The organism is Terrabacter sp. Soil811 (assembly GCF_001429655.1).
Taxonomy (GTDB): Bacteria; Actinomycetota; Actinomycetes; order Actinomycetales; family Dermatophilaceae; genus Terrabacter.
In genome coordinates, this window is record NZ_LMSX01000001.1 from 852,049 (window position 1) to 907,199 (window position 55,151).

The 55,151-nt window shown below is 71.0% G+C and carries 58 protein-coding genes (2 of these 58 only partly in view); 21 read left to right on the forward strand and 37 right to left on the reverse strand.

Features of this window, described 5'->3' with window-relative positions:
* Both ASH01_RS03940 and otsB read left to right on the forward strand, forming a co-directional pair.
* Window positions 1-215, forward strand: partial view of an alpha,alpha-trehalose-phosphate synthase (UDP-forming) gene (locus tag ASH01_RS03940; RefSeq protein ID WP_056771572.1) — the 3' end only. It extends 1,348 nt beyond the left edge of the window; 215 of the gene's 1,563 nt are visible here — the last part of the coding sequence; its start codon lies beyond the left edge, outside the window; the stop codon is at window positions 213-215.
* Window positions 212-1,015 (forward strand): trehalose-phosphatase, encoded by an 804-nt coding sequence (gene otsB / locus ASH01_RS03945; RefSeq protein WP_056771575.1) that lies wholly within the window; start codon window positions 212-214, stop codon window positions 1,013-1,015. The genes ASH01_RS03940 and otsB overlap by 4 nt, the downstream gene beginning before the upstream one ends.
* A gap of 168 nt (window positions 1,016-1,183) precedes the next feature.
* Here the strand turns inward: otsB and ASH01_RS03950 are convergent, their stop codons facing one another.
* From ASH01_RS03950 to ASH01_RS03970, 5 genes are all read right to left on the reverse strand, one after another.
* Entirely contained in the window at window positions 1,184-2,197 is a 1,014-nt protein-coding gene (locus ASH01_RS03950; protein ID WP_020145689.1) for a LacI family DNA-binding transcriptional regulator, read from the reverse strand.
* A 1-nt stretch (window position 2,198) separates the two neighbouring features.
* Window positions 2,199-4,085 (reverse strand): glycoside hydrolase family 13 protein, encoded by a 1,887-nt coding sequence (locus ASH01_RS03955; RefSeq protein ID WP_082619376.1) that lies wholly within the window; start codon window positions 4,083-4,085, stop codon window positions 2,199-2,201.
* Window positions 4,082-5,026 carry a sugar ABC transporter permease gene (locus tag ASH01_RS03960; protein ID WP_056771578.1) on the reverse strand — a complete coding sequence of 315 codons (945 nt, stop codon included), beginning with the start codon at window positions 5,024-5,026 and terminating at the stop codon, window positions 4,082-4,084. Before ASH01_RS03960 ends, ASH01_RS03955 begins: the two co-directional genes overlap by 4 nt.
* Window positions 5,026-6,570, reverse strand: a complete 1,545-nt coding sequence (locus ASH01_RS03965) for an ABC transporter permease subunit (RefSeq protein WP_056771581.1) — start codon at window positions 6,568-6,570, stop codon at window positions 5,026-5,028. Before ASH01_RS03965 ends, ASH01_RS03960 begins: the two co-directional genes overlap by 1 nt.
* A gap of 150 nt (window positions 6,571-6,720) precedes the next feature.
* On the reverse strand, window positions 6,721-8,043 hold the full coding sequence (locus ASH01_RS03970; protein ID WP_056771585.1) for a sugar ABC transporter substrate-binding protein: 1,323 nt from the start codon (window positions 8,041-8,043) through the stop codon (window positions 6,721-6,723).
* A 269-nt stretch (window positions 8,044-8,312) separates the two neighbouring features.
* Here ASH01_RS03970 and ASH01_RS03975 point away from each other — a divergent pair, with 269 nt between their 5' ends.
* The 3 genes from ASH01_RS03975 (at window position 8,313) to ASH01_RS03985 (ending at window position 11,444) form a co-directional block, all read left to right on the forward strand.
* Entirely contained in the window at window positions 8,313-9,416 is a 1,104-nt protein-coding gene (locus ASH01_RS03975) for an ABC transporter ATP-binding protein (RefSeq protein ID WP_028785824.1), read from the forward strand.
* A 127-nt stretch (window positions 9,417-9,543) separates the two neighbouring features.
* Window positions 9,544-10,203, forward strand: coding sequence for a Pr6Pr family membrane protein (locus ASH01_RS03980; protein ID WP_056771587.1), 660 nt, complete (start codon window positions 9,544-9,546; stop codon window positions 10,201-10,203).
* Window positions 10,200-11,444 (forward strand): DUF4032 domain-containing protein, encoded by a 1,245-nt coding sequence (locus ASH01_RS03985; protein WP_056771589.1) that lies wholly within the window; start codon window positions 10,200-10,202, stop codon window positions 11,442-11,444. The genes ASH01_RS03980 and ASH01_RS03985 overlap by 4 nt, the downstream gene beginning before the upstream one ends.
* Window positions 11,445-11,504: 60 nt before the next feature.
* On the opposite strand, the gene ASH01_RS03990 is transcribed toward ASH01_RS03985, so the two are convergent.
* From ASH01_RS03990 to cysS, 4 genes are all read right to left on the reverse strand, one after another.
* Entirely contained in the window at window positions 11,505-12,023 is a 519-nt protein-coding gene (locus ASH01_RS03990; protein ID WP_235509518.1) for a vitamin K epoxide reductase family protein, read from the reverse strand.
* Between the two features lie 28 nt (window positions 12,024-12,051).
* A complete protein-coding gene (locus tag ASH01_RS03995) occupies window positions 12,052-12,903 on the reverse strand; it encodes a DUF929 family protein (protein WP_056771595.1) in 852 nt (283 codons plus the stop codon).
* A 249-nt stretch (window positions 12,904-13,152) separates the two neighbouring features.
* A complete protein-coding gene (gene rlmB / locus ASH01_RS04000; protein ID WP_056771598.1) occupies window positions 13,153-14,124 on the reverse strand; it encodes a 23S rRNA (guanosine(2251)-2'-O)-methyltransferase RlmB in 972 nt (323 codons plus the stop codon).
* 1 nt (window position 14,125) lies between these two features.
* On the reverse strand, window positions 14,126-15,631 hold the full coding sequence (cysS, locus tag ASH01_RS04005) for a cysteine--tRNA ligase (RefSeq protein WP_056771603.1): 1,506 nt from the start codon (window positions 15,629-15,631) through the stop codon (window positions 14,126-14,128).
* A 125-nt stretch (window positions 15,632-15,756) separates the two neighbouring features.
* Here cysS and ASH01_RS04010 point away from each other — a divergent pair, with 125 nt between their 5' ends.
* The gene (locus tag ASH01_RS04010) at window positions 15,757-16,506 is read left to right on the forward strand and encodes a hypothetical protein (protein ID WP_156415407.1); all 750 of its coding nucleotides are present in this window, start codon (window positions 15,757-15,759) and stop codon (window positions 16,504-16,506) included.
* A 72-nt stretch (window positions 16,507-16,578) separates the two neighbouring features.
* Here ASH01_RS04010 and ASH01_RS04015 read toward each other — a convergent pair whose 3' ends face one another.
* The 6 genes from ASH01_RS04015 to ASH01_RS04040 form a co-directional block, all read right to left on the reverse strand.
* The gene (locus tag ASH01_RS04015; RefSeq protein WP_056771610.1) at window positions 16,579-17,253 is read right to left on the reverse strand and encodes an MBL fold metallo-hydrolase; all 675 of its coding nucleotides are present in this window, start codon (window positions 17,251-17,253) and stop codon (window positions 16,579-16,581) included.
* Window positions 17,250-18,332, reverse strand: coding sequence for an S-(hydroxymethyl)mycothiol dehydrogenase (locus ASH01_RS04020; protein ID WP_056771613.1), 1,083 nt, complete (start codon window positions 18,330-18,332; stop codon window positions 17,250-17,252). Before ASH01_RS04020 ends, ASH01_RS04015 begins: the two co-directional genes overlap by 4 nt.
* A gap of 169 nt (window positions 18,333-18,501) precedes the next feature.
* The gene (gene ispF / locus ASH01_RS04025; RefSeq protein ID WP_056771615.1) at window positions 18,502-19,020 is read right to left on the reverse strand and encodes a 2-C-methyl-D-erythritol 2,4-cyclodiphosphate synthase; all 519 of its coding nucleotides are present in this window, start codon (window positions 19,018-19,020) and stop codon (window positions 18,502-18,504) included.
* On the reverse strand, window positions 19,020-19,817 hold the full coding sequence (locus ASH01_RS04030; RefSeq protein WP_056771618.1) for an SDR family oxidoreductase: 798 nt from the start codon (window positions 19,815-19,817) through the stop codon (window positions 19,020-19,022). The genes ispF and ASH01_RS04030 overlap by 1 nt, the downstream gene beginning before the upstream one ends.
* Before the next feature lie 112 nt (window positions 19,818-19,929).
* Window positions 19,930-20,637, reverse strand: a complete 708-nt coding sequence (gene ispD, locus ASH01_RS04035; protein ID WP_056772672.1) for a 2-C-methyl-D-erythritol 4-phosphate cytidylyltransferase — start codon at window positions 20,635-20,637, stop codon at window positions 19,930-19,932.
* A gap of 13 nt (window positions 20,638-20,650) precedes the next feature.
* On the reverse strand, window positions 20,651-21,133 hold the full coding sequence (locus ASH01_RS04040; protein ID WP_020145708.1) for a CarD family transcriptional regulator: 483 nt from the start codon (window positions 21,131-21,133) through the stop codon (window positions 20,651-20,653).
* 308 nt (window positions 21,134-21,441) lie between these two features.
* Here ASH01_RS04040 and ASH01_RS04045 point away from each other — a divergent pair, with 308 nt between their 5' ends.
* A complete protein-coding gene (locus ASH01_RS04045) occupies window positions 21,442-21,963 on the forward strand; it encodes a hypothetical protein (protein WP_056772675.1) in 522 nt (173 codons plus the stop codon).
* A 79-nt stretch (window positions 21,964-22,042) separates the two neighbouring features.
* Here ASH01_RS04045 and ASH01_RS04050 read toward each other — a convergent pair whose 3' ends face one another.
* Together ASH01_RS04050 and ASH01_RS04055 are read right to left on the reverse strand one after the other, a co-directional pair.
* The gene (locus tag ASH01_RS04050) at window positions 22,043-22,726 is read right to left on the reverse strand and encodes a response regulator transcription factor (protein WP_020145710.1); all 684 of its coding nucleotides are present in this window, start codon (window positions 22,724-22,726) and stop codon (window positions 22,043-22,045) included.
* A gap of 62 nt (window positions 22,727-22,788) precedes the next feature.
* Window positions 22,789-24,108: a sensor histidine kinase gene (locus ASH01_RS04055; protein ID WP_056771621.1), complete on the reverse strand. Its 1,320-nt coding sequence runs from the start codon at window positions 24,106-24,108 to the stop codon at window positions 22,789-22,791.
* A gap of 268 nt (window positions 24,109-24,376) precedes the next feature.
* On the opposite strand from ASH01_RS04055, the gene phoU reads away from it, so the two are divergent.
* On the forward strand, window positions 24,377-25,087 hold the full coding sequence (gene phoU / locus ASH01_RS04060; protein ID WP_020145712.1) for a phosphate signaling complex protein PhoU: 711 nt from the start codon (window positions 24,377-24,379) through the stop codon (window positions 25,085-25,087).
* A gap of 132 nt (window positions 25,088-25,219) precedes the next feature.
* Window positions 25,220-26,170, forward strand: a complete 951-nt coding sequence (locus ASH01_RS04065; RefSeq protein WP_162263860.1) for a type IV toxin-antitoxin system AbiEi family antitoxin domain-containing protein — start codon at window positions 25,220-25,222, stop codon at window positions 26,168-26,170.
* A gap of 49 nt (window positions 26,171-26,219) precedes the next feature.
* Here ASH01_RS04065 and ASH01_RS04070 read toward each other — a convergent pair whose 3' ends face one another.
* The 3 genes from ASH01_RS04070 to mshA are packed head-to-tail and all read right to left on the reverse strand — an operon-like array spanning window position 26,220 to window position 28,875.
* Window positions 26,220-26,963, reverse strand: a complete 744-nt coding sequence (locus ASH01_RS04070; protein WP_056771626.1) for a phosphoglyceromutase — start codon at window positions 26,961-26,963, stop codon at window positions 26,220-26,222.
* Between the two features lie 23 nt (window positions 26,964-26,986).
* Window positions 26,987-27,529 carry a YbjN domain-containing protein gene (locus tag ASH01_RS04075; RefSeq protein WP_056771629.1) on the reverse strand — a complete coding sequence of 181 codons (543 nt, stop codon included), beginning with the start codon at window positions 27,527-27,529 and terminating at the stop codon, window positions 26,987-26,989.
* Window positions 27,526-28,875, reverse strand: a complete 1,350-nt coding sequence (gene mshA / locus ASH01_RS04080; protein WP_235509520.1) for a D-inositol-3-phosphate glycosyltransferase — start codon at window positions 28,873-28,875, stop codon at window positions 27,526-27,528. Before mshA ends, ASH01_RS04075 begins: the two co-directional genes overlap by 4 nt.
* Before the next feature lie 96 nt (window positions 28,876-28,971).
* On the opposite strand from mshA, the gene ASH01_RS04085 reads away from it, so the two are divergent.
* Both ASH01_RS04085 and ASH01_RS04090 read left to right on the forward strand, forming a co-directional pair.
* Window positions 28,972-29,772 (forward strand): hypothetical protein, encoded by an 801-nt coding sequence (locus ASH01_RS04085; RefSeq protein WP_056771632.1) that lies wholly within the window; start codon window positions 28,972-28,974, stop codon window positions 29,770-29,772.
* 150 nt (window positions 29,773-29,922) lie between these two features.
* Window positions 29,923-30,858: an MEDS domain-containing protein gene (locus ASH01_RS04090; protein ID WP_056771634.1), complete on the forward strand. Its 936-nt coding sequence runs from the start codon at window positions 29,923-29,925 to the stop codon at window positions 30,856-30,858.
* Window positions 30,859-30,967: 109 nt separating this feature from the next.
* On the opposite strand, the gene ASH01_RS04095 is transcribed toward ASH01_RS04090, so the two are convergent.
* The 9 genes from ASH01_RS04095 to ASH01_RS04135 form a co-directional block, all read right to left on the reverse strand.
* Complete coding sequence (locus ASH01_RS04095; protein WP_082619379.1) at window positions 30,968-31,432, reverse strand: phosphomannose isomerase type II C-terminal cupin domain; 465 nt, start codon at window positions 31,430-31,432, stop codon at window positions 30,968-30,970.
* A 75-nt stretch (window positions 31,433-31,507) separates the two neighbouring features.
* Window positions 31,508-31,822 (reverse strand): DUF2516 family protein, encoded by a 315-nt coding sequence (locus tag ASH01_RS04100; RefSeq protein WP_056771636.1) that lies wholly within the window; start codon window positions 31,820-31,822, stop codon window positions 31,508-31,510.
* Between the two features lie 86 nt (window positions 31,823-31,908).
* Window positions 31,909-32,334, reverse strand: coding sequence for a D-aminoacyl-tRNA deacylase (gene dtd / locus ASH01_RS04105; RefSeq protein WP_056771639.1), 426 nt, complete (start codon window positions 32,332-32,334; stop codon window positions 31,909-31,911).
* A 30-nt stretch (window positions 32,335-32,364) separates the two neighbouring features.
* Window positions 32,365-33,357, reverse strand: a complete 993-nt coding sequence (locus tag ASH01_RS04110; RefSeq protein WP_056772682.1) for an asparaginase — start codon at window positions 33,355-33,357, stop codon at window positions 32,365-32,367.
* A 107-nt stretch (window positions 33,358-33,464) separates the two neighbouring features.
* Window positions 33,465-34,490, reverse strand: a complete 1,026-nt coding sequence (locus tag ASH01_RS04115; protein WP_056771640.1) for a hypothetical protein — start codon at window positions 34,488-34,490, stop codon at window positions 33,465-33,467.
* A 1-nt stretch (window position 34,491) separates the two neighbouring features.
* On the reverse strand, window positions 34,492-34,980 hold the full coding sequence (locus tag ASH01_RS04120; RefSeq protein WP_056771643.1) for a helix-turn-helix domain-containing protein: 489 nt from the start codon (window positions 34,978-34,980) through the stop codon (window positions 34,492-34,494).
* 192 nt (window positions 34,981-35,172) lie between these two features.
* On the reverse strand, window positions 35,173-36,027 hold the full coding sequence (locus ASH01_RS04125; protein WP_056771646.1) for a 3-keto-5-aminohexanoate cleavage protein: 855 nt from the start codon (window positions 36,025-36,027) through the stop codon (window positions 35,173-35,175).
* A 35-nt stretch (window positions 36,028-36,062) separates the two neighbouring features.
* The gene (gene ygfZ / locus ASH01_RS04130) at window positions 36,063-37,106 is read right to left on the reverse strand and encodes a CAF17-like 4Fe-4S cluster assembly/insertion protein YgfZ (RefSeq protein ID WP_056771648.1); all 1,044 of its coding nucleotides are present in this window, start codon (window positions 37,104-37,106) and stop codon (window positions 36,063-36,065) included.
* A 28-nt stretch (window positions 37,107-37,134) separates the two neighbouring features.
* The gene (locus ASH01_RS04135; RefSeq protein ID WP_030199640.1) at window positions 37,135-37,632 is read right to left on the reverse strand and encodes an FABP family protein; all 498 of its coding nucleotides are present in this window, start codon (window positions 37,630-37,632) and stop codon (window positions 37,135-37,137) included.
* A gap of 23 nt (window positions 37,633-37,655) precedes the next feature.
* Here ASH01_RS04135 and ASH01_RS04140 point away from each other — a divergent pair, with 23 nt between their 5' ends.
* Window positions 37,656-38,027 (forward strand): DsrE family protein, encoded by a 372-nt coding sequence (locus tag ASH01_RS04140; protein ID WP_056771650.1) that lies wholly within the window; start codon window positions 37,656-37,658, stop codon window positions 38,025-38,027.
* Window positions 38,028-38,070: 43 nt separating this feature from the next.
* Here the strand turns inward: ASH01_RS04140 and ASH01_RS04145 are convergent, their stop codons facing one another.
* On the reverse strand, window positions 38,071-38,907 hold the full coding sequence (locus tag ASH01_RS04145; RefSeq protein ID WP_056771653.1) for a hypothetical protein: 837 nt from the start codon (window positions 38,905-38,907) through the stop codon (window positions 38,071-38,073).
* Window positions 38,908-38,913: 6 nt separating this feature from the next.
* Complete coding sequence (locus ASH01_RS04150) at window positions 38,914-39,204, reverse strand: MoaD/ThiS family protein (RefSeq protein ID WP_056771655.1); 291 nt, start codon at window positions 39,202-39,204, stop codon at window positions 38,914-38,916.
* A 66-nt stretch (window positions 39,205-39,270) separates the two neighbouring features.
* Between ASH01_RS04150 and ASH01_RS04155 the strand changes: the two genes are divergently transcribed.
* Window positions 39,271-39,975, forward strand: a complete 705-nt coding sequence (locus ASH01_RS04155) for a response regulator transcription factor (RefSeq protein ID WP_056771658.1) — start codon at window positions 39,271-39,273, stop codon at window positions 39,973-39,975.
* A gap of 111 nt (window positions 39,976-40,086) precedes the next feature.
* Here ASH01_RS04155 and ASH01_RS04160 read toward each other — a convergent pair whose 3' ends face one another.
* Window positions 40,087-41,928 carry a bifunctional metallophosphatase/5'-nucleotidase gene (locus ASH01_RS04160; protein WP_056771662.1) on the reverse strand — a complete coding sequence of 614 codons (1,842 nt, stop codon included), beginning with the start codon at window positions 41,926-41,928 and terminating at the stop codon, window positions 40,087-40,089.
* 267 nt (window positions 41,929-42,195) lie between these two features.
* On the opposite strand from ASH01_RS04160, the gene mshD reads away from it, so the two are divergent.
* Both mshD and ASH01_RS04170 read left to right on the forward strand, forming a co-directional pair.
* A complete protein-coding gene (gene mshD, locus ASH01_RS04165; protein ID WP_056771665.1) occupies window positions 42,196-43,167 on the forward strand; it encodes a mycothiol synthase in 972 nt (323 codons plus the stop codon).
* 44 nt (window positions 43,168-43,211) lie between these two features.
* The gene (locus ASH01_RS04170) at window positions 43,212-45,572 is read left to right on the forward strand and encodes an RNA degradosome polyphosphate kinase (RefSeq protein WP_056771669.1); all 2,361 of its coding nucleotides are present in this window, start codon (window positions 43,212-43,214) and stop codon (window positions 45,570-45,572) included.
* 101 nt (window positions 45,573-45,673) lie between these two features.
* Here the strand turns inward: ASH01_RS04170 and ASH01_RS04175 are convergent, their stop codons facing one another.
* The gene (locus tag ASH01_RS04175; RefSeq protein WP_056771672.1) at window positions 45,674-46,072 is read right to left on the reverse strand and encodes a nuclear transport factor 2 family protein; all 399 of its coding nucleotides are present in this window, start codon (window positions 46,070-46,072) and stop codon (window positions 45,674-45,676) included.
* 135 nt (window positions 46,073-46,207) lie between these two features.
* Between ASH01_RS04175 and ASH01_RS04180 the strand changes: the two genes are divergently transcribed.
* From ASH01_RS04180 to pstB, 5 genes are all read left to right on the forward strand, one after another.
* Window positions 46,208-47,155 (forward strand): NUDIX hydrolase, encoded by a 948-nt coding sequence (locus ASH01_RS04180; RefSeq protein ID WP_056772684.1) that lies wholly within the window; start codon window positions 46,208-46,210, stop codon window positions 47,153-47,155.
* Between the two features lie 260 nt (window positions 47,156-47,415).
* A complete protein-coding gene (gene pstS / locus ASH01_RS04185) occupies window positions 47,416-48,537 on the forward strand; it encodes a phosphate ABC transporter substrate-binding protein PstS (protein ID WP_056771675.1) in 1,122 nt (373 codons plus the stop codon).
* Window positions 48,538-48,649: 112 nt separating this feature from the next.
* Window positions 48,650-49,657 carry a phosphate ABC transporter permease subunit PstC gene (gene pstC, locus ASH01_RS04190; RefSeq protein ID WP_056771677.1) on the forward strand — a complete coding sequence of 336 codons (1,008 nt, stop codon included), beginning with the start codon at window positions 48,650-48,652 and terminating at the stop codon, window positions 49,655-49,657.
* On the forward strand, window positions 49,654-50,619 hold the full coding sequence (pstA, locus tag ASH01_RS04195; RefSeq protein WP_056771680.1) for a phosphate ABC transporter permease PstA: 966 nt from the start codon (window positions 49,654-49,656) through the stop codon (window positions 50,617-50,619). The genes pstC and pstA overlap by 4 nt, the downstream gene beginning before the upstream one ends.
* Before the next feature lie 20 nt (window positions 50,620-50,639).
* The gene (pstB, locus tag ASH01_RS04200; RefSeq protein ID WP_056771683.1) at window positions 50,640-51,416 is read left to right on the forward strand and encodes a phosphate ABC transporter ATP-binding protein PstB; all 777 of its coding nucleotides are present in this window, start codon (window positions 50,640-50,642) and stop codon (window positions 51,414-51,416) included.
* A gap of 113 nt (window positions 51,417-51,529) precedes the next feature.
* Here the strand turns inward: pstB and ASH01_RS04205 are convergent, their stop codons facing one another.
* The 4 genes from ASH01_RS04205 to ASH01_RS04220 form a co-directional block, all read right to left on the reverse strand.
* Window positions 51,530-52,534, reverse strand: a complete 1,005-nt coding sequence (locus tag ASH01_RS04205; RefSeq protein ID WP_056771687.1) for an inorganic phosphate transporter — start codon at window positions 52,532-52,534, stop codon at window positions 51,530-51,532.
* A gap of 7 nt (window positions 52,535-52,541) precedes the next feature.
* Complete coding sequence (locus ASH01_RS04210; RefSeq protein WP_056771690.1) at window positions 52,542-53,162, reverse strand: DUF47 domain-containing protein; 621 nt, start codon at window positions 53,160-53,162, stop codon at window positions 52,542-52,544.
* A gap of 172 nt (window positions 53,163-53,334) precedes the next feature.
* A complete protein-coding gene (locus ASH01_RS04215; protein WP_056771692.1) occupies window positions 53,335-53,535 on the reverse strand; it encodes a hypothetical protein in 201 nt (66 codons plus the stop codon).
* Between the two features lie 260 nt (window positions 53,536-53,795).
* Window positions 53,796-54,407 (reverse strand): hypothetical protein, encoded by a 612-nt coding sequence (locus ASH01_RS04220; protein WP_056771694.1) that lies wholly within the window; start codon window positions 54,405-54,407, stop codon window positions 53,796-53,798.
* Window positions 54,408-54,459: 52 nt separating this feature from the next.
* On the opposite strand from ASH01_RS04220, the gene ASH01_RS04225 reads away from it, so the two are divergent.
* Window positions 54,460-55,151 carry the 5' portion of a hypothetical protein gene (locus tag ASH01_RS04225; protein WP_235509521.1) on the forward strand. 160 nt of this gene lie beyond the right edge of the window, so the window shows 692 of its 852 coding nt (coding positions 1-692); the start codon lies at window positions 54,460-54,462; its stop codon lies off the right edge, out of view.

The window sequence follows — 55,151 nt, forward strand, 5'->3', positions numbered from 1 at the left end:
ACCACGACGTCCAGCGCTGGGCGGCTCGCTACCTCGCCGCGCTCGCCGCGGCGCCCGAGATGCCGGGGGCCGAGTCGCGCCCGCGGCCCACACCGCACGCTGAGGAGACACCGCTCATGCCGGCGCCCAGCGAGTCGTCCGGCACGTCGTCCGACAGTTCGGGCAGCGACTCCCGCGACGAATCCCACAGCGCGACGGACGGGACGCGGTCGTGAGCACCGGCGCACCGCCCACCGAGGCCCTCGAGGCCGCGGCCTCCGCGGACGTCCTGCTCGTCGCGACCGACTTCGACGGGGTGCTCGCGCCGTTCGACGCCGACCCGATGCAGGCCTCTCCCGTCGAGGGCACCGTCGAGACGCTCCGGTCGCTCGCGAGCCTGCCCGGCGTGCACGTCGCCGTCGTCTCGGGCCGCGACCTCGGCACGCTGCGTGAGCTCACCGGCATCACCGAGGACGAGCCGATCGTCCTCATCGGCAGCCACGGCGCCGAGTCGTCGAGCCCGGCCGTGCGCGAGGCCATGGAGGCGGCCGCGGTCACCCCCGACGACGAGGTGACGCTCGCCGAGCTGCGCACCGACATCGAGGCCCTCGTCAAGGAGCACCACCCCGAGGCCGGCATCGAGTACAAGTCGGCCGCCGTCGTCGTCCACGTCCGGGGCATCCCGCGCGAGACCGGCGACGCCGCGATCGCCGACGCCCGGCGGGTCGCCCTCGACCACCCCGGTGTCAAGGTGCTCAAGGGCAAGTCGGTGCTCGAGCTGTCGGTCTCCCACGCGGACAAGGGATCCGCGGTCACTGCCCTCGGCCGCCACGTCGGCGCCGTCGCACGCGTCTACCTCGGCGACGACGTCACTGATGAGGACGCGTTCATGCGGATGCGTCGACCCGAGGACATCACGGTCAAGGTCGGCACCGGCTCCACGGCCGCCCGCTATCGCGTCGACGACGAGCAGGCGGTGGCCGCACTGCTGACGCGTCTCGAGCAGCTCAGCTCCGCCGCCCACACCCCGACCTGACCGACGCGACCGGGCCACCCGGCATACGCCCGCCACCGCAACCCCACCCGGGCGGACGTGTGGCGGCCCTCGCCGCTGATCTACCGTCACAACTCCGCCGGGGCGGGGTTCGTCGGGTGGCCGGCGGTCAGGGCAGGTATGCCGTCCGCTGGCGTCGGGTGACGCCCCTCAGTGGCGTCGGACGGCGCCGGTCGACCCGCGGACCACGAGCTCGGGGCGGAAAACGTACTCCGCTCGGGGAGAAGGCTGCCCGGCGATCTCGTCGAGCAGGGCGCGCACGGTCGCAGCACTCATCGCGTTGACGCTCTGGCGAACCGTCGTCAGGGGCGGGTCGGTGAAGGCGATGAGCGTCGAGTCGTCGTAGCCGACGACCGAGAAGTCGCGCGGCACGTTGAGACCGCGCTTGCGAGCCTCGCGGATCGCACCGAGCGCCATGAGGTCCGAGCCGCACACGACGGCCGTGGCGCCGCGGTCGAGGAGGCGGCCGGCCGCGGTCGCGCCGCCCTCGACGCTGAACAGCGAGCGCTCGATGAGGTCGTCGACGTCGGAGCGACCCGTCAGCTCCTGCATCGAGTGGCGGAACCCGGCGATCTTGCGGATGACCGGCACGTAGCGGTCGGGTCCGACCGCGAGGCCGATCTCGCGGTGCCCGAGGCTCACGAGGTGCTCGAGCGCGAGCCCCATCGAGGCGACGTCGTCGTTGCTGATGAAGGGCGCGTCGACCCCCTCGATGTAGCCGTTGACGAGCACGAGCGGCAGGTTGCGGTCACGCAGCGCGACGTAGCGGGCCGAGTCGGTCGTCGTGTCGGCGTGCAGGCCGGAGATGAAGATGATGCCGGCGACGCCGCGCTCGAGGAGCATCTGGACGTAGTCGTCCTCGTGGACTCCCCCGGCGACCTGGGTGCACAGCACCGGGGTGTAGCCGTTCTGCGCGAGGGAGTTCTCGATGATCTGCGCGAACGCGGGGAAGATCGGGTTGGTCAGCTCGGGGACGATGAGCCCCACCAGCCCGGCGCTCTTGCGCCGCAGGCGACTCGGCCGGTCGTAGCCGAGGACGTCGAGCGCCGTCAGCACGGCCTGGCGGGTCGACTCGGCCACCCCGGGCTTGCCGTTGAGCACCCGTGACACGGTGGCCTCCGACACGCTCGCCTGATCGGCGATGTCACGCAGTCTTGCCTTCATCTCACCTCCCCCTTCGTCGCACGTGTCGTGGACCGTCGTCGGTCGGGCGCCACGTCCAGATGCTGACCCCGGGCCCGCTGGCGCTCAGTGTGACAGCACGCTTGCCGACCTTCGGAGCGAGTCCGTATGCCGGTGTGCCGGACTCGATGCCCGCGAGGTGTCGCGGGTCGAGGACGACGGGCTCGTGCGCCGCTCGCGCCACGTGCACGAGGGCCACCTCGTCGAGCGTCTCGCGGAGGTAGACCATGGCATCCCCCTCGGCGTGCACCCAGCGCAGGCCTCCGCGTCGCAACGCGACCGAGCGCTGGCGTGCTTGGATCAGGCCCCGATAGACCGCGAGCACGTCTGCGTCCCAAGCGTTCTCGTCCCACGGCATCGGACGGCGACCGTCCTCGCCGAAGGTTCCCTCCATGCCGATCTCGTCGCCGTAGGTCATCATCGGCATCGACGGGAAGGTCATGAGCAGGCCGACCGCCGTCTCGACGGAGTCGGGGCCGACGAGGGTGCGGATCCGCGGCACGTCGTGGGACCCGACGAGGTTGAAAGAATGGACGAGCGACTGCCAGGCGATCCGTGACGTGAAGTCACGCATCGTCTCGACGACCGCACCGGCTTCGAGGAGCGGCAGCGGCACGGGGGCACCGAGGAAGCGCGGGTCCTTCGGCTCCTCTCGCAGCCACGTCCACGTCGGCTTGCAGAAGCCGGCGTAGTTCATGACGCCGTGCCAGCCGTCGCCGGGCATGTCGGGCGTGTAGTCGTGGAAGTGCTCCCCGACGAGCAGGGCGTCCGGCGCGACCCGGCCCATGACGTCACGCATCTGTCGGGCGACGTCGTGGTTGACGTCGGTGGCACGCCAGCGACCGGTCATGTTCGCGACGTCGACGCGCCATCCGTCGAGCCCGCCCGAGCGGCCCAGCCACTTGCGTACGACCCCCTGGGGGTCCTCGAAGATGCGGTGGCGCAGGGCGGCGTTCAGGTGGTTGAGCTTCGGCAGGGACGGGACGCCGAGCCAGGCGACGTAGGTCCCGTCCTCCCAGATGTAGTAGTCCCGCTCAGGCGTGTTCTTCCCGCCCGGACCGGCCGCCTTGAGGAACCACTCGTGGGCGTTGCCCGTGTGGTTCGTCGTGAAGTCGCCCATCACCTTCATGCCGCGATCGTGGGCTGCCTTGGTGAGCCGGCGCAGGGCAGGGGCCCCACCGAGGAGCGAGTCGATCTGCTCGAACGACGACGCGTCGTAGCGGTGGTTGGAGCGCGCCGGGAAGAAGGGCGTCATGTAGACGACGTCGACGCCGAGCGACTCGAGGTGGTCGAGGTGCTCGGTGATGCCGTCGAGGTCGCCGCCGTAGAGCTGGTGGCCGACGCCCTTCGGGCTGAGGTCGACCGGGTCGGACCAGGCCGCGGCGACGGCCCAGTCGGGCGTCTCGTGCTTGTCGGCACCCTTCGAGCGCGCGAAGCGGTCGGGGAAGATCTGGTAGACGACCGACCCCAGTGCCCACTCGGGCGGCGGGGTGGCGTGCGCCACGAGCCGGAAGTCGCTCGCGTCGGGGACGTCCCGCTCGTGGACGCCGGTCCCGTTGAGCCACGCGTACTTCGTCGGGCCGGCCGTGAGCAGGAAGCGGTAGTTCGTGACCGGGTTGTGGCAGGTCAGGGTGGCACGCCACCAGTCGTCGGCGCCCGTGGTGCGCACCTTGCGCGCCACCGTGAACGTCGCCTCGCCGTCGGGCGAGGTGCGCACGTGGACGGCCTCGACCCCGGCCTCGAGCGGGACGCGCACGAGCACGTCGACGCGGTCGCCGAGGCGGGGCGCCTGGTTGGAGACGTACCGCCCCGACCCGTCGTGGTGCGGCTGGCTCAGCCACGTCAGCTGGCGGGTCGGGGCAGGCGTCACTTCACGGATCCCGTGGTCAGGCCACCGACCAGCTGGCGCTGGAAGGCGAGGTAGAGCAGCATGACGGGGATCGAGCCGAGCAGGGCACCGGCCGTGAACCGCCCGAAGAGGGTGTTCGCGTCGTTGCCGAGCGTCATGCCGTAGAGGCCGACACCGAGCGTCTGGTTGTCGACGTCGGTGAGGAACACGCTCGCCAGCATGAACTCGCCGTAGAGGCCGACGAAGACGAGCATGAAGACCGTCACGAGGATCGGCATGACCAGGCGCAGCGTCATCGTGAAGAAGATGCGAACGTGGCTTGCGCCGTCGACGATCGCCGCCTCGTCGAGCTCGCGCGGCACGGTGTCGAAGTAGCCCTTGAGGAGCCACACGTTGGCCCCGAGCGCCCCACCGAGGTAGGCAAGGGTGAGGCCGGCCACCGTGTTGAGGCCGAGGGCCGGCAGCACGTCACCGATGCCCGCGAAGATGATGTACAGCGCGACGATGGCGAGCAGCGCCGGGAAGAACGTCGTCAGCAGCAGGAACATCATGCCGCCCCGGCGGCCCTTGAACCGCAGGCGCGAGAAGGCGAAGGCCGCGCACGCGCCGATGAAGACCGCGCCCAGCGCCCCCGAGAGCGAGATGATCATCGAGTTCTTGTACCAGGTCCAGAACGGGCGCGAGCTGTCGGTGAAGAGATCGGCGAAGTTCTTCGTCGAGAAGCCCGAGGGCCACAGGCTCGCCGTGTTGAGCGTGCCGCTGGGGTTCGTCGCGGCCGAGTAGATGAAGAGGATCGGGAAGAGCGCCCACATCAGGGCGAGGATGCCCAGGGCGTGGCGCCACCACACCGAGCCGCCGAGACCGCCACGCTTGGGCGAGGCCGGCGTGCTGGCACCGGTCTCCTCCGCGATGCGGGTGTCCATGCGCGGGTCGGCAGGGACGGGAGCGTTGACGGTCGCCATCAGTTGACCTCCTCGAGGGCCTTGGTGCGACGGAAGCCCGGGATGCTCATCAGCGCCACGAGCAGGAAGATGATCACGGACACCGCGGCCGCGAAGCCGTAGTTGGGCGCGCTGCCCGAGAAGGCCAGGCGGTACGCGTACGTGATGAGCAGGTCGCTCGAGCCGATGCTCGTGTCGGCGCCGTTGAACGGGCCACCCTTGGTGAGCAGGTAGATGAGCCCGAAGTTGTTGAAGTTGAACGCGAACGACGCGAGCAGCAGCGGGCCGACGGCCACGAGCAGCAACGGCATGATGATCGAGCGGAGTGTCCGGAAGGCGTTGGCGCCGTCGATGGTCGCCGCCTCACGCACGTCCTGCGGGATCGACTGGAGCGCGCCCGTGCACACGATGAACATGTACGGGAAGCCCAGCCAGAGGTTCGTGATGAGGATTGCGGCACGGGCTCCGCCCGTCGTTCCGAGCCAGTCGACGTCCAGTCCCAGCGTCTGGTTGATGATGCCGTAGTCCTGGTTGAACATGCCCTTCCAGACCAGCGCCGTCACGAAGAACGGCAGGGCGTAGGGAAGGATCAGCAGCGACCGGTAGATGGACTTGCCGCGCAGGCGCGGGTCGTTGAAGAGCAGTGCGATGAGCATGCCCAGCAGGAAGGTCGTGAGCACCGACAGGACTGCGAAGGCGATGTTCCAGATGAAGATGCCGAGGAAGCCGCTGCGGATCGTGCTGTCGGTGAAGATGCGCGAGTAGTTCGCGAGGCCGACGCCCTCCTTCCAACCCTGCGGGAAGGACTGGCTGGGGTCGGCGACGTTGACCCAGCGGGCATCCTTGGGCTCGTACACCGTGGCCGGAGTCGTGGACGTGTCGGTCAGTTTGTCGGCGGCCGGGTCGTAGGTGACCGTGGCCTTGCCCTCGAAGGCCTCGGAGAGACCCACCGGTTTGATGCCACCCCCGTCGCTCGTCGGCACCGCGATGGCCGACAGGTCCTTGCTCCTGGCGTTCGCCTGCTTGGCGGTGAGGACGGTGTAGCCGGGCGCCTTGGTGATCTTGCCGATGGGGGTCTTCTCGACACCGGTCGCGGGTAGCGGCTTGAGACCGGTCTTGTCGCCGACGTACGTGCTGCCGTCGGGCTTGGTGAGGAGCAGGACGAGGTCTGCGGTGGTGGGGTCTCCGCCCTCGGCGGTCGCGACCGACATCTTGTAGCGGGGCGTGTCAGGGACCTCACGCACCGACTGGGCGATGATGTCGGTGACCGACTCCTGCTTGCTGTAGAGGTGTCCGTCGCCGTAGTTCGTCGTCGACAGGCTCGCGGTGTAGATGACCGGCCAGAGCTGGAAGAGGGTCATGAAGATCAGACCCGGGACGAGGTACTTGAGCGGGACCGAACGTCTCGTCGCATAGACCACGAGGATGCCCATCCCCACGAGTCCCGCGATGACGACGGCCGTCGTGTTGCCTGCCTGCGCGAGCTTGGTGGCGATCCACAGGATGCCGGCCAACGTCGCGACGATGAGAACCCACTTGATCGCGAGAGCGATGGGCTTGGTCATGTGACACATCCTTTTGCGCCGACCCGGCGCCGTTGCCGTAGGTGCACGAAGGGGAGCCCTCGCGGAGCTCCCCGATGGCCCGTGCCCGGGCCGGGATCCCGGGGTCCGCCCTCAGGACGGACCCCGGAAACCCTTGTCAGACTAAGGAGCTCAGCCCTTGGCGATGTTCGCCGTGATCTCCTTGGCAGCAGCGTCGAGACGCTCCTTGGCGCCGGCCTTGCCGGCGATGATGTCGGCGGTCGCCTGGCCGAAGGGGCCCCAGACCGAGTTCATCGCGGGGATGTTCGGCATCGGCGAGCCGTCGATGCCGGCCTCGTACCACGCCTTGACGTCGGGGTCGCTCGCGGCGACCTCGGCGTAGGCCTCCTTGAGGGCCGGCGGACGCTTGCCGACCTCGAAGAGGGCCAGCTGGACGTCCTTGCGCGGGATGTAGTTCGTGACGAACTCCTGCGCGAGAGCGGCGTTCTTGGCCTTGCTCGAGACGTAGAACATCTGGACACCGAGGAACGGACGCATGGCGCCGCCACCGGTAAGGCTCGGCAGCGGGGCGATGCCGTAGTTGATGCCGGCTTCCTTCGCCTTGGCGACGCTCCACGGACCGGAGATCATGAACGGCGCGGCCTTCGTGTCGAAGAGCGCGTCCTGGTTCGTGTCGTCGACGTTGGTCGAGAGGACCTTCTTCTTGCCGAGCGCGGCGAGGGCGTCGCCACCCTTGATCGAGTCAGGGGTGTTGACGATGACCTTGTTCGGGTCGTAGTCGCCGTTGGGCTTGATCGCGAAGATGCCGCCCTCGGGGAAGGCCGAGAGGTACGGGTAGGCGAAGTACGCGTTGCCGACCTTGGAGACGAACTGGCTGAGGACCTGCTTGGCCTTGCCCTCCTTGACGAGCTTCTCGCCGGTGGCGACGAGCTCGTCCATGGTCTTGGGCGGGTTCGGGACGAGGTCCTTGTTGTACATGAGGCCGATGTTCTCGACGGCGTAGGGCACGCCGTAGGACTGACCGTTGAACTTCGTCGCCTCGATCGCCTTCGGCAGGAACTTCGCCGCGACGTCGGAGCTGAGGTTGACCGGCGCGACCGTCGAGTTCTGGACGAGCTCGCCGAGCCAGTCGTGGGCGCCGACGATGACGTCGGGGCCCTTGCCGACCTTGGTCGCGTCCTTGAACTGGGCGCGGGTGTCGGTCGAGATCTGGACCTTGACGGTCACACCGTTCTCGGCGGCGAACTGGTCGGCATACTTCTGCACGGCCTTCGAGCGGTCGGCGTCGGTCCAGATGACGAGGTCGACGTTGGCGTCACGGACGGGAGCAGCGGTGCCGCTCGGCGTCTCCGGGACACCGGTGGTCGTCGCCGCCTTGCTCGTGCCGGCGGCGCCGGTGTCGGACGGGGTGGTGGGGCTGGACCCACCGCAGGCGCTGAGGGCCAGGGCGGCAACACCCGTGACGGCAGCAGCGCCGAGCGCACGCTTGTGCATGGATTCTCCTTTGAAGCCAGGTGGCACACGCCGCCACCGGTGCCCCGGAATCTAGCAAGAAGTTGCAGACAGCGGGAACCCGCTTGCTGCAATTTTTTGCAACGTTCTGGACACGACACGAATCCGCAGGTCAGAGGGGTGCAGATGGACCAGGGGTGGCCTTCGGGGCGGGCATGGGTCATGATGACGAGGCCTGCTCACCCGGGCAGGCACACCTTTACAACGGATCGTCCGGCACGTTCCTGCCGGTGAAGGAAGGCAAAGAAGCCATGGCAACAGTGACGTTCGACAACGCGACGAGGCAGTACCCCGGGAACCCGATTCCCTCCGTCGACAAGCTCAACATCGAGATCGCGGACGGGGAGTTCCTCGTCCTGGTCGGCCCCTCCGGGTGTGGCAAGTCCACCTCCCTGCGCATGCTCGCCGGCCTCGAGGAGGTCAACGGCGGACGCATCCTCATCGGTGACCGCGACGTGACGAACCTGTCCCCCAAGGACCGCGACGTCGCGATGGTCTTCCAGAACTACGCGCTCTACCCGCACATGACGGTCGCCGACAACATGGGCTTCGCGCTCAAGATCGCCGGCGTCGACAAGGCGGAGATCCGCAAGCGCGTCGAGGAGGCCGCCAAGATCCTCGACCTGACGCCGTACCTCGACCGCAAGCCGAAGGCCCTCTCCGGTGGCCAGCGCCAGCGCGTCGCGATGGGTCGTGCGATCGTGCGCTCCCCCCAGGTGTTCCTCATGGACGAGCCGCTGTCCAACCTCGACGCCAAGCTCCGCGTCCAGACCCGCACGCAGATCGCCTCGCTCCAGCGCCGCCTCGGCGTCACGACGGTCTACGTCACGCACGACCAGGTCGAGGCCATGACGATGGGTGACCGCGTCGCGGTGCTCAAGGACGGCATCCTCCAGCAGTGCGACAGCCCGCGCCGCATGTACGACCACCCGGCCAACGTCTTCGTCGCCGGCTTCATCGGCTCGCCCGCCATGAACCTCATGGAGGTACCGGTCACCGACGGCGGCGTCGACCTGCACGGCCACACGGTCCCGGTGGCGCGTGAGGACCTCGCCAACGTCGGCAAGAACGTCACGCTCGGTGTCCGTCCCGAGGACCTCGAGCTGTCGTCCGACCAGTCGGGCATCCCCGTCACGGTCGACGTCGTCGAGGAGCTCGGCGCCGACGCCTACATCTACGGCTCCACCGAGCAGAAGCTGCTCGAGGCCACCGGCGAGAACGCCGGCGCCGTGCCGTTCATCGCCCGCGTCGACGGTCGCCGCCCCCCGGAGAAGGGCGACAAGATCTACCTCAAGCCCAAGTCCGGCCACGTGCACGTCTTCAACGCCGAGTCGGGGCTGCGCGTCGGCGACTGAGCCACTCGCGTACCACCACATCACGCCGCTGGGCCGGCACCCTTCCTGGGTGCCGGCCCGGCGCCGTTGTGGCGCAACGCTGGACAACATCCGGCACCGGCACCTCGGCAAGCCCTAGGCTCCGCGTGTGACCAAGTCGACGATCGGGCGGTACTGGCACGTCGCGACGCTCGTCGTCGCGGTCTTCGCGCTCGCCTTCCAGCTCTACCTCGTGGCGACGGGCGACAACATCCTCGACTCGAGCGCGGTGACGACCACCCGGCCCGAGCAGGTGCGGCGCTTCTTCTCCTACTTCACGATCCAGGCGAACTTCCTCGTCGCGGTCTCGACGTTCCTCATCGTGCGCGGACGCATCGAGTCGCAGGTCTTCCGGGTCGTCCGCCTCGCGTCGCTGGTCGGGATCACGGTGACCGGGATCGTCGCGGCCATCGCACTCCCCCCGTCGCCGAACTACACGACGGGCTCTCTCGTCTGCGACCGGCTCCTCCACATCGTCGTGCCGGTCCTCACCTTCGTCGGGTGGGCCGTCTTCGGCCCGCGCGGCAAGGTCACGCGCGAGGACCTGCTGCCCTCGCTCATCTGGCCGGTCCTCTGGCTCGTGGCCACCCTCGCCCTCGGACCGCTGGTCGACTGGTACCCCTACCCCTTCCTCAACGTCGGCTCCATCGGCCTGGGCCGAACCCTGCTCAACTGCGCCCTCATCGCCGCCCTCTTCCTGGCGCTGGCCGCCCTTGCGCTCTGGGCTGATCGACGCCTGTCGCGCGACCGTGCCACGATGAACGCGTGACGCTCGAGATCACCACCGCCAGGCCCGAGTCCGCCCTGCTCGACCTGCCGTGGTCGACACCGCTGGAGGAGTGGCCCGAGAGCCACCTCGCCGCGCTGCCCCGTGGCATCTCGCGACACGTCGTGCGCTTCGTCAAGCTCGGGCCGCGCGTCCTCGCCGTCAAGGAGATCAAGGACGACATCGCCGACCGCGAGTACGCCATGCTGCGCAACCTGCGTCGCCTCGACGTGCCGTCGGTCGAGCCGTTCGGTGTCGTCCACGGTCGCACGACGGCCGACGGGGAGCCTCTCGACGCCTGCCTCATCACGCGCCACCTGCAGTTCTCCCTGCCCTACCGCGCGCTCTACAGCCAGAACCTCCGGCCCGACACGGCAGTGCGTCTCATGGACGCGCTGGCGGTCCTGCTCGTGCGCCTGCACCTCGAAGGCTTCTGGTGGGGCGACGTCTCGCTCTCCAACACGCTCTTCCGTCGTGACGCGGGCGCCTTCGCCGCCTACCTCGTCGACGCCGAGACCGGTGAGCTGCACGCACGGCTGTCCAACGGCCAGCGCGAGCACGACCTCGACATCGCCCGGGTCAACATCGCCGGCGAGCTCATGGACCTCGCGGCCGGGGGCTTCCTCGAGGAGCACGCCGACCCCTTCGAGGTGTCTGCATCGGTCATCGAGCGCTACCACACGCTCTGGGACGCCCTCACCGGCACGGAGCGCTTCGAGGTCGGTGACCGCTGGCGGGTCGACGAGCGCATCCGGCGCCTCAACGAGCTCGGCTTCGACGTCGACGAGCTGTCGATGACGACCGACATCGGCGGCACCGAGATCGTCATCACCCCGAAGGTCGTCGACGCGGGCCACCACTCCCGCCGCCTGTTGCGCCTGACCGGCCTCGACGTCGGCGAGAACCAGGCCCGCCGCCTGCTCAACGACCTCGACGCGTACGCCGCCGCGACCGACCGCCAGGGTGACGACGAGGAGATCGTCGCGCACGACTGGCTCGCCAAGATCTACGAGCCGGTGACGCGTGCCGTGCCTCGAGAGCTGACCGGCCGCCTCGAGCCGGCCGAGATCTTCCACGAGGTGCTCGAGCACCGCTGGTACATGAGCGAGCGCGCCGGGCACGACACCCCCATCGAGGACGCGCTGCGCGACTACGTCGCGACGGTCCTGCCGGCCAAGCCGGAGGAGAAGGCGGTGCTCGGCGTCGACACCGAGGAGATGCCCGTCATCAGCCGCTTCGACTGAGGACGTATGCCGTCCGGCTGGATCGAGGTGGTTCGTCGCCGCCCGGCCCGGCGGGACACCTCAACCCGCCACAGCGTCCTCGTCGGTGCCCATCGCGAGGTCGTCAGCCGGTCCCGAGAGGATCTGGCCGAAGAGGACGACGATCCAGAGCAGGAACGTCACGACGTGGACGGCCGTGCACCACAGGCAGATCGCGTGGATCCGGTAGAGCTCGGCCCACACGAGGTAGAGCGCCATGCCGAGGCCGATCGTGAGCCAGGCGAGGCGGACGGCGTCGAGCCAGGGCTCCGGCCGCCGCCAGACCGACGGGAGGCAGAGGCCCAGGGCGACGACGAAGAAGACGAGGCCGAGCAGCGCGACGGGCACGCCCATGAAGGTGCTCCACGCGCTCGTCGTCACCTTCGCGCAGTCGACGACGCCGCCGATGCTGCAGGCGAGGGTCGCGTTGGCGGTGAAGTGCTCGAACGTCAGGTAGACCGAGACGATCAGCCCGACGACGACGAGGCCGACGGACACCGGGGCGAGCCACCCGGGTCGGACTCGCCCGGCACCGACCGGGATGTCGTCGGCCGTCGTCACGTCGTCACGCTGCGGGCTCACGCCGACGTCACCGCTTGAGCAGCACGGACGCGGCCGCCACGCCCTGGCTCGTGCAGACGTCGGCGGGCTTGCCCTTGGTCTGGTCGCAGATCTGGGCGGTGATCATGTTGATGGCCGGCGTCACGGTCTTGCCGATGTCGGACGTCGGGTCCTGGATGCCGGCGATGATCTGGTCGTAGGTCTTGCCCTCGAAGGCGTTGGCGTCGACCGTCGCGCCGTCGGTGGCGTGGGTGCCGCCGTAGGTGATCCACGGGATGCCGCCACCGGGGTTGAACTTCTGGAAGAGCGCGAGGTTCTCGCCGTCCAGGGTCTGCAGCGGCTGCTTGTTGCGATCCTGGGTCTCGACGGCCTCGAACGCGACGACGTCGCTGGTGTACTTCGCGTCCTTGAAGGAGAACGTCGGGGTGTTCGGGTGGACGTCGTCGCTCGAGCTCGTCGTCTCGGTGACACCGGTGAACGTGCCGAAACGGGACAGCGCCCCGATGAGCGCCCAGCGCTCCATCGCGCAGAACGGGCAGTACTCGGCGCCGATGTAGAGCACCTTCGGCTTGCCGTCCTGGGTCAGCGCCGTGCCGCCCTGGAGCTTGGCGGGGGCCTGCTCCGGCGTCGGCGCCGGAGCCTGGTCGAAGAGGGAGGCGGGCAGCTTCTCGAGGGTGGCGAGCGCGGCCGCCCCGCCGCTGGCCGCGGGGGCATCCTTGGGCCGGTTGGAGATGACGATCCCCAGGACGACGGCGATCACGATGACGACCACCGCGACCGACGCGGCAATGACCTGCGTGCGCTGACGGTCCTTGCGGGCGGCCTCGGCGCGCAGCTGCGCTGCCCTGGCGGCCGTCTCGGCACGGTTGCTCTTCGCCACGAATCTTGTCCTTCGGTCGGTCCCGCTGCGGTGCCGCAGCGCTCGGTTGCGCGCCCTCAGCGGCACGTCACGGCGTACTACAGGGCGTAGTGGAGGTCGACAGCACTCTATCGAGCACCACCTGACCAGCGTCGGGCGGGCCGTCGGAGTTCCCTGAGCGTATGCCGGACGGTCGCCAGTGGCCGGATCGTGACCTGGGCCGCTGACCCCGCCGGCCACCGGCCGGCCGGCCGGGGTCAGCGGCGAGAGTCAGCGGCGGCGCTGGCGGGCGATCTCGTAGAGCGTGACGCCCGTGGCGAGGCCGGCGTTGAGCGACTCGACGGCAGAGCTCATCGGGATCGACACGATCTGGTCGCACGTCTCGCGGACGAGGCGCGAGAGGCCCTTGCCCTCCGACCCGGTCACGATGACGAGCGGCTCCGTCGCGAGGGAGAGGTCGGGCAGCTCGACATCGCCGTCCATGTCGAGGCCGAGGATGAAGAAGCCGGCCTTCTTGAACTCCTCGAGGGCGCGGGTCAGGTTGCTCGCGCGCGCCACGGGGATGCGGGCCGCAGCACCGGCCGAGGTCTTCCACGCCGACGCGGTCATCCCGACCGAGCGACGCTCGGGCACGACGACGCCGTGGCCGCCGAAGGCCGCCACGGAGCGCACGATGGCGCCGAGGTTGCGCGGGTCGGTGATGCCGTCGAGCGCCACGACGAGCGGGATGCCGGGCATCTCGGGGTCGATGAGGTCGTTCGGGTGGGCGTACTCGTAGGGCGGCACCTGCAGCGCCATGCCCTGGTGCACGCCGCCGTCGGTGAGGCGGTCGAGCTCGCCGCGCGGCGTCTCGAGGATCGCGAGGCCACGCTCGGTCGCGATCTTGAGCGCCTCGCGCACGCGGTCGTCGGTGTCGATGCGGGTGGCGATGTACATCGTCGCCACCGGCACGTCGGCTCGCAGCGCCTCGACGACGGAGTTGCGGCCGTAGACCATCTCGCTCGAGGCCTTGCTGCGGCTCTTCGAGCGGGCCTGGCCGCGTCCGCCCGGTCCGGGGGCACCGGAGCCGGACCGCTTCGCCGCCGCCTTGGCGCGCTTGTGGGCGGGGTGGTACTCGCGCTCGGAGGCCTTGGGCGTGGGGCCCTTGCCCTCGAGTCCGCGGCGGCGCTGGCCGCCGGAGCCCACGGTCGCGCCCTTGCTGTTCTTGCGGATGGCGCCGCGCCGCTGGGAGTTGCCTGGCATGTCAGCCCTGTGCCTTCTCGGCCCGGGGGGCCGCGGTGGGGTGGTCGGTGGTGGTGTCGGTGGCGGTCTCGGCGTCGCCGCGCGCCGGGCGGGCGAGCGACCACTGGGCGCCGGACGGGGTGTCGGTGATCTCGATGCCGACCGCCGTGAGCGTGTCGCGGATCTCGTCGGCCCGCTCGAAGTCGCGCTCCTGGCGGGCGACCTGGCGGGCGTCGAGCTGGGCCCGCACGAGGGCGTCGAGGGCCAGCTCCGAGGCGGCGTCCTCGCGGCTGCCGCCGGAGCCCCAGTGCGCAGCGAGCGGGTTGATGCCGAGCACCTCGGTCATGGCGACGACGGCGGCCGCCGCCTCGAGGGCCGCCTCGTCGTCGTCCTCGTCGAGGGCGCTGTTGCCGGCGCGCACCGTGTCGTGCACGACGGCGAGCGCCCCGCTGACGCCGAGGTCGTCGTCCATCGAGGCGACGAAGGCGGCCGGGAGCGCGGCGGCCACCAGGGGCACGATCGTGCCGCGTCGTGCCGCGCGTTCGAGGAAGCCCTCGATGCGCTCGACGGCGGCCGCGGCCTCCTCGAGGGAGCCGGGGTGGTACTCGATCATCGAGCGGTAGTGCGCGGCCGTGAGGTAGTAGCGCAGCACGATCGGCCGCGTCTGCTCGAGCAGGTGACGCACCTCGAGGGCGTTGCCGAGGGACTTGCCCATCTTCTGGCCCTTGACCGTGACCCACGCGTTGTGGAGCCAGTAGCGGGCGAAGCCGAGCCCGGCCGCGCGCGACTGCGCCTGCTCGTTCTCGTGGTGCGGGAAGCGCAGGTCGATGCCACCGCCGTGGATGTCGAACTCGTCGCCGAGCCAGCGTCGGGCCATGGCCGAGCACTCGAGGTGCCAGCCCGGACGACCGGCGCCGAAGGGCGTCGGCCACGACGCGCTCTCGGGCTCGTCGGACTTGTGGCCCTTCCAGAGCGCGAAGTCCCGCGGGTCGCGCTTGCCGCGGGGGTCGGCGTCGTCGGCGCCCACCATGTCGTCGAGCGACTGGCCCGTCAGCGAGCCGTACTCGGGCCACGAGCGCACGTCGAAGTACACGTCGCCGCTGCCGTCGGGGGCGGCATACGCGTGGCCCTTCTGGATGAGCGTCTCCATGAGGGTCACCATGTCGGGGACGTGACCGGTCGCCCGCGGCTCGTAGGTGGCCGGCTCGACGCCGAGCGCGTCGAGCGCCTGCGAGGTGAGGCGCTCGTTGCGGTAGGTCAGGGCGAACCAGTCCTCACCGGCGTCGGCGGCCCTGCGCAGGACCTTGTCGTCGATGTCGGTGACGTTGCGCACGAGCGTGACGTCGTAGCCGTGACCGACCTCGAGCCAGCGGCGCAGCACGTCGAACGCGACGGCGAACCGGATGTGCCCGATGTGCGGCGCACCCTGCGTCGTGAGGCCACAGATGTACATGCCGACCTTGCCCGCCTCGCGCGGCGTGAAGTCGCGCAGCTCCCGGGTCGCGGTGTCGAACAGTCGTAGGCTCACCCGCCGAAGTCTATCGGCGCGTCGCCGCGCACCCGACCACGCACGTACGAGCACGTATGCCGTCCGGCCGGCCCGGCCGGCCCACGATCGCGACCTCGCCGGCGCCCCGCGGCTACGCTCGGGCCATGGCGCAACCGCGGCTCACGAGCTACGAGCGGCTCGACGGTTCCGAGGTGCGCGCCGTCATCAGCTACCTCGGCGAACGCATCGACACCTACCTGCCCCGCCACCCCGGGCTGCGTGCCGCGACCGAGGAGCTCGGCAAGGTCGTCGACGCCCTCCTCGACCGCCGCCGCCGCGCCCCCGCCCAGCGGGCCGGCCTCCTGTGGACCTCGCGGGCCCTCATCGTCGTCGTACTCGCCGTGTCGCTCGTCGCGGTCGGCATCGCGGTGCGTGACGCCGTCGCCCGGGCCGGGTCCGTCGCCGCCTTCGAGTGGCTGCCCGTCGTCGAGAGCCTCATCAACGACCTCGTCTTCGCCGGCATCGCGATCTGGTTCCTCCTGTCGCTCGCCGACCGGGTCGTGCGCAACGACCTCATCCGCCGGCTGCACCGCCTCCGCTCGCTCGCCCACATCATCGACATGCACCAGATGAGCAAGGACCCGGCGGCGCTGCTGCCCGACACCCGGCTCGGCACGGTGGCGGGCGACGAGGTCGTCAGCCCGCGCACGATGTCGGTGCGCGACTACGCCCTCTACCTCGAGTACTGCTCCGAGCTGCTGTCGCTGACGTCCAAGGCCGCCGCCCTGTGCGCCGAGGAGTCGACGGACGCCCTCGTCCTCGACACCGTGAGCGAGATCGAGAACCTCACGACCGGTATGGGCCGCAAGATCTGGCAGAAGATCAGCCTGCTGCGCGACGCGCCCCGCGCCTGAGCGAGCGGGGACCGCCGACCCGGGCACCCGGCATACGCCCGCTTGCGTATGCCGGGTGGCTCGGCAGGTGGGTCAGTGACCCCGGCGGATCCACTCCTCGACGTCCGGCTTCTCGTCGCCGATGGTCGTCGCTCGGCCGTGACCGGTGAGGACGACCGTCTCGGGTGGGAGGGAGAGCAGCTGGTCCTTGATCGACTCGACGATGGTCGGGAAGTCGGAGTAGGACCGACCGGTCGCGCCGGGGCCGCCCTGGAAGAGCGTGTCACCGGTGAAGACGACCCCGAGGTCGCGGGCGTGGAAGCAGCAGGCTCCCGGCGCGTGGCCGGGGGTGTGCAGCACGAAGAGCTCGACGTCGCCGACCTGCACGACGTCGCCGCCGGCGAGGTCCAGCGACGGGGCGAGGTCGGGGTGGCTCTGGTCCCACAGGACGCGGTCGTCGGGGTGGAGCGCGACCTTCGCCCCGGGATGGGCGGCGAGCAGCTCGGGCACGACCGTGACGTGGTCGTCGTGCGCGTGCGTCAGCAGGACGTGGGTCAGGCGGCGGTCACCGACGAGCTCGAGGATCGGGCCGGCGTCGTGCGGGGCGTCGATGACGACGCACTCCGTGTCGTCGCCGATCACCCAGACATTGTTCTCGACCTCCCACGTGCCGCCGTCGAGGCTGAAGGTGCCCGCGGTCGTCGTGTGGTCGATGCGGACGCCGCCCTGCGAGGGCGTGACCCGGTCGCCCGCCGCGTCGGCGCTCACAGCTCGACCACCGATCGCAGGACCTCACCGGCGTGCATCTTGTCGAACGCCGCCTCGATGTCCGCGAGGCCGATCCGCTCGGAGACGAAGGCGTCGAGGTCGAAACGGCCCTGCTTGTAGAGGTCGACGAGCATCGGGAAGTCACGGCTCGGGAGGCAGTCGCCGTACCAGCTGGACTTGAGGCAGCCCCCACGGCCGAAGATCTCGATCATCGGCAGGGTGACCTGCTGGTCCGGCGTGGGCACGCCGACGAGGACGACGGTGCCGGCGAGGTCTCGCGCGTAGAAGGCCTGCTCGTAGGTCTCGGGGCGTCCGACCGCCTCGACGACGACGTCGGCGCCGTTGCCGTCGGTGAGGCTGCGGATCGCCTCGACGGCGTCGGTGTCCGTGCTGTTGACGGTGTGCGTCGCGCCGAAGTGCTTGGCCTGCTCGAGCTTCGCGTCGCTGACGTCGACGGCGATGATCGTCGTCGCGCCGGCCACCTTGGCACCGGCGATCGCCGCGTTGCCGACGCCTCCGCAGCCGATGACGGCGATCGAGTCGCCGCGTCCCACGCCGCCCGTGTTGACGGCGGCACCGAAGCCGGCCATGACGCCGCAGCCGAGCAGACCGACGGCAGCGGCGTCGGCCTCGGGCACCTTGGTGCACTGGCCGGCGGCGACGAGCGTCTTCTCGATGAAGGCTCCGATGCCCAGGGCGGGGGTCAGCTCGGTCCCGTCGGTCAGCGTCATCTTCTGCGTGGCGTTGTGCGTGTTGAAGCAGTACCAGGGCTTGCCCTTGGCGCAGGCCCGGCACTGGCCGCACACGGCGCGCCAGTTGAGGATGACGAAGTCGCCCGGGGCGACGTCGGTGACGCCCTCGCCCACGGCCTCGACGTAGCCGGCGGCCTCGTGGCCGAGCAGGAAGGGGTAGTCGTCGTTGATGCCGCCCTCGCGGTAGTGGAGGTCGGTGTGGCACACCCCGCAGGTCTCGATCTTGACGACCGCCTCACCCGGGCCCGGGTCCGGCACGACGACGTCGACGACCTCGACGTCGGCCCCCTTGCTGCGGCTGATGACACCCTTGACGGTCTGCGGCATGTTGGCTCCCTCGGCGTGCGTCCCTGCGGTCCCCTCGATCCTGACAGACCCTCCCCCCGCTCGATGCGGGCGGCCTCCCCGTCACCCTCGAGTGAGCGCCCAGCCACACACGAGTGAGCGCCCGGTCACGTCCGGTGCGTCCGCGCGTGCCCCGCCTGGGACGGCGCGCTCACTCGACTGGTGCGGAGCGCTCACTCGACGGGGAGGTGGGGACGACCAGAGCCGTCGCGACGGCGGCGACGCCCTCGCCGCGGCCGGTCAGGCCCAGCCCGTCGGTCGTCGTGCCGCTCACCGACACGGGCGCTCCTGCGGCGGAGGTGAGCACCGCCTCGGCCTCTGCGCGGCGGGTGCCGACCTTGGGCCGGTTGCCGACGACCTGGACCGCGATGTTGCCGATCTCGAAGCCGGCCTCGCGCACGAGCCGTGCCGCCTCGGTGAGCAGCGTGACGCCGGAGGCTCCGGCGAGCTCGGGGCGCGACGTGCCGAAGTGCGCGCCCAGGTCACCGATCCCGGCCGCCGAGAAGATCGCGTCGCACGCCGCGTGGGCCGCGACGTCCGCGTCGGAGTGGCCGTCGAGACCCCGCTCCCCCGGCCAGTGCAGCCCGGCGACCCACAGCTCGCGGTCGGTCCCCTCGGGGGCGTACGCGTGGACGTCGACGCCCACCCCGACGCGCGGGAGCGACGTCATCAGGCGTCCTTCCAGTCGATCGGGCCGCGGTGGATCTTGTGGGGAGCGGCCTGCGCCACCGGCTTGATGACCATCGTGTCGATGTTGACGTGCTGCGGCAGCCCGACGACGAAACCGACGCACTCCGCGACGTCGTCGGCCACGAGCGGACGGTCGACCCCGTCGTAGACCTTGTCGGCCGCGGCGCGGTCCCCGTGGAGCCGGGTCAGGGAGAACTCCTCGGTGTGGACCATGCCGGGCCGGATGTCGACGACGCGGATGTTCTCGCCGTTGAGCTCGAGCCGGAGGGTCTCGGACACGACGGACGTGCCGTGCTTGGCCGCGACGTAGCCGGCGCCACCCTCGTAGACGCGCTCACCGGCGATCGAGCTGATGTCGACGATCGTGGCCCGGGAGGAGCGTCGCAGCAGCGGCAGCACGGCCTGGGTGACGCGCAGGGTCCCCACGACGTTCGAGGCGAACATCCGCTCCCACTCCTCGGGGTCACCGTCCTCGACGCGAGTCACCCCGAGCGCGCCGCCGGCGTTGTTGACGACGACGTCGCACCGACCGAGCGACGCGACGCCCTCGGTCACCGACGCCGGGTCGGTGACGTCCATGACGAGCGCACGGGCCGAGCCGCCGGCGCCCTCGATGTCGGCCACGACCTCGTCGAGCTTCTCGCGGCGACGGCCGGCGACGACGACGTCGAAGCCGTCGCGCGACAGCCGCCGCGCGATGGCCGCACCGATGCCGGTGCCACCACCGGTGATGAGAGCCGTCGGTCGGGACAGGGCGGTGCTGGGGTCGGTCGTCACGCTGCCGAGGATAGGCAACTCCCGGGTTCGATGTCTGCTGCGGTCACCCGTGACCGCGGAACACCTCGAACGACGGTGGGGCCCGAGCTCGGGTCCGCGGTCGGGTCCGAGGTCAGGAGGCGCCGAGCAGGCGGGCCGCGGCCTCGAGGTCGCTCGGCGTCGTGACCTTGAGGGCCCGTGGGTCACCCTCGACGACGAGGACCCGCTCCCCCAGCCGCTCGACGAGCCCGGCGTCGTCGGTGGCGTCGCTCGACCCGGCGTGGGCGCGCTCGAGGACGTCACGGCGGAAGCCCTGGGGCGTCTGCACCGCGCGCAGGCCCGAGCGGTCGGGGGTGGCGACGACGAACCCGTCGCCGTCGACCTGCTTGATCGTGTCGACGACCGCGGTGCCGGGCACGACCGCCACGGCGCCTGCCGCGACGGCGGCGACCACCCGGTCGAAGACGTCGACCGGCGTCAGGCACCGGGCGGCGTCGTGGACGAGGACGATGTCGACGTCCCCGCCGAGCACCCGCAGACCGGCCGCGACGGAGTCGCCCCGCTCGGCCCCGCCCGGCACGACGGTCACCGGCGTCGCGGACCCGAGCTCACGGCATACGCCCTCGGCGAGCTCGTCGGCCTGCGCCCGGTGGGTGTCGGGGACGACGAGGACGACCTGGGCCACCGCGGCGCACGACAGGACCCCCCGCAGGGCGTGCCCGAGCAGGGGCAGCCCGGCGAGGGGCACGAACGCCTTGGGCACACGTGCCCCCAGACGCGAGCCGGAGCCGGCCGCGACGACGATGACGCCGACGCGACCGGCTCCGGTCTCGTTGTTCAGTGTGCTGCCCTGATCAGGAAGCGAGGACCTCGTCGAGGATGGTCTCTGCCTTCTCCTCGTTCGTCTTCTCCGCGAGCGCGAGCTCGGAGACGAGGATCTGGCGGGCCTTGGCGAGCATGCGCTTCTCGCCGGCCGACAGACCACGGTCCTGGTCACGACGCCACAGGTCGCGCACGACCTCGGCGACCTTGATGACGTCACCCGACGCAAGCTTCTCGAGGTTCGCCTTGTAGCGACGCGACCAGTTGGTCGGCTCCTCGGTGTGCGGCGTGCGGAGCACCTCGAAAACGCGGTCGAGGCCTTCCTTGCCGACGACGTCGCGGACACCCACGAGGTCGCAGTTCTCGGCGGGGACCTCGATCGTCAGGTCACCTTGGGCGACCTTGAGCTTGAGGTAGAGCTTGTCCTCTCCCTTGATCGTGCGTGTGTTGATCTCTTCGATGAGTGCAGCCCCGTGGTGGGGGTACACGACCGTCTCGCCGACCTTGAAAACCATCTGCTGTTTTCCCCTTTCGCGACCTCCAGATTATCACGAAGCTGTGCACATCGCGATCTCAGGATCCGGCATCTGTGCAGGTCAGAGCCACAGTCGAGGCCCGGGACGCGATATGTGACGTCTTGACAGAACGCCGTTCGGCATGCTTCGCGCCAGCCTCTGGGGGACGGATCAGGGCGGCCGAGGCGCCCGTCGGCGGCCGGTGGACATCGCGTCGGAGCCGCGGCCGACGTCGGCTCGGCGCGCCCGCCGGGCCGTGACGGCGGGTGCACGGGTCCGACGAGTCGTACGCCGGTAGGCTGTCGCCCGTGAAGCGTCGATACCCCGCCCTGACCCCCGCGCGTCGCTCGTCCACCCGCCGGGTGTCGACGGTGCTCGCCGGTGTCGCCCTCGCCGTCGTGACGACCGGGTGCCAGGTCAACTCGCCCGTCCAGACCAACACGCCCTACGTCCCGGCGGACGGCGTCCCCGCCGACGTGGGAGAGCTCGCCGTGCGCGACCTCGCGCTCGTCGGTGACGGCAGCGGGACGGTCGTGATCTCCGGCTCGGCCATCAACCTCGGCGAGCAGGACATGACCGTCCAGATCGCGCCCCAGGCCGACCCCAACGCCACGAGCGCGCCCAGCGGCTCGGAGGTGCAGCTCGGCCCGCGCGAGCAGGTGAACCTCGCCGGCAAGGGTCTGCAGCTGACCGACGTCAAGACCAAGCCGGGCGGCCTCGTTCCCGTCACCATCACGTCGAGCGCCGGCGGCACGACCGTCGTCAAGGTGCCCGTGCTCACGGCGAGCGGCTACTACGCCACGGTGACGCCCGCGCCCACCGGCAGCTGAGCCCCACCGTCGGGGGACTGCTCCCGATCGTCAGACCGCAGCAGGTGTGCGGGGCACGGCCGCCGGCACACCGCTCGGCTCAGCCGGCCTCGAACTTGTAGCCGAGCCCGCGCACGGTGACGATGTGCACCGGGTTGGCCGGGTCGGGCTCGATCTTCGCGCGGAGGCGCTTCACGTGGACGTCGAGCGTCTTCGTGTCGCCGACGTAGTCGCTGCCCCAGACGCGGTCGATGAGCTGCATGCGGGTCAGGACGCGACCGGAGTTGCGCAGCAGCATCTCGAGCAGCTCGAACTCCTTGAGCGGCAGCGACGCCGACCGCCCCTGGACGCTCACGGTGTGGCGCTCGACGTCCATCCGGACCGGTCCCGACTCGAGCGTCGAGGGCAGCAGGTCCTCCGGCTCGGCGAGGCGACGCAGCACGGCCTTGACGCGCGCGAGCAGCTCACGGCTCGAGTAGGGCTTCGTGACGTAGTCGTCGGCACCGATCTCTAGGCCGACGACCTTGTCGATCTCGCTGTCCTTGGCGGTCAGCATGATGACCGGCACCGAGGAGCGCTGGCGCAGCGCGCGGCACACGTCGACCCCCGAGAGGCCGGGCAGCATGAGGTCGAGCAGGACGAGGTCGGCGCCGTTCTTGTCGAACTCGGCCAGGCCGTCGGGCCCGGTCTCGGCCACGGCGACGTCGTAGCCCTCCTTCTTCAACAGGTAGGACAAGGGGTCGGAGAACGACACCTCGTCCTCGACGATGAGAATGCGACTCACTACGGGCCTCTCGGGGTCGGGCAGCGTGGGGCTGGTGGGCTGCTCAGGCAGTGGGGACGTGACTAGGCGTTGACGGACGGGGTCGGGCCGGTGCCGCGGGACGGCTCGGCCTCAGGCGCGCCGCCGCGCCCGGCGTCGACCTCGGCCTCGGTCTGGGTCTCGGTCTGGGTCTCGGTCTGGGTCTCGGAGGGGACGTCGGGCTCGGACGGCGGGAGGGCGGCATACGTCGTCGGATCGGCGGGCGCGATCGCGGCGGAGGCGTTGGCGGCGGGCAGCTCGATGGTGAACGTCGACCCCCGGCCCGGCTCGGACCACACCGACACGTTGCCGCCGTGGTTGTCGGCGACGTGCTTGACGATGGCCAGGCCCAGCCCGGTGCCGCCGGTGGCCCGCGACCGGGCCGTGTCGACGCGGTAGAAGCGCTCGAAGATGCGCTGCTGCTCGTCGGGCGCGATGCCGAGTCCCTGGTCGGTGACGGAGACGTCGATGACACCCGGGCGACCTCGACGCACCATGACGCCGACACGGGTGCCGCCGTCGGAGTAGGCGATGGCGTTGCCGACGAGGTTGCTGATGGCCGTGGTCACGAGCTCGGCGTCACCCCACACCTCACAGCCCTCATCGATGGCCGTCACGATCTCGATGCGGTGCTCGTCGGCGATGAGTCGGCTGCGGTCGGCGGCGTCTCGCGCGCACGCACCGACGTCGATGACCGTCGGGTCCTTGATGACGTCGGCGCCCTGGAGGCGCGAGAGCTCGACGATCTCCTTGACGAGTCGCGTCAGCCGCTCGGACTCGACGCTGATCCGCTTCGCGAAGCGCGCGACCGCCTCGGGGTCGTCGTGCGCGTCGAGCACGGCCTCGGCGAGCAGCGAGATGCCGCCGACCGGGGTCTTGAGCTCGTGGCTGACGTTGGCGAGGAAGTCGCGGCGGATCTCCTCGACGCGGGCCGCCTTGGAGCGGTCCTCGACGAGGAGGAGCACGTGGTCGGCGCCGAGGGGCGCGACCCGGGCGGCGACGACGAGACGGCCGTCGCCGATGCCCTTCTGCAGGGTCAGCTCGGCCTCGCGGATGACACCGTCGCGGCGCACGGCGCGGGCGAGGTGGAGCAGCTCCGGGTGGACGAGCTCCTGGCCGCGCACCAGGCCCTGGGCGACGGCGGCGGGTGAGTTGTTGACGACCCGGTCGGACGAGTCGACGAGGATGCCGCTCGAGCGGAGCACGGCGATGACCTCACCGACGCCGGGGGGCAGCGGCGGAGCGGGCGGCGGGGGCGTCTCGGCCGCCGTCGAGCGGTCCGACAGGCGCACGGCGACCATCGCCACGCCGCCCAGGGCGAGGCCGGCGATGCCACCGAGCGTTGCCGCTGTCGTCGGGTCCACGACACTCAGCGTACGCATCACGCCGACAGACTCGGACCACGCGGGACACGCGCGTGCGGAGCGCGAACCCACTGTTCACCTTGGCGTCCCCACCCATTCACGAAGCCCTGCCAACCTCTGCACCAGCGGGGGACGTGACACCGCGAACGTATGCCGTCCCGCGCGCGTCGCGAGTGGCAGGCTGGCTCCCGACACGGCGCCGCCGCACGTCACACCGGTGCAGACGGCAACGCACGACCACGCACGACCGGCAACTGACAGGAAGACCATGCGCGACCAGTTCCACGAGGACCTCGACACGATCTCGGACCAGCTCGTCGAGCTGACCCGGCTCGCGGGGTCGGCCATCTCCCGCGCCACGACCGCGCTCCTCGACGCCGACGTCCACCTCGCGGAGTCGGTCATCGAGGCCGACCGCAAGCTCGACGACATCCGCATCGAGCTCGACGAGCTGTCGATCGACCTGCTGGCCCGCCAGCAGCCCGTCGCCACCGACCTGCGCATCGTCGTGACGGCGATGCACATGAGCTCGGACCTCGAGCGGATGGGCGACCTCGCCCGTCACGTCGCCAAGGTCGCCCGCCTGCGCACACCCGACTCGGCCGTGCCGCCGGAGCTGCGCTCGCACATCCTGCAGATGGGCCAGGTCGCCGAGTCGATCGTCGCCAAGTGCGGGTCGATCATCGCGAGCAAGGACGTAGCTGCGGCCATCGCGCTCGAGAAGGACGACGACGCGATGGACGACCTCCACCGCGAGCTCTTCGCCGCCCTGCTCGACGAGAACACGTCGTGGTCGCGCAGCTCGATCCTCGACCTGACGCTCGTCGGCCGGTACTACGAGCGCTTCGCCGACCACGCCGTGTCGGTCGCTCGCCGCGTCATCTACCTCGTCACGGGTGAGTACGACTCCGAGGTCAGCTACGACCACGAGGACGCCGAGGACGCCGACGTGCTCGAGGCCATCGAGCACGACGCCTGACCCTGCTACAAGGCAAGCGGGTGGAGGGTTGACGTCGCGCCGGCGACGTCAACCCTCCACCCGCGTCTGCGTGCGCCGGACGCTGGGGACAACCACGGCCAGCGGGCCCCGCCTACGGCGAGCATGTGCGTCATGCAGCGCACCATTGCCGCCCACGCTGCGGCGCAGCTGGGCCTCGTCACACGCACCCAGGCCCTCGGGGCGGGCCTGACCGAGGCAGCGGTCAGATGGCGTGTCGAGTCCGGACGCTGGGTCGCCGTGCAGCGCGGCGTCTACTCCACGACGCCGGGCCGTGACGACTGGGAGTCGCGGGCCCTGGCCGCCCTGCTGAGGATCGGCATCCCCGCAGCCCTGTGCGGACCGAGCGCCGGTTTCCTCTGGGGACTCATCCCGCACCCGGGACCGGACATCCACGTCGCCGTCCCGGTCGACCGAAGGCCGGAGGCAACCGAAGGGATCGTCGTGACCCGGAGCCAGTACGCCTACCAACGTACCGACGAGCGTGCGTGGCCCCACCGCATCAGCCTCGACCACACGGTGTTCGACCTGGCCGCCGGCCGGCCTGTGGACCGCGCCGTCGGCCTCATCGCCAAGGCCGTCCAAACGCGCCGCACGACCCTGCGCAACCTCCGAAACGCGCTGGAGCAACGGCCCGGCCAGGCGCACAGGACCCTCTTGCTCGAGGTCTTGGGCGATGTCGAGGACGGGGCCGAGAGCCCCGCCGAACGTCGCTACACCCGCGACGTGGAGCAGGCGCACGGGCTCCCGTCAGCGCACCGACAGGCCGCCGGTCGCGGAGACACACGGTGGGACAACGACTACGAGCCGTTTCGCGTCAAGGTCGAGGTCGACGGCAGACTCGGTCACGCCGGCTGGGCGAACCAGCAGCGTGACGGCCGCCGGGACCGACGCAACGCCGCCGACGACTGGCTGACGGCTCGGGTCTACTGGACCGACGTCGCGGTGACGCCGTGCGAGACGGCACTCGAGCTCGAGGCGATCTTCCGCAGCCGCGGATGGTCCGGACGAGCGCGTCCGTGCCGCCGTCGGGACTGCGCGGTCCGCCGGCGCATGGAGGGTTGACGTTGCCGGAGCAGCGCCAACCCTCCAGGCAGGCAGAGGCTTGGGCGGGTCAGCGGCCCTGGTTGGCGACGGCCTCCGCGGCGGCGCGAGCGGCCTCGGGGTCGAGGTAGCGCCCACCCGGCGTGACGGGGCGGAACGACTCGTCGAGCTCGTAGACGAGCGGCATGCCGGTCGGGATGTTGAGGCCGGCGATGTCGTCGTCGGAGATGCCGTCGAGCGTCTTGACGAGGGCGCGCAGCGAGTTGCCGTGGGCGGCGACCATGACGGTCAGGCCGTCGGCGAGGTCGGTCTGGATCTCGTTCTCCCAGTAGGGCATCAGACGGGTCACGACGTCCTTGAGGCACTCGGTCGCGGGCATCGCGGCACCGAGGCCGGCGTAGCGCGCGTCACCATGCTGCGAGAACTCGTCGTCCTGCTCGATGGGCGGCGGCGGCACGTCGTAGGAGCGGCGCCACAGCATGAACTGCTCCTCGCCGTACTGCTCGAGGGTCTGCTTCTTGTCCTTGCCCTGGAGCGCGCCGTAGTGGCGCTCGTTGAGGCGCCAGTCACGCTTGACGGGGATCCAGTGACGGTCCGCGGCGTCGAGCGAGAGGTTCGCGGTCGTGATGGCCCGGCGCAGGAGCGAGGTGTGCACGATGTCGGGCAGGATGCCGGCGGCCTTGAGCTGCTCGCCGGCGCGCACGCCCTCGGCACGGCCCTTGTCGGTGAGGTCGACGTCGACCCACCCCGTGAAGAGGTTCTTGGCGTTCCAGTCGCTTTCGCCGTGGCGGACGAGGACGAGCGTGTAGGTCATGGCGCCAGCCTAGCGACGGCCGATCACGCGTCCGAGCCGTCGTCCAGCAGGTGACGGAAGGCGTCGAGGTTGCGCGTCGACTCGCCGCGTGAGACCCGCCAGGCCCACTCCTTGCGCATCGAGCCGAGGAAGCCGAGCGCGAGCAGCTCGTTGAAGACGTCGTCGCTCGCCGACAGGACGATCCCGAAGAGCTGGTCGAGGTGCTCGGGCTCCACCGCGACCGTCGGCACCTCGCCGCGCAGGTAGACGTCGCCGTCGGTGTCGACGGCGTAGGCGACGCCCTGCAACCGGAGGTTCTTGCGCAGGAGGGTGCGGTAGAACGCCTCGTGGTTCTCGTCCGGGTTGCGGATGACGAAGGCGCTGACGCTCGTCGTCCGGTCGCGCACGAGCACCGACACGACGGTCTTGAGCTTCTTCTCGCCGGGCAGGGTGACGACGTACTCCCCCGGGCGCCCGCCGAGCTCCCACTCGAGCCCGACGGAGTCGAGGTATGCCGTGAGGCGGGCCTCGGCGGCCGCGCCCGGTGAGTCATCAGCGGGGGCGGTCTCCTGCGGCTCGGCGCTCACGGGATCACCGCCGTCGGGACCCCGACGAGGCTCTGGCCCTCGTCGATGGGCGACTCGTTGCCGCCGTCGGCCCGTTCACGGATCGCCTGCCGGTAGACCTCGAGGAGCCGGTCGGTGGTCGCTCCCCAGCCGAACTGCGCCGCGTGCGCGACCGCCGCGGAGCCCAGCGCGAGACGGCGGTCGTCGTCGCGCAGCAGGGACTCGACGGCGTCGGTCCAGTCGGGGGTCGCGTGACCGTCGACGAGGACGCCGGCGTCTCCGACGGCGGTCGGGAGGCCGCCGACGTGCGCCGCGACGACGGGGGTGCCACAGGCCTGCGCCTCGATGGCGACGAGACCGAAGGACTCCGAGTGGCTCGGCACGAGGACGAGGTCGGCGGCGCGATACCACTGCGCGAGCACCTGGCGGTCGACCGGTGACACGAAGCGGACGACGTCGTCGATGTCGAGCGAGCGGGCCAGCTCCTCGAGCTCGTGGGGCCGGGTGAGGCCGCTGCCGCTGGGGCCGCCGAGGACGGCGACCGTGAGGCGCTCGCGGCGGGAGGGGTCGCGGCGGAGCAGCTCGCCGGCGACCCGGAGCAGCACGTCGGGTGCCTTGAGCGGCTGGATGCGCCCCACGAACAGGAGCAGCTGACCCTCGACGGGCAGGCCCAGGGCGCGCCGGGCCTCGCTGCGGTCCCCGGGGGTGAAGGTCGTCAGGTCGACGCCCGGGGGGACGACGGACACCTTGGCCGGCGAGGCGGCATACAGCTCGATGAGCTCGCGGGCCTCGTCCTGGGTGTTGGCGATGAGGCGGTCGGCCGCCTCGACGACCTGGACCTCACCGATCTCGCGGCCGCGGGGCTCCGGCGGGTCGCCCTCGGCGAGGTGGAGGTTCTTGACGCGCGCCATCGTGTGCATCGTGTGGACGAGCGCGACGCGCCAGCGGTCGGCCGCGAGCCAGCCGACCTGACCCGAGAGCCAGTAGTGCGAGTGGACGAGGTCGTAGTGGTCCTCGGGGACCGAGAGCCCGGCCTGCATGATGCCGGCCGAGAAGGCGCAGAGCTGGCCCGGCAGGTCCTCCTTGGCGAGGCCCTCGTAGGGGCCCGCGGTCACGTGGCGCACGCGCACGCCCGGCACGAGGTCGGACTCGATCGGCGTCGCGCCGGTGGTGCGGCGGGTGAAGATGTCGACCTCGATCCCGCGCGCGGCGAGCTCCTTCGCGGTCTCGGCGACGTAGACGTTGAGGCCCCCGGCGTCACCCGTACCGGGCTGCTCGAGGGGCGAGGTGTGCACGCTGATCATCGCCACCCGTCTCGGATCGGCCGCCATCGGCATCCCTTCGTCCTGCGCGTCGTTCGTCGTCATGCTCTTCCTCGACTCAACCACACGCGCGATTCGATGTATTCCGCGGTCGCCGGCGACCCCGGAACACCTCCGACCGGCGCTGGCTAGGCTGCGGAGGTGCCCCCATGCCAGCGCCCCGTCGGCACCGTGACCCGTGGGACGACGAACCCGAACCGGCTGAGGCGGTGCGACCGGTGGATCGCCGGACCGCAGGCGTGGCGCCTCCGGCGCAGCCCGACACCCCCGGTCGTCGTCGACCTCGGCTACGGCGCCTCGCCCATCACGGCGGTCGAGCTGCACGACCGGCTGCGGCAGGTGCGCGCCGACGTCAGGGTCGTCGGCATCGAGATCGAGCCGGCTCGGGTGGCCGCCGGCAAGCCGCTCGAGCGGGACGGCCTGACCTTCCGGCTCGGCGGCTTCGAGGTGCCGCTCGACGACGGCGAGCGTCCCACGGTGGTGCGCGCCTTCAACGTGCTGCGGCAGTACGCCGAGGACGAGGTGCCGGCCGCCTGGGCCCTCGTCCAGGAGCGCCTGGCGCCGGACGGGCTCCTCGTCGACGGCACCTGCGACGAGATCGGCCGCCGCGCATCGTGGGTCGCGGTCGACAAGGCCGGTCCCGTCAGCCTGACGATCTCGCTGCGCATGGGCGGCCTCGGGCGCCCGTCCGACGTCGCCGAGCGGCTGCCCAAGTCGCTCATCCACCGCAACGTGCCGGGCGAGCCCGTCCACGCCTTCCTCGCCGACCTCGACCGGGCGTGGGCCCGTAGCGCGCCGCAGTCGTCGTGGGGCGCACGTCAGCGCTTCCTCGCCGCTGCGACGGAGGTCCGCGAGCGCTGGCCGCTGCTCGACGGCCCCTCGCGCTGGCGGCTCGGCGAGCTCACCGTCGACTGGACAGCGGTGGCCCCGCTCGGCCGCTGAGGCGGTTCGGGAGGTTTGCGCCCGTTTGGCCGTGGCGCCGCCCCCCGCGGGGGACTCACAGGAAACGCAAGCCACCGACGGCCGTGCCGTCGGCGTACGCTCGGCACCATGTCGCACGGCGGCATGACCGCGTGGGGGCGAGGTCATGCAGTGAGTTTCTACACGCTCGACAGTGAGGGTTTCGGCGCCGTCGCGCGATTCGTCGCGGACGGGTGGGACCGGGACGAGTGCGTCGTCGTCGTCGCCACCGCTCCGCACCGCGTCGCCGTCGAGGCGCTCCTCGTGGGGATGGGCCACGACCCCGCCGCGCGGGAGACCGCCGGCCGCTACCTCACGCTCGACGCCGAGGAGACCCTGGCCGAGCTGGTCGTCGACGGCCACCTGGACGCGGACCACTTCATGCGACGTGTCGGCGAGGTCGTCACCGAGGCCTCCGTCGCGGGGCGGCCGATCCGCGCCTTCGGCGAGATGGTCGCACTGCTCTGGCAGCGCGGACAGGTCGAGGTGGCCATCGACCTCGAGCTGCTGTGGAACCAGCTGCTCCGCGAGTACGACTTCTCGCTGCTGTGCGCCTACCCCACCGGGGTCTTCGAGCACGCGGAGCTCGTCGACGTGCGCCGGGTCTGCGACCTGCACACCGACCTCATGCCCGTCGGCGGTGCGTCCTCGACCGATGGCGCCCAGCTCGCGGCCGGCCACGCGTGCTCGCGCGTCTACCTGCCGACGGCCGAGTCGGTGCCGGCGGCCCGTCACTTCGTCGTCGACGTGCTGCGGGCCTGGGGCCACGACAGCCTCACGGCCGACGCCGCGCTCATCGTCTCGGAGCTCGCGACCAACGCCCTGACGCACGCAGCCTCTCCGTTCCGAGCGGTCGTCGACCGGCGTCGGGGCGGCCTGCGGATCGGTGTCGAGGACGCGGCCCTCACCCCGCTCCAGCGACGCGCCGCCGAGGCCGACGACGTCAGCGGACGCGGCGTCGACATCGTGGCGGCGCTGTCCGAGCGGTGGGGCTACAGCCCCGTGCCCGGCGGCAAGGTCGTGTGGGCCGAGCTGCTGCTCGACCCGAGCCGGTCACGCGCCGGCTGAGCCCGCCGGAAAGCGGCGTCCGTCACTGCCGACCGTCCGCGGACAGCGGTATGCCGCCGGGCCGGGCCCGGCGGCATACGTTCGTCCGTGTGTCGTGCTGCGTGCGTCCTCAGCGGACGTAGTCGTCCTCGAGCCGCTCGATGTCCGACTCGTCGAAGTGGCCGAAGCCGACCTCGAGGAGGCGGCCCGGGTGCTCGCCGGAGTTGCCCATGCGGTGGATCGAGTTGCGCGGGACCCAGACCGTCTCGCCCGGCTTGGCGCTCCACGTCCGGTCACCCACGGTGACGTCGATCGGCACGTCGAGGACCTGCCACATCTCACCGCGGTGGTCGTGCCGCTGGAGGGAGAGCCGGTGACCGGGCTGCACCGTGATGATCTTGACGGTGACCTGCTCGTTGGAGACGAACTGCTGGAACTCGCCCCACGGCCGCTCGGCGACGAAGATGTCCTCGGTCGGGTTGCGGTTGCCCAGGTCGTACTCGTCCGCGGTGTGACGCGGCGACGAGACGTTCTGGTGCTGGTGGGCGTCGAGCTCGTGGTCGACGACGGCAGCAGCAGGCTGCTGGTCGGACATGGTTCTCCTATCGGTTGTGAGTGCACCAGTGTGCCGTACGCGCAAGGCCCGGTGTCCCGAGCGGGCGCGTGAGGGTCACCACCCGGTGTTGGAGCGCCCCCCGATGCCCCTGACCTGCCGCAGCGCGGGGCGCACGTCGGCGAGGTAGACGGCGGCACCCACGAAGGCGAGCAGACCGAAGAGGCTGAGCGGGTTGAAGAGCGTGACGAAGCCGATGGCGAGGGCGACCCCGAGCAGCACGAGCCAGAAGGTCCGTGTGCGCTTGCCGGCGGCGACGTAGGCCTTCTCGGGGTGGCGCAGCGCGTCGACGAACGCGAAGACCTCGCACCCGAGCGCAACGACTCCGAGCACGAGGAGGACGACGTTCTGGAACCCCGAGTACAGCTGCATGGTGGAAGCGTAACCCGGCGACGGTCGCGCGACCCCTCCCAGCCGATTCCCAGACTCCCGCGAGGTCGGCTGCTGCGGTGCGCCGGTCAGGCGTCGACGACGAGGGTGAAAGGGCCGTCGTTGACGAGCGACACCTGCATCATCGCGCCGAAACGACCCGTCTCGACCTCGAGGCCCCTCCCCCGGAGCGCCGCCACGAGGTCGGCCACGAGCGGCTCGGCCACGGTCCCCGATGCGGCCGCGCTCCACGAGGGACGGCGACCCTTGCGGGTGTCTGCGTGCAGCGTGAACTGGCTGACGACGAGGACGGGCGCCCCGGCGTCGGTGAGGCTCGCCTCGTCGCGCAGGATGCGCAGCTCGGCGATCTTGCGGGCCATCCGCTCGACCTGCTCGGGCCCGTCGTCGTGGGTGACACCGACGAGGGCCAGCAGGCCGGGGCGGTCGATGGCGCCGACGACCTCGCCGTCGACCTCGACCCGCGCGCTCGTGACGCGCTGGAGCACCGCCCTCATCTCGACCTCACGGGCCCGTCTCGATCCGGCTCAGACGCCGACGGCGACGACGGACCCGACGGGCTGGCCGTGGCCGAGCACCGGCTGGTGCTCGAGCACGGCGAGGACGTCGTCGCTGCCGACGCCGATGCGCCGCATCACCGCGGCGAGCAGCACGCTGCGGGCGCGCGACGAGCCGTCGGCGACCTTGACGGCGATGCCGCGGCCGTCGGGCAGGCCCACGGCGTAGACGGCCTCGGCGCCGTCCTTGGCGATGAGGCCGTCGACGCCGCGGATCAGGGCGGTGACGTCGCGGTGGGTGCCGCCGAGGTACTCCGGGAAGTCCCGGATGGCCGACGCGATCCGGGCCTCCGGCCCCTCGGTGGCAGTGGCGAGCCGGCCGAACGACAGCGCGAGGGCGCGGAGCGGGACGGCATGGATCGGTGCGCCGCACCCGTCGACGGCGACGGCGCTCGGCTCGGCGCCGGTCAGCTCACGCACCGTCTCGGTGACAGCCACCTGGAGCGGGTGCTCGGGATCGCGGTAGGTCGCGAGGTCCCACCCGTTGACGACGCACGTCGCGAGCATCGAGGCGTGCTTGCCCGAGCAGTTCTGCGCGATCGACTGTCGCGGGCGGCCGCTCGAGATCCAGCCGATGCGGGCGGACTCGTCGTAGGGGTAGTCAAGGGTGTTCTGCAGGTCGGCCTCGGCCAGGCCGGCGCCGGCGAGGATCTCGCGGGCCGCCTCGACGTGGAAGTCCTCGCCGGAGTGGCTGGCGCACGCGAGCGACAGGAGGCGGCCGTCGTTCGCGAGCCCGTTGCGGACCATCGCGAGCGCCTGCAGGGGCTTGCTCGAGCTGCGCGGGAAGACCGCACCGCTCGCGTCGCCGACCTCGAGCTCGACCGTGCCGTCGGGAGCCGTGACGACGGCCGTGCCGTGGTGCACCGACTCGACGAAACCGGCCCGCACGACGTGCGCGACGACCGGGGCGTCGGCGAGCGCCGCGCTGACATGGGTGGAGGACGGGGCCAGGAGATGGGACACGCCCCGCAGTATGCCGGAGCGACGCAGCAGGGCCGCCACCCCGGGTGCGGGGTGGCGGCCCTGTCGTGCCTGTGGCGCCGGGGGGACCCGGCTGGAGGCGCGGCCGGTCAGGCGCTCGGAGCCGTGGTCGACGTCGTGCTCGGGGCGGTCGACGCCTTCCGGGCCGTCTTCTTGGCCGGCGTGGTCTTCTTGGCGGCGGTCTTCGTCGCGCTCTTGGTCGCCGCAGCCGTCTTGGTGGCCGTCTTGGTGGCCGTCTTCCTGGCCGCCTTCTTGGCCGGGGCGACCTTGCGGGCCACCGTGGCCTGCGGGTCGTCGGTCGTGGCCGAGCTGCGGGCAGCGACCTTGCGGGTCGTCGTGGCCTCGACCTCGTTGGCCTTGCGCGTCGCGGCGGACTTCTGGGCCGCCGACTTGCGGATCGCCGTCTGGTGGGCGGCGGTGCGCTTGGCCGGGACCGGCGCGGCGGCCGACTCGACGGCGTCGACCGAGGCCGAGACCTGCGAGCCGAGCTTCGAGGCGTCCTTGACGACGGCGCCCTTGAGGGTCTTCGCGACCTTCTCGCCCTCGCTCACGGCGGTCTCGGCGACGCGGCGACCACGGGTCACCGTGGCGGTGCCACGCTCGGCGAGGCCGAAGGCCGTGCGCTCACCCTGGGCGCGCAGGTCGGTGACGACCTTCTCGCCACGAGCCGCGGCGGCGTCGTACTGGTCCTTGGCGTTGCTCGCGATGACGAGGCCCTCGTTGAGGACGCGCGCCGGGAGGTCCTGGGCCCGCGTGACGAAGCGCTCGGCATACGTCGTCGCGAGCTTCTGGAGCTCGGTCGTGCGGCCCTGGAGGTCGATGATGCGCTTCTGGAGGTCCTTATGCATCTGGTCGGCCTCCTTCTTGGCACCCTTGCGCAGGTCGACGGACTTGGCCTGCTTGCGTGCGACCTCGAGCTGCTCGCCCGCCGTGCGGACGGTGTCGATCGCGATGTTCGCGGCGCCGACGACGGCGTAGAACGGCGTCGGGTCGACCTGGACATCGGGCATCCGGTCCTCGACCTGGACGAGCTGGCCGCGCACGTCGGCGACGGCGGCCTCGGCCTGCTTCTGGGCGTCCTTGACGGCCTTGGTGATCTTCTTGCTGAGTGCCATCTCAGTTCTCCTTCTCGTTGAGCTCGGGGGTCGCGGCAGCGGTCGTGCTGCGCGACGGGCGCCGGCGAGGTGCTGCAGCCGGCGTAGGCGGTGGGCTGGGTGGGCGTCGCGTAGGACGCGTGGTCTCGGGCGTCGTCTCGTCATCGCCGACGAACGACAGGTAGATGTCGACGAGCACCGCGCGCTGCCGGTCGGTCAGGACCGGGTCGACCGCGATGGCGGAGAGGACGTCGGGCACGGCGGCAGGGTCGTCGGCGACCCGCTCGTCGAGGATGCCGGCCCGGACGTAGAGCGACTCGGCCGAGACCTGCAGCCCCTTGGCGATCTGCTGCAGGATCTCGGCGCTCGGGCGTTTGAGCCCGCGCTCGATCTGCGACAGGTAGGGGTTGGAGACGCCGGCCATCTCGGCAAGCTGCCGCAGCGACAGCTGGGCGCTCTCGCGCTGCTCGCGCAAGTAGGCCCCGAGGTCGGGTAGCGGAAGCTTGCTCATGCCTCCATTGTGCTAACTACAGCAAGCAGAATGCAAACTCTGGGCAGCGTGAGACGTCCCACACCGGTTCGCGCGCTCCGACCAGAAGCGCGAGACCAGAGGACCGGGCGCGGGAAGGAGTGCGCGCTGGAGGGACATGTCGCGCGCTCGGATCAGGAGCGCGCGAAACGAGGCCGCCCGCGCGTCGCGGCGTCAGCGGGTGCGACGATCCTTGATCGACAGGGCCTCACGCGCCTCGGTGGTCGACATCGGGGGGCGCTGCATGACCGTGGCGATCTCGGCGGCTCGGGACACGAGCTCGCTGTTGTGCGCGACCGGGCGACCCTTGGCATACATGAGGTTGTCCTCCATGCCGACGCGGAGGTGACCGCCGGCCGACAACGCGGCCGCGACGATCGGCAGGTGCGCGCGCCCGATGCCGGTGGCCGACCAGCTCGTCACCTCGGGCGGGAGCATCGCGACGCCCGCGAGCAGCGCCTGCGGCGTGCCGGGCATCGAGCCCGGCACCCCCGTGACGAAGTCGACGTGGACCTTGCCGCCGAAGGGCAGGCCGCACTCGTCGATGAGGCGGCGCAGCGCGTGCACGTGGCCGAGCTCGAAGAGCTCGAACTCCGGCACGACCTCTCGCTCCTGGGCCTGGCGGTAGAGGTCGACCATGAAGCCCCACGGGTTGAGGAAGACGCCGTCGCCGAAGTTCGTCGTGCCGCACGTGAGCGAGCACGAGTCGGGGTCGGCGTCGAGGACGGTGAGGCGCTTCTCGAGCGGGTCGGTGATGGAGCCGCCGGTCGAGAGCTGGACGATGAGGTCGGTGGCCTCACGGACACCGTCGACGGCCTCCTTGAGGAAGGCCGGCTCGAGCGTCGGCTGGTGCTCGCGGTCGCGCACGTGGATGTGGATGAGGGCCGCGCCCGCACGCTCGCACGCGACGGCGGTCTCGACGAGCTCTTCCGGTGTCGTCGGCAGCGCGGCGACGTCCGACTTGGCGGTCTCGGCGCCCGTGGGCGCGACGGTGATCAGGGTGCTCGCGGCGGTGCGTGCGGTGCTCATGCCGCACATCCTGCCAGCGCCCGGAGCGCCGTCGGTCAGGGGGCGACGATCGTCGTCTGCGCGGCCGAGAGGTCGTCGACGAGCAGCTCGAGGGTCGGGTCGGTGTTGCGCTTGATGACGGCGAGGGCGATGGGCCCGTCGACGTGGTGGCGCCCGACGGAGGTGACACGTCCGACGACGCGGTCGCCCGCCCGGACCTCGCTCCCCTGCGCCGGCAGGACGTGGCCAGAGCCGTCGAGGTGGAGGAAGACGATGCGGCGCGGCGGTCGCCCGAGGTTGTGCACGCGCGCCACGGTCTCCTGGCCGCGGTAGCACCCCTTCTGCAGGTGCACCGCGGTGCGCAGCCAGTCGAGCTCGTGGACGATCGTGCGGTGGTCGGTCTCGAGACCGAGCCGGGGACGCCAGGCGGCGATGCGGAGCGCCTCGGCGGCCCACAGTCCGGCCAGCGGCCGATCCCCCACGGCCGCAACGAGATCGGCGCGCGGGACGAGGACCTCGCGCCAGGCGCGGTCGGTGCCGGGGTGCCCGTCGACCGGGCCGTATGCCGTCGTGTCGCCGACGAGGTCGGGCCACGGGTCGCGCCAGGCGAGGGGCTCGCCGTCGACGGACTCGCTGGAGTGCGGCTCACCGAGCACGGCCCAGTCGTCGGTGACGAGGGCGACCTCGACGCGCAGCATGAAGCGCATCTTGTCGAGCCACTCGACGAGGGCCGGACCGGCGCCGGGCTCGGTCGTGATCCACGTCGTCGTGCCGTCGTCGACGAGGTGCAGCGAGTGCTCGACGTGGCCCTTGGGGCTGAGGATGAGGGCCTCGCGCGACTGGCGCGGCTCGAGGCCGAGGAGGTGCTGGGTCGTCAGGGAGTGGAGCCAGCTGAGCCGGTCGGGTCCGGTGACGGTGACGACGTCGCGGTGCGAGAGATCGACGACCGCGAGGCCCTCCTCGAGGAGGCGCTGCTCGCGCATGGGGTCACCGTGGTGCAGGGCCACCCCCGCCTCGAGACCCTCGCCGGCCACGGCACCCGGGCGCGACAGGAGCGGGCTCCTCGTCGTCGGGCGGGTCGGCAGCTCCAGGTCGCTCATGCCCGGTGGAACGCTCACGGCGTCCACCTCATTCCACGCGCTTGAGGGTGGCCGACACGTGGCTCTGGAGCTCCTGGCCCACGGCGGCCATGTCCATGACCCAGAGGAGGTTGGACTCGACGAGGCCGTACATGCGGGTCGCGGCGTTGTACTCCTTGGCTCCCGGGGCGCGCAGGACGCCGTCGGTCTTGAGCTGGATCTTGGCCGGCTCGATCTTGCCGTAGTAGAGCTCGAGGATGCCGGTGGGGTGCGCGAGGAGCAGCTCGACCTCGCCGTTCTCGAGCGGGCGCCAGAAGCCGGACTCGACCGCCGCCGGTCGCACCTTGGCGCCGTTCTCGGAGTCGAGGATCCACGCCCGGCTCTCCCACTTGAGGAAGCCACGCCCGTCGTGCGTCACCTCGACCTCCTGGCCGAAGTGCGCGGACTCGATCGTCGGGTAGCCGACGACGCCCGCGCCCTCCCAGCGTCCGATGAGCCAGGCGAGGGGTCGCAGCGGCTCCGGGATGTCCTGGTCGAGGTTGAACATGCGCCCGATCGTAGCCTGATCCCATGGACACCCCCGCGCGCTCGCTCGTCGTCAAGGTCACCGCCGGCACCGAGGCTCCCGAGCGCCTCTCGCAGGCCTTCACCGTCGCCGCGACGGCCGTCGCGAGCGGCGTCGACGTCTCGCTGTGGCTCACGGGCGAGTCCACGTGGATGGCCGTCCCCGGACGCGCCGAGGAGTTCGAGCTGGCGTATGCCGCCCCGCTCGTCGACCTGCGCGACGCCGTGCTCGCGGGTGGCCGGCTCACCGTCTGCACGCAGTGCGCGGCCCGGCGCGACCTGACGCAGGACCAGCTGGTCGACGGTGCGGTGATCAAGGGCGCGGCCGTCTTCGTCGAGGAGGTCATGGCCCCGGGGGTGCAGGCCCTCGTCTACTGACCCGCAGAACGTGGCCTCCCGACGGGTGAGGGGCGGGGAAGGGTCAGGTGAGGACGGAGAAGAGGTGGACGACGGCGCCGACGGCGAGCACCGACCCCGCTCCGGCGCCGACCTGGCCCCGGACCGTCAGCATCGCCGGTTGCAGCGCGAGCACCCGGCGGAACGACCACGACACGGTGCCGACGGCGGCACCGATCCCCAGCGCCTCGAGGGTGCCGACCTCGGAGCCGCGTGAGGCGACGACGGCCGCCAGCACCGCGGCCGCGAGCGCCACGAACCCGAGGAACGGCGTCGCGCCACGCACCCCGACGAGCAGGTCGGTGACGACGGCCGCCCCGACAGCCGCCATGGCCACGACCGCGACCGCCTGGCCCCGGTCGCTGTTGGCGGCGACGACCGCCGTGGTGCCGGACGCGACGACGACGAGGCCGCCGAACGACGAGAGCAGCGTCAGGACGAGCCCTTCACGGCCCGTCCGACGGACGAGCTGACCGGAGAAGGCGAGCAGGATGCCGAACGCGACCGCGGCCGGGACCCAGAGCAGGTCCTGGCGCAGCGCGCTGAGCACGATCGCGACGGAGGCCACCGCGAGCACGACGGTCGTCGCCGTCGGGGTCCACGACCCGGTGAGGAGCGGCCAGCCCCAGGCCACCGCGAGAGCGAGCGCGAGCGTCACACCGAGCGTGGCGGCATACCCCGTGCCCTGGGCGACGAGGAGGGCCACGGCGGCCACGAGCGTCGCGACGACGCTGACCCAGCGGATCCGGTCGGCGCCGGCGGGCGACAGCGGGAGGCGGAGCGACCCGGCGGCCACCGAGGAGTCGGAGGCGTCGGGACCGGGCTCGCGGAGGGCCGCGTTGTCCTCAGGCACGGGGGCCATTGTGCATCACCCGCCGGCGAAGGGCGGCAGCACCTCGACGGTGCCGCCGTCGGTCATCCGCGCATCGCGACCCACCTTCCGCCCGTCGAGCAGGAAGCTCGCGACGCGCGCCACCCGGGCGAGGTCGGGGTGGTCGGCGACGGCCGCGTCGACGACCTCGCCCACCGTCGCGCCGGTGCGCGCCTCGCTGTCGACGCCGGCCGCCGCACGGGCCGCGGCCCAGTAGCGCACGGTGACGGTCGCGAGAGCCGGCCCGGTCGTCCCGACCGTGCGCGACTCGGGTCCACTCGGGGCCATCTCACTCCGTCTCATCGTTGGTGCGGTCTCATCCGCTGGTGACCAGTCTCGCCTATCCTGCATGAGATGGCCCGACTGCTGCTGCTCACCAACGCGCTGGCCCCCAGCGCCGAGGTGCTGCCTGCCCTCGGGCTGCTGAGCCACACGGTGCGCATCCTGCCCGCCGAGGCCACCGCCCTCGTCGACTCGCCCGACTGCGACGTCGTGATCATCGATGCGCGACGGGAGCTGGCGAGCGCACGCTCCCTGTGCCGGGTGCTGCGTACGACGGGGATCGGCACCCCCCTGCTGGCCGTCCTCACCGAGGGCGGCCTCGCTGGTCTGACGGCCGAGTGGGGCCTTGACGACGTGCTGCTCGACACGGCCGGGCCCGCGGAGGTCGACGCCCGCCTGCGCCTCGCCATGACGAAGGGTCAGGACGACGACGCCGACCTCGACCTGCCCATCACCTCGGGCGAGCTCGTCATCGACGAGGCCTCCTACTCCGCGAAGTTCCGCGGCAGCCCGCTCGACCTGACCTACAAGGAGTTCGAGCTCATCAAGTACCTCGCGCAGCACCCGGGACGCGTCTTCACCCGCGCCCAGCTGCTCCAGGAGGTCTGGGGCTACGACTACTACGGCGGCACCCGCACCGTGGACGTGCACGTGCGGCGCCTCCGCGCCAAGCTCGGGCCCGACCACGAGGCGCTCATCGGGACGGTCCGCAACGTCGGCTACCGCCTCGTGCCCGACCGCGCCGAGGCCCCGGCCACGCAGCCCGCCGACGCCTGAGTCGACCCGCCCCACGGGACGCACCACCCGGCATACGCCCAGGGGAACGGAGAGACGGCCCGGCTCCACCAGGAGCCGGGCCGTCTCTCCGTTCACGGACGCGTCAGACGGTCACGGGGTGTAGGTGACCCGGTCCAGCGGCGGCGGGGTGTAGGGCGACTTGGCCGTCAGGTAGTTCGCGAAGGCGTCGATGTCGAGCCCACCGAAGTACTTGCCGGTCCCGTCCCGGAACGCCGGGAACCCGTCTCCGCCGTCGGCGAGGAAGTTGTTGGTCACGACCCGGTAGGTGGCGGCCGGGTCGACCGGGACGCCGTTGATCTTGACGTTGCTGACCGACACGCGATTGTGCGTGTAGGTCAGACCGGCGCTCGTCGCGAGGACGTACGGACGGGTCGGTGCACCCGCGGAGTTGACGAACTGCTGGTTCAGCACGGCGACGAGCTGCTGGCCGGTCAGGCTCAGCGACACGAGGTAGTTGTTGAACGGCTGCACCGTGAAGGCGGCCTCGTAGGTCACGTCGCCCGCGGAGTTCTCCTGCAGGTCGGCGCGGATGCCGCCCGCGTTCATGAACGACACCACCGGCGCGACGCCACCCGGGGGGATCGTCGAAGGGTCCGCCAGCTGGGCGTCCGCGATGAGGTCACCGAGAGGGGACTCGCCCGCGTCGTTGGCCGTGCGGCTGACCGAGGAGCCTGCCACTTGACCGATGACCTTGTTGGCGATGGTGGCCACCAGCGTCTTGTACTTGGCGATGAGCGCTGTCTCTCCGGCGTCCTTCGCCACGTCCCGCGAGACGATCCGGTTGACCGAGTCTGCCATCGTCGGGCGGATGATGTCGGACGTGCGGCGGTCGTACTTGACGTTGGTCTCGGTGTAGAGGCGACCGAACGACGAGGCCGAGGTGACGAGGCGCGGCTTGTTGGCCTTGTCGGGGAGTGCACAGACGTAGGGCTGGTGTGTGTGGCCGGAGACGATCATGTCGATGGCCGGGTCGAGTCGACTGTTGATGTCGAGGAGCGGGCCCGAGAGCGTGCCCCCGCGACCGCACACGTAGTCATAGTCGGCGCTGACCTGCGACGTGACACCGGTCGCCGGGTCGGTCCACGGCATCCGGCTGAGGTTGCCGCCCTCGTGCAGGAGCACGACGATCGCGTTGACGCCCTGCGCCTTGAGGACCGGCACGAGCGCGTTGGCCGTGTCGGCCTCGTCCTTGAAGGAGAGCCCGGCGACGCCGGCGGCCGTGACGATGCTCGGGGTGCCCTCGAGCGTCATGCCGATGAAGGCGACCTTGGCACCGTTGAACTTCTTGATCGTGTAGGCCGGCAGGATCGGCTTGCCCGTGGCGGTCTCGATGACGTTGGCAGCGAGGTAGGGGAAGGACGCGCCGGCAAAGGAGCCGTCGGGGCACGAGTTCTGGTTGTTGAGGCCGTCACCGTCGTCGATGCAGCCGCCCGCGTCGAGGCGCTGGAGCTCGCGGTAGCCCTCGTCGAACTCGTGGTTGCCCACGGCCGCGACGTCGAGGCCGAGCTCGTTCATCGCCTCGATCGACGGTTCATCGTGGAAGGCCGCCGACAGCAGCGGCGTGGCACCCACGAGGTCACCCGCGGCGACGGTCACGGTGTTCTCGTGCCCGACACGAGCCGCCTTGAGGTGGGTCGCGAGGTACTCCACACCTCCGGCATTCGGCCCGGACTCGAGGATCTCGGTCACGTTGCCGTCTTTGTCGGTGTCGGCCGAGTCGACGAAGTGACCGGTGACGACACGAGCACTGGAGCCGCTCGGCGTCTCGAGGTTCCCGTGGAAATCGTTGAACGACAGGATCTGGATGTCGATCTGCGTCTTGCCCGGTGCGTTGCTCGCGTCCGGTGCGGCGGCGAGGGCCGGTGCCGCGAGGGCCGCGGCGCAGATCCCTGCGACGGCGACGCCCATGGTGCGGCGGGTGGTACGGGACATGTCTTCCCCTTGATCAGCGGTGTGGATCGCGTGCCCATCGGCACCCACGGGAGGCTAGTGCCAGGAGAGTGCCGGGAGGGGCTTGCTGCGTGACGGTGTTGTGAACTGCTGGCACGGCCAGGTGCCCCGGTGCCGACTCGAGTGCCGACTCGAGTGCAGAACCGGTGCCGTGAGCTGCGTGCAGGGCCCCCGAGCCCTGACCGGACCCTAGCCGGAGCGGGCGACGGGCGGGAGTCCCCCGCCGGGTCGTTGTGGTGGAATCGCCGTATGCCGCGCCCCACCGTCGCCCTGCGCGACACGACGACCCCGCTCACCCCGGACGAGTCCGCCGCCGTCCTCGCGCTGGCCGCGGAGGCCGCCGACGCGGACGGGTCGGAGCCGCTCTCGGAGCAGTTCCGCCTGTCCGCGCGGTCCCGGGAGCACGACGGGGTCGGTCACCTCCTCGCGCTCGGGCCCGACGGGACGCTCGTCGGCTACGCCCAGTCACGCTCGGGCGAGGGACCACCGTCGGGCGAGCTCGTCGTGGCGCCGGGGTCGCGCCGGTCCGGGGTGGGCACGGCGCTGCTCGCGCGCCTGCCGGACGGCATACGCCTGTGGAGCCACGCGACGGGAGCGGCGGCCGACGCCGCCACGGCGTTCGCCCGCGCCACCGGGCTCGTGCCGGTGCGATCGCTCCACGTCATGGGCCGCTCGCTCCGCGACGGGACCCCTTGGCCGGCCGCGTCGCTCGACCCGAGGTATGCCGTCCGCTCCTTCGAGCCCGGACGTGACGAGGACGCGTGGCTGGCCCTCAACGCGGCGGCGTTCGCGCACCACCCGGAGCAGGGCTCGCTGCGTCGGGCCGACCTCGACCAGCGGATGGCCGAGCCGTGGTGGGACCCGGCCGGGCTCGTCCTCGTCGTCGAGGCCGCCGACCCCGACGTGCTCGCCGCCTCCCACTGGACCAAGGTCGACCCGCCGGACGGTGACGTCGGCGAGGTCTACGTCGTGGCCGTCTCACCCGACCGGCAGGGCCAGGGGCTGGGGCGCGCGGTCACGGTGCTGGGCCTGGACCACCTGCGCTCGCTCGGCCTGGCGCGCGTCGTGCTCTACGTCGACGAGGACAACGTCGCGGCCGTGCGCACCTACGCCGCCCTCGGCTTCGAGGACGTCGAGGTGCACCGGCAGTTCGCTCGGGCGAGCGAGGCGGGCGACGCGGCGGACCAGGTGGGTGGGGTCTCCTCGCCCGCCGTCGGCTGAGACGAGTTCACCCCCACGTCGCCTTTCGGTGCCACGATGGTCGCATGAGCACCGGCAGCCTCACCTCCACCGACCTGGACGAGCAGGACGTCGCCACGGCGGACGCCCGCGACGCGAGACCGGACGAGGCCTCCACCGAGGGCGTCACCGAGGGTGCGACCGAGTCGGCCGGCGAGTCGGCCAGCGAGTCGGCCGAGGTCAGCTCGTTCACGAGCACCGTCCCCAACCGGCGCATCCCGGCCCGCGCCCCGAACGGACGGTTCGTCGGCGCCGGAACGCAGGGCGACGACGAGGACGACCTGCCGGCAGACCGCTACCTCGAGCGCGAGCTGTCCTGGCTGCAGTTCAACGAGCGGGTGCTCCAGCTCGCCATGGACCCCGCCGTGCCGCTCCTCGAGCGCACCCGCTTCCTCGCGATCTTCGCCAACAACCTCGACGAGTACTTCATGGTCCGCGTCGCGGGCCTCAAGCGCCGCATCGCCACGGGGCTGGCCGTGCGCACCGCCGCCGGCCTCGAGCCGCGCGAGCTCATCGAGCGCATCGCCCGGCTCGCGCACGAGCTGATGCAGCAGCACGCCGGCGTCTTCCAGCACGACGTGCGGCCGTCGCTCGAGGAGCAGGGCATCACCGTCGTGCGCTGGGACGACCTCGACGAGGACGACCGCGAGCCCCTCCACTACTTCTTCGCCGAGCGCGTCTTCCCCGTGCTCACGCCGCTCGCCGTCGACCCGGCGCACCCGTTCCCCTACATCTCCGGACTGTCGCTCAACCTCGCGGTGCTGCTCCAGAACCCCAAGACGGGCACCGAGCACTTCGCCCGCGTCAAGGTGCCGCCGAGCCTGCCGCGCTTCATCCTCGTCGAGGAGGACCTCGACGCCGACGTGGTGCGCAAGCGCTTCGTGCCGCTCGAGGACGTCATCGCGAGCCACCTCGACCAACTCTTCCCCGGGATGCTCGTGCAGGAGCACTTCAGCTTCCGCGTCACGCGCAACGAGGACCTCGAGGTGGAGGAGGACGACGCCGAGAACCTCCTCACCGCCCTCGAGAAGGAGCTGACCCGGCGCCGCTTCGGTCCGCCCATCCGGCTCGAGGTCGAGGACGACATCGACCCCAAGGTCCTCGACATGCTCGCCCGCGAGCTCCAGATCAGCGACCGCGAGATCTACCGCCTGCCGACGCCGCTCGACCTGCGCGGCCTCTTCACCATCGCCGACGTCGACCGCAGCGACCTCGAGTTCCCGAAGTTCTTCCCGCGCACCCACCCGGACTTCGCACCGACCGAGAGTGCCAAGGCGATCGACCTGCTCACCGCCGTGCGCCAGAAGGACGTGCTCGTCCAGCACCCCTACAACTCGTTCTCGACATCGGTGCAGGCCTTCATCGAGCAGGCCGCGAACGACCCGAAGGTCCTCGCGATCAAGCAGACGCTCTACCGCACCTCGGGTGACTCCCCGATCATCGACGCCCTCATCGACGCCGCCGAGGCCGGCAAGCAGGTCCTCGCCGTCGTCGAGATCAAGGCCCGCTTCGACGAGGTCAACAACATCTCGTGGGCCCGTCAGCTCGAGCAGGCTGGTGTCCACGTCGTCTACGGCGTCGTCGGCCTCAAGACCCACGCGAAGCTGTGCCTCGTCGTGCGCCAGGAGTCCGAGGGGCTCGTGCGCTACTGCCACATCGGCACCGGCAACTACAACCCGAAGACGGCCCGCGTCTACGAGGACTTCGGCCTCTTCACCACCGACCCCCAGGTCGGCGAGGACCTCTCGCGCCTCTTCAACCTCCTCTCGGGCTTCGCGCCCCGGAGCAAGTTCAAGCGACTCCTCGTCGCGCCGCGGTCGGTGCGCTCGGGCCTCATCGACCTCGTCGACGAGGAGATCGAGCTGCACCAGTCGCGCCGCGACGGCGCGCCGGACGGCCGGATCGTCATCAAGGCCAACTCGATCGTCGACGAGGCACTCATCGACGCGCTCTACCGGGCGAGCATCGCCGGGGTCAGGGTCGACATCTGGGTGCGCGGCATCTGCGCGCTGCGTCCCGGCGTCGAGGGCCTGTCCGAGAACATCCGGGTGCGCTCCATCCTCGGCCGCTTCCTCGAGCACTCGCGCGTCTTCTGGTTCGACCACGGGGGCGACCCGCAGGTCTACATCGGCAGCGCCGACATGATGCACCGCAACCTCGACCGCCGCGTCGAGGCACTCGTGCGCATCGTCGAGCCGAGCCACGTCGTCGAGCTCGCCGACCTCATCGACCTCGCCTTCGCCGAGACCACCTCGCGCTGGGACCTCGGCTCCGACGGCCGCTGGGTGCGCCACCACCTGTCCGAGTCCGGCGAGCCGCTCGACGACCTCCAGGAGAGGCTCATCGAGCGCCACGACAAGCGCCGCCGCAAGGCCCGCCGCCGCTGAGCACCACTGGCTCGACGGCTCGACGGCGCGACGGCGCGACGGCGCGACGGCGCGACGGCTCGAGAGTCAGCCCGCGTGGCTGTGCAGATCCGGCGCGCCGCTCAGCCGGTCACGGTGTCACCGTGGCGATGGGCGACGCGCCACTGGCCGTCCTCGAGTCGGTACACCTGTGTCGCTCGCAGGGTGTATGTCCGCGGCTGCCCGTCGACGGAGGCCGACGTGTGCTCGAAGCCTGCGGTGTAGGCCATGTCGCCCGTCACGTCGTGTGCGACGAGCTCGAACGCGTACGAGGTGCACTCGGAGAACGACCTGCCGAGCGAGGCGAACAGCTCGTCGAGCTCTTGCTGCCCCCGTGCATTCCCCCAGGCACCGAGCACGCTCACCGGCTCTCGGCGCGACCACAGCGCCCGTCTGGGCGTGGGGTCGCCGTGGTGCAGGGCCACCTCGGCGTCGTACAGCTCGGTCTTCACCCACGTCAGAAAGTCGTCGTCGTCGCTCATCCATCCATGATGCGCCGGCCGCGCGCCAAGGCGCCGCGCCTTGTCCGCCTCAAGGACCTGCTGGGCCGACGCGCGTACGGGCGGGTTGTGGCGCTCGGGGCGCCCAGCGCCCCGGCATCAGGCAGACTGGCGCGCGTGGCCTCAGTGATCCCCGCCGCCGGCACGCTGCCCTGGCGGCGTCGCGACGGACGTCTCGAGGTCGCCCTCGTGCATCGCCCGAAGTACGACGACTGGTCCTGGGCCAAGGGCAAGCTCGACCCCGGCGAGCATCCCTGCGTCGCGGCGGCCCGCGAGACCCTCGAGGAGACCGGACTCGTCGTGCGCCTCGGCGTCCCGCTGCCCTCGGCCGAGTACCCCGTCCTCGACCCGACCGGCGGCCCGGCCACGAAGCAGGTGCACTACTGGTCGGCCCGCGTCACCGGCGGCACCGGCGCGCTCGAGCACGAGATCGACGAGGTCGCCTGGGTCGACGTGCGCACGGCACACGACCGGCTCGACTACGCCCGCGACCGTGAGCAGCTGCTCGCCCTCGTGCGCGCCGAGCGTGCCGACGAGCTGCGCACGTGGCCGCTCGTGTTCGTCCGGCACGCCAAGGCGACACCGCGGGGCAAATGGCAGGGTGACGACCGGCGACGGCCGCTCGACGCCGTGGGGCGCGCCCAGGCGGACACCGTCGCCGCCGTGCTCGGGGCCTACGGCGTCACCCGTGTCGTCTCGTCGTCGTCCGCGCGCTGCGTCTCGACCGTCGAGCCGTATGCCGCCGGGCGGGGACTGCGCCTGCGCACCCGTGACGTGCTGTCCGAGGAGGGCTTCGCGGAGAGCCAGGTCGGGGCCGTCGGCCAGGTGCAGCGTCTGCTCGAGCGCGGTGACCCGGCCGCGCTCTGCAGCCACGGGCCCGTGCTGCCGACCCTCCTGGGCCTGCTCCACACCCGAGTCGCGCACTCCCTGGAGCGCGTCGGCGTCGCGGAGCTGCTGCACGCCGCGGCGGAGGAGGCCATGCACAAGGGCGAGGTGCTCGTCTGCCACCTGGTCGGGCGAGGAGAGGACGCGCGCGTCGTCGACGTCGAGCGCATCGACACCTGACGCGCCGGCCGGAGCTTCGAGGACCCCTCTCGGCCACTTTCGGGCCTGCCGAATCCTTCATCGTCGGGCGGCCGGGGCCGCCCCGCATCTCGAGCCGGCACCCCACCCCAAGACGTCGCCCCGCGTTCACCCTGCGTTAACCGCACGTGGACGACTCGTCATCCGGCCCACCTATGTTCGCGGTGGATCAACGTCCAGCAACGTCGCTCGGATCTGACCGAACGACCACCAGGTACACCCCATCGAGAGGGATCACACTCGTGTCTGTTTCGCGTATCAGCGCTCTCGGCGCCATCGCCCTGTCCGGCGCTCTTGCGCTCTCGGCCTGCGCGTCCGAGAACAACGGCGCCACCCCCGGTGCCGGCTCGACCGCTGCTGGCTCGACCGCCGCCGGCGACTGCTTCAGCGGCGACCTCAAGGCCGAGGGCTCCTCGGCCCAGAAGAACGCCATCGACGAGGCCATCAAGGCGTACCAGACGGCCTGCGCCGACGCCAACATCGACTACCAGCCCACCGGCTCCGGTGCCGGCATCAAGCAGTTCATCGCCAAGCAGGTCGACTTCGCCGGGTCCGACTCGGCGCTCAAGACCGAGCCCAAGGACGGCAAGATCGAGGCCGACGACGCCAAGGCGTCCTGCGGCACCGAGGCCTGGAACCTGCCCATGGTCACCGGCCCCATCGCGATCGCCTACAACGTCAAGGGCGTCGACAAGCTCGTGCTCAACGCCGAGGTGGCCGCGAAGATCTTCGACGGCAAGATCACGACCTGGAACGACCCGGCCATCGCCGCGCTCAACAAGGGCGTCACGCTTCCCGCGACGCCGATCAAGGTCTTCTTCCGCTCCGACGAGTCGGGCACGACCGAGAACTTCACGAAGTACCTCAAGGCCGCCGCTCCCGACGCCTGGTCCTACGAGACCGGCAAGAAGTGGACCGGCAAGGGCGAGGGCAAGGAGAAGTCGGCCGGCGTCGCCACCGCGACGAAGGGCCAGGACGGCGGCATCACCTACGTCGAGCTCTCCTACGCCCAGCAGAACCAGCTCCCCATGGCCCAGATCGACACGGGTTCCGGTCCCGTCGAGCTGACCGCCGAGTCGGCCGGCAAGACGATCGCCACGGCCAAGCAGACGGGCATGGGCAACAACCTCGCACTCAAGATCGACTACGCCACGAAGGAGGCCGGGGCCTACCCGATCGTCCTCGTGACCTACGAGATCGTCTGCTCGAAGTACGCCGACGCCGAGACGGGCAAGAAGGTCAAGAGCTTCCTCAAGACCTTCGCCTCGGACGAGGTCCAGAAGGGCCTCGAGGCCAAGGGCTACGCCCCGCTGCCGACCGAGGTCGCGACCAAGGTCCAGGCCGCGGTCGACGCGATCTCCTGAACCGCCTGACCCGGCCGGAGCGATCCGGCAGGGTCGTCCACGCAGGGGTGGGCGCCACACTCGGCGCCCGCCCCTGTGCCAGTGCCCCGCAACCGAAGGAAGAGGCCTCCACGTGTCGACAGTGACGGGTGTGTCCGCCGCGGACCAGACTCCCGGGCCCGACGGGCGCCGACCCATGCAGGCGGACCAGGCCTCCACCGGTCGCGTCGGCGACCGGCTCTTCGGCGGAGCCGCCACCGTCTCCGGCGTCCTCGTCATCGTCCTCGTGTCCCTCATCGCGATCTTCCTCATCGTCCAGGCCGTGCCTGCGCTGATGGACAACTCGGCGAACTTCTTCACGAGCCGCGTCTGGGCGCCGGGTGGTGAGCAGCCCGCGTTCGGCATCCTCGAGTTCCTCTGGACGACGGTGACCGCGTCGACGATCGCCATGGCGCTGTCGGTCCCCGTCGGCGTCGCGGTCGCGCTCTTCCTCACGCAGTACGCCCCGTCGTGGATGCGGAGGCCCGCAGCGGGCCTCGTCGACCTGCTCGCCGCCGTGCCCTCGATCGTCTACGGCCTCTGGGGCCTCATCGCCTTCGCGCCCGTGTTCAAGCCGGTGCAGTCGTTCATCCAGGACAAGCTCGGCTGGTTCCCGCTCTTCGCGCCGACCGGCATCAGCGGCGGGACCATCTGCTTCATCGGCGTCGTCCTCGCCATCATGGTCCTGCCCATCGTCACGGCGCTCTCGCGCGAGGTCTTCGACCAGACGCCGACGGCCCACAAGGAGGGCGCTCTCGCGCTGGGCGCGACCCAGTGGGAGATGATCCGCACAGCCGTGCTGCCCTTCGGCCGACCCGGCGTCATCTCCGCGTCGATGCTGGCCCTGGGCCGAGCCCTCGGCGAGACGATCGCCGTCACGTTCCTCGTGTCGGCCCTCGCCGACGGCAACCCGTGGTCGTGGTCGCTCTTCAACGGCGGCGAGACCTTCGCGTCGAAGATCGCGAACAACGCCTCTGAGTTCAGCAACCCGAACAAGACCGGTGCCTACATCGCCGCCGGGCTCGTCCTCTTCGTGCTGACCTTCGTCGTCAACAGCATCGCCCGCGTGGTCATCGAGCGCAGGAAGGCCTTCACCGAATGAGCACCGCCACCGACCGCCGCGTCCCCGACGACCAGGTCGTCCCCGGGGAGACGTCGACGCCACCCGGCGGCCGTTCGGGCCGGGAGGCCCTGTCCGAGATGAGCAACCCCCACCGGGCTCGCGCCGTCAAGGACGTCGTCGCCAAGGTCGTCATGTGGGCCGCCTTCTTCCTCGCCATGGTCCCGCTCGTGTGGATCCTCGGCACGGTCGTCGCCAAGGGCTTCCACATGCTCACGACGGCGACGTGGTGGACCGGCAACCAGCGCAACATCAACTCCGACGACTTCGGTGGCGGAGCGCGGCACGCGATCGAGGGCACCCTCCAGATGGTCGGCTTCACCGCCCTCATCGCCGTGCCCATCGGCATCCTCACCGCCGTCTACCTCGTCGAGTACGGCCGCGGGCGCCTCGCCAAGGCGATCAGCTTCACGGTCGACATCCTCTCGGGCGTCCCGTCCATCGTCGCGGCGCTGTTCATCTACGCCGTGTGGGTGACCGCCTTCGGCTTCAGCCGCTCGGGGTTCGCCGCCGCGCTCGCGCTCGTGCTGCTCATGATCCCGGTCATCGTGCGGTCCACCGAGGAGATGCTCAAGCTCGTGCCCAACGAGCTGCGGGAGGCGGCGTACGCCCTCGGCGTGCCCAAGTGGGCCACGGTCGTCAAGATCGTGCTGCGCACGGCGTTCTCCGGCATCGTCACCGGAGTGCTCCTCGGCATCGCCCGCGTCATGGGCGAGACGGCGCCACTGCTGATCCTCGCCCCGTACACGAAGAACTTCCAGCGCGACCTGTTCAACGGCAACTTCCCGACGCTGCCGATGATGATCAACCAGGACCGTGGCGACTTCGCGCTCGCGACCGCAGCCGAGCGGATGTGGGGCGCGGCCCTCACGCTCATCCTGCTCGTCCTGCTCCTCAACGTCATCGGCCGTGTCATTGCGCACTTCGGCGCCGTCAAGAAGTAAGAGAAAGCGATATCTGAACGATGGCTAAGCGAATCGACGTCACCGATCTCAACGTCTACTACGGCTCCTTCAAGGCCGTCGAGGGCGTCTCGATGACGGTCGAGCCCCGTTCCGTCACGGCCTTCATCGGGCCGTCCGGCTGCGGCAAGTCGACCTTCCTGCGCACCCTCAACCGGATGCACGAGGTGATCCCCGGCGGTCGCGTCGAGGGCAAGGTCATGCTCGACGACCAGGACCTCTACGCCAGCTCGATGGACCCCGTGACCGTGCGGCGCACGGTCGGCATGGTCTTCCAGCGGCCGAACCCCTTCCCGACGATGTCGATCTACGACAACGTCGCGGCGGGCCTGCGGCTCAACGGTGTCAAGAACAAGAAGACCCTCGACGGCATCGTCGAGCAGTCGCTCAAGGGAGCGAACCTCTGGACCGAGGTCAAGGACCGCCTGAGCAAGCCGGGTGCCGGCCTCTCCGGTGGCCAGCAGCAGCGCCTGTGCATCGCCCGGGCGATCGCCGTGCAGCCGCAGGTGCTCCTCATGGACGAGCCGTGCTCGGCCCTCGACCCGATCTCGACGCTCGCCATCGAGGACCTCGTCAACGAGCTGAAGAACGACTACACGATCGTCATCGTCACGCACAACATGCAGCAGGCGGCGCGCGTGTCCGACCGCACGGCCTTCTTCAACCTCAAGGCCACCGGGGAGCCGGGTCGGCTCGTCGAGATCGACGACACGACGCGGATCTTCAACAACCCGACCGAGCAGGCCACCGAGGACTACATCTCCGGCCGCTTCGGCTGAGCCGCGGGACCACCGGCCCGTTTGGCGGACCGCTCCACGCACGACAGTGCCCACCTGACCGTCGAGGTCAGGTGGGCACTGTCGTATGCCGTGGGCGCGGTCGCGCGCGGCGGTCAGCGGAAGATCGAGCTGGCGTACCAGGCGAGGACGGCGACGAGACCGGCGCCCGGGAAGGTGAGCACCCACGCGCCGACGATGTTGCCGGCCACGCTCCACCGCACGGCCGAGAGCCGCTTGGTCGCTCCGACGCCCATGATCGCCGAGGTGATCGTGTGCGTCGTCGAGATCGGGGCACCGAGTGCGAGACCCGCGACGTAGAGGATCGAGGCCGCCGTCGTCTCGGCCGCGAACCCCTGGGGCGGCGTGAGGTCGATGATGCGCCGCCCCAGCGTGCGCATGATGCGCCAGCCACCGGCATACGTGCCCGCGGAGATCACGAGGGCCGACAGCACGAGGACCCAGATCGGGACGGTGGTGCTGTTGTGGTAGCCGGAGATGTTGAGGGCGAGCAGCACGACACCGGCGGTCTTGGCGGCGTCCTGGAGGCCGTGGCCGAAGGCCATCGCGGCAGCGGACGCGGTCTGCGCCAGGCGGAAGCCGCGCGTGACCCGGCCCGGGTTGGCGTTGCGGAAGATCCAGAAGATGGCCGTCATGAAGAGGTAGCCGACGACGAGCCCGATGAGTGGTGAGGCGATCATCGGGATGATGACCTTCTCCCAGATGACGGCCCACTTCACGGCGACGCCGGCCACGAGCGCGGCGCCGGCGAGACCGCCGATGAGGGCGTGCGACGAGGACGAGGGTAGGCCGAACCACCAGGTCAGCAGGTTCCAGCCGATGGCGCCGATGAGGGCTGCGGCGACGAGCCAGAGCCCGTCGACGCCCTCGGGCTGCTCGATGATGCCCGAGCCGATGGTTGCCGCCACCTTGGAGCCGAAGAAGGCCCCGAAGAGGTTGGCGATGGCGGCCATGGCAAGCGCCACGCGAGGCGTCAGGGCCCGGGTCGAGACCGAGGTCGCGATCGCGTTGGCGGCGTCGTGGAAGCCGTTGGTGTAATTGAAGCCCATGGCCAGTGCGATGACCGCAGCGACCCCGAGGACGGGGATGGTGGTGTCCATCAGCGGGTCAGGACTCCTTGACCGCGATGCCCTCGACCACGTGGGCGACCTTCTCGAACGCGTCGGCGGCGTTCTCGAAGCCGTCGACGATGGCCTTGACCTTGATCACGTTGACCGGGTCGGGCGAGTTGTTGAAGAGGGCGGCCACCATCTTGCGGTGGAGGGAGTCGGCCTGGTTCTCGAGACGGTTGATCTCGATCCAGTAGCTCTTGAGGTCCTTCATCGAGCGCAGGCGCGGCATCGCCTCGGCGGTCACCTCGGCCATGCGGGCCAGGATCTCGAACTGCTCGGCAAGACCCTCGGGGATCTCACCCATGCGGTAGAGCACGATGAGGTCGGCGGTCTCCTCGATGTAGTCCATGCAGTCGTCGAGCGACGCGGCGAGGTTGTGGATGTCCTCGCGGTCGAAGGGCGTGATGAACGAGCTGTTGACCTTGTTGATGAGCTCGTGCGTCGCGTCGTCGGCTGCGTGCTCGAGGTCCTTGAGTCGGTCAGCCACCGCCTGCCGCTTGGCGGGCTCCACCTCGAGGAAGCGGGTCAGCTCCCGGGTCGCCTCGACGAGGAGTTGGGCGGAAGAGGTGAAGAGGGAGAAAAAGCTCGTGTCCTGGGGTGTGAGGCGAAAACCCACGGGGGCGCTCCGGTCGATCGAGGTCTGGTCCGGGGAAGATGCTACGGCGTAGAAGTCACTCCGGCGCAACCCGGCGTCGATCCGGTGTTCATCCGGACCTGCCTGGCTGCGGCCGGGGCGACGAGCCGGGAGCATGCCGCAGCATCCGGTCGTGCGTGCGGACGGGAACGGGTCACTCCCCCGGCGGCGTCGGCGGGACGTCCGACGGGGTGCCGGAGACGTCACCCGGGATGCCGAGGAGCTCGTCGACCTCGTCGAGAGTGAAGTGACGCGGGCTGGAGGATGCAGCCACCACGAGGTCGCTCACGAGCTCGATCTCGTCGGCGAGTGCGACATCGAGCAGGTCACCGGACCGCTCCTCCTCGGGCGTCATGGGTCCAATCTAGGCGTCTGCCTGGTGGTCGGTGGGGCGAAGGCCCAAACGAGATGGGGGCGTGACCCCTTGCGGTGGACCGACGCCGAGCGTGCTCGGGCGAGGAGGTTGCGTCGGGTCGGGAGCGCCTCTCGGCACAGGGCCGCTCGTAGCGGCTGAATTTGGGACCCGGGGCTACCGCGACCCGACGCGCGTCAAGGATAAAGCCGCCCGAACGGATCACCAAAGAGGTGCGGGCGCAAGACCCGTCGGTCGCCGGCTCAGTCGAGCGCGTCGGCGCGCCACAGGCGAGCGCAGACGGTGAGGTCCTCGGCCATGACGAGGACGTTGGCCGCCTGCTCGGCGGACTCGTCGCCCGACGAGATGTCGGCGCGACCGGCGGAGACGACGCGGCAGAACGCCGAGGCCCGCTCGAGTGCGACGGCGAGGTCGCCCTCGAAGACGCCGCGCAGCACCTCGTCGATGACGCGACCCATCTCCTGGGGTCCGGGGGGCTCGGCGGCACCGGCCACGGCGTGGTTGGGGCCGGTGAAACGGATGCCGGCGGCGTACTCCCGGCTCGCCTCGTCGGGCGCCCGCTGCACCCATTCACGGAGCACGTAGAGGCGCCACAGCGCGCCCGGGAGGGAGCGGGCCGGGCGCTGGGACCACAGCTCGGCGAGCGTCGACAGGCCGATGTCGTCGACGAGTGCGACGAGCTTCTGCGTCACGGCGGGGTCGGACGCCGCGCGTCCGGCGTGGACGAGCGCGAGGGCCGTCTCGTGGGCGACGTGGATCTGCTCGGTGGGGTCGTAGGCAGGACCGTGCGCCTCGAGGGCCGCCTCGCTGAAGAAGGCGGGCCGCCTGGGGGCGCGGTGGTCGCTCTCACTCATCCCAGCAGGCTAACCCCCGGCACCCACGGCGCCGGTCTGGCACGCTGCGCTCGTGAGCTCCCTCATGCCGCGCCTCGACCGCGTCACCCGCACGTTCTGGCGCACGACGGGTCGGCCCGTCGAGCTAGCGGGCGCGCAGGCCTGGCTGGACGCGCCGGTCCACGACGGTGCCGTCGTCGGCGACGCGTGGCTGGCGAGCGCCGCGGCACGGTGGGGCGGCGAGGTGCGCGAGGACGTCGACGGCGCCGGCCTGCTCCCCGACCTGGGCGTGCTCGACGGGCCGGGCTTCCGCGCCGCAGCCCTGCATCCCGACGTCCGCGACTTCTACGAGCACACGTCGCGCTGGCGGATGGAGGTGTGGACGCAGTGGACCGCGGCCTTCCAGCCCGGCGGCGAGCTCGTGTCGCGCTTCTTCGGTCGACGCGTCCAGCAGCTGGCGCTGCCCATGCGCCCCCTCGACGTCGCCCACGGGATGGACAGCCGGGTCGCCGTCATCTCCGACGACAGCGGTCGGCAGCGGGCCGCCGGCTGGATCCGCTCGTTGCGCTCGACCGGCGAGTACGTCTACAGCGGGTGCTACGCGAGCCGGGTGCTGCCGGGCGCCGACCGCCCGAGCGTCCACGTGACCTTCCCGCTCGAGGCCGGCAACGTGCAGGTGTTCCTGCGCCCCACGGCCCTCCCGGACGGGTCGCTGCAGCTCGACTCGCCCCCGGGGCCGTTCGGCAGCGACGGCGCGTACGTCGT

What these genes read in the sequence shown, in the direction of transcription:
- ASH01_RS04070 (WP_056771626.1), bottom strand. Translation starts at nt 26,963, where the DNA reads ATGACCTACACGCTCGTCCTCGTCCGCCACGGCGAAAGCGACTGGAAC.
- pstB (WP_056771683.1), top strand. Translation starts at nt 50,640, where the DNA reads ATGGCTAAGCGAATCGACGTCACCGATCTCAACGTCTACTACGGCTCC.
- ASH01_RS04145 (WP_056771653.1), bottom strand. Translation starts at nt 38,907, where the DNA reads ATGGCCCCCGTGCCTGAGGACAACGCGGCCCTCCGCGAGCCCGGTCCC.
- mshA (WP_235509520.1), bottom strand. Translation starts at nt 28,875, where the DNA reads ATGACGACGAACGACGCGCAGGACGAAGGGATGCCGATGGCGGCCGAT.
- ASH01_RS03970 (WP_056771585.1), bottom strand. Translation starts at nt 8,043, where the DNA reads ATGCACAAGCGTGCGCTCGGCGCTGCTGCCGTCACGGGTGTTGCCGCC.
- ASH01_RS04095 (WP_082619379.1), bottom strand. Translation starts at nt 31,432, where the DNA reads ATGTCCGACCAGCAGCCTGCTGCTGCCGTCGTCGACCACGAGCTCGAC.
- ASH01_RS04040 (WP_020145708.1), bottom strand. Translation starts at nt 21,133, where the DNA reads ATGGTTTTCAAGGTCGGCGAGACGGTCGTGTACCCCCACCACGGGGCT.
- pstA (WP_056771680.1), top strand. Translation starts at nt 49,654, where the DNA reads ATGAGCACCGCCACCGACCGCCGCGTCCCCGACGACCAGGTCGTCCCC.
- ASH01_RS04100 (WP_056771636.1), bottom strand. Translation starts at nt 31,822, where the DNA reads ATGCAGCTGTACTCGGGGTTCCAGAACGTCGTCCTCCTCGTGCTCGGA.
- ASH01_RS04220 (WP_056771694.1), bottom strand. Translation starts at nt 54,407, where the DNA reads ATGAGTGAGAGCGACCACCGCGCCCCCAGGCGGCCCGCCTTCTTCAGC.
- ispF (WP_056771615.1), bottom strand. Translation starts at nt 19,020, where the DNA reads ATGACGTCGCTCCCGCGCGTCGGGGTGGGCGTCGACGTCCACGCGTAC.
- ASH01_RS04170 (WP_056771669.1), top strand. Translation starts at nt 43,212, where the DNA reads ATGAGCACCGGCAGCCTCACCTCCACCGACCTGGACGAGCAGGACGTC.
- ASH01_RS03960 (WP_056771578.1), bottom strand. Translation starts at nt 5,026, where the DNA reads ATGGCGACCGTCAACGCTCCCGTCCCTGCCGACCCGCGCATGGACACC.
- ASH01_RS03950 (WP_020145689.1), bottom strand. Translation starts at nt 2,197, where the DNA reads ATGAAGGCAAGACTGCGTGACATCGCCGATCAGGCGAGCGTGTCGGAG.
- ASH01_RS04010 (WP_156415407.1), top strand. Translation starts at nt 15,757, where the DNA reads ATGGCGCAACCGCGGCTCACGAGCTACGAGCGGCTCGACGGTTCCGAG.
- ASH01_RS04135 (WP_030199640.1), bottom strand. Translation starts at nt 37,632, where the DNA reads ATGTTCAACCTCGACCAGGACATCCCGGAGCCGCTGCGACCCCTCGCC.
- ASH01_RS03975 (WP_028785824.1), top strand. Translation starts at nt 8,313, where the DNA reads ATGGCAACAGTGACGTTCGACAACGCGACGAGGCAGTACCCCGGGAAC.
- ASH01_RS04215 (WP_056771692.1), bottom strand. Translation starts at nt 53,535, where the DNA reads ATGACGCCCGAGGAGGAGCGGTCCGGTGACCTGCTCGATGTCGCACTC.
- ygfZ (WP_056771648.1), bottom strand. Translation starts at nt 37,106, where the DNA reads ATGAGCGACCTGGAGCTGCCGACCCGCCCGACGACGAGGAGCCCGCTC.
- dtd (WP_056771639.1), bottom strand. Translation starts at nt 32,334, where the DNA reads ATGAGGGCGGTGCTCCAGCGCGTCACGAGCGCGCGGGTCGAGGTCGAC.
- ASH01_RS04065 (WP_162263860.1), top strand. Translation starts at nt 25,220, where the DNA reads ATGCAGCGCACCATTGCCGCCCACGCTGCGGCGCAGCTGGGCCTCGTC.
- ASH01_RS04115 (WP_056771640.1), bottom strand. Translation starts at nt 34,490, where the DNA reads ATGGCACTCAGCAAGAAGATCACCAAGGCCGTCAAGGACGCCCAGAAG.
- ASH01_RS04140 (WP_056771650.1), top strand. Translation starts at nt 37,656, where the DNA reads ATGGACACCCCCGCGCGCTCGCTCGTCGTCAAGGTCACCGCCGGCACC.
- ASH01_RS04020 (WP_056771613.1), bottom strand. Translation starts at nt 18,332, where the DNA reads ATGCCGCAGACCGTCAAGGGTGTCATCAGCCGCAGCAAGGGGGCCGAC.
- ASH01_RS04205 (WP_056771687.1), bottom strand. Translation starts at nt 52,534, where the DNA reads ATGGACACCACCATCCCCGTCCTCGGGGTCGCTGCGGTCATCGCACTG.
- ASH01_RS04120 (WP_056771643.1), bottom strand. Translation starts at nt 34,980, where the DNA reads ATGAGCAAGCTTCCGCTACCCGACCTCGGGGCCTACTTGCGCGAGCAG.
- phoU (WP_020145712.1), top strand. Translation starts at nt 24,377, where the DNA reads ATGCGCGACCAGTTCCACGAGGACCTCGACACGATCTCGGACCAGCTC.
- ASH01_RS04155 (WP_056771658.1), top strand. Translation starts at nt 39,271, where the DNA reads ATGGCCCGACTGCTGCTGCTCACCAACGCGCTGGCCCCCAGCGCCGAG.
- ASH01_RS04175 (WP_056771672.1), bottom strand. Translation starts at nt 46,072, where the DNA reads ATGAGCGACGACGACGACTTTCTGACGTGGGTGAAGACCGAGCTGTAC.
- mshD (WP_056771665.1), top strand. Translation starts at nt 42,196, where the DNA reads ATGCCGCGCCCCACCGTCGCCCTGCGCGACACGACGACCCCGCTCACC.
- ASH01_RS04160 (WP_056771662.1), bottom strand. Translation starts at nt 41,928, where the DNA reads ATGTCCCGTACCACCCGCCGCACCATGGGCGTCGCCGTCGCAGGGATC.
- ASH01_RS04125 (WP_056771646.1), bottom strand. Translation starts at nt 36,027, where the DNA reads ATGAGCACCGCACGCACCGCCGCGAGCACCCTGATCACCGTCGCGCCC.
- ASH01_RS03965 (WP_056771581.1), bottom strand. Translation starts at nt 6,570, where the DNA reads ATGACCAAGCCCATCGCTCTCGCGATCAAGTGGGTTCTCATCGTCGCG.
- ASH01_RS04150 (WP_056771655.1), bottom strand. Translation starts at nt 39,204, where the DNA reads ATGGCCCCGAGTGGACCCGAGTCGCGCACGGTCGGGACGACCGGGCCG.
- rlmB (WP_056771598.1), bottom strand. Translation starts at nt 14,124, where the DNA reads ATGCCAGGCAACTCCCAGCGGCGCGGCGCCATCCGCAAGAACAGCAAG.